Below are 57,671 nucleotides of genomic sequence, written 5' to 3' on the forward strand. Positions count from 1 at the left end.
CGCCCATCGACGATCCAATCATTGGATAGTGATGGGCAGGTGATCCTTTGTAGTTCATTTTCTAAAACAATCGCCCCAGGGGTGCGAACAGGATGGGTGATACCCGGAAAATATAAAGAAAAAGTCATGCACTTAAAATATTTGTCTCACTGTTCGGGAGAAATATTTATGCAGCAAGTTATGGCTAACTTTTTACGTGATGGGCACTATTTCCCACATCTACGCGCTATGCGCCAACATTATAGTGAGCTGCAATGCCAGTATCGAGAACTAGTGGAAAGTCACTTTCCGCCAATGACACGGATTTCTCGACCACAAGGGGGCTTTTCATTATGGGTTGAGCATCCTCCGGTGGATAACCGTAAATTAATGGATGTTTTACAGCGCAATAAAGTGATTGTGCTAACAGGAGAGCACTTTTCATCTGATGGATGCTTTACACATCATTTACGTATTAACTACGCATTGCCGTTGATCCCAAGGCGTCTTAATGGAATAAAGATATTGGGGGAAACATTAAAATTAACCCGTTTATAATTAAAGGTATTATGGTGTTTTTATTGATGAAAGGGCACCATAATGCCTCTTGACGAGCGCATCGATGTTTTATAAGATCTAAACATCTAGTTAGCTTCAAACATTCATATCTTATCTCCTGATACCCCTTTTTAACTTCTTGTTTTAACCCATTTTAATTTTATTCCCCATCGCCCTTAACACCTATCTGTGACCTTGTGTTCACGGAAGGGCTGTCTATTATTCAAGAGAATTATTATGCAACCATATCGTTACTTATTATGGGTACTTGCTACGGCGGTTTACCTAGTGGGTACTACTGAATTTATGTTATCTGCAACATTAACACCGCTGGCTGAGGTTTTTTCGGTCAGTAGCGCACAAGCATCATGGCTAATTTCAGCTTATGCGCTGACTTATGCGGTTACAGCACCAGTGATAGGTTATTTTTCTGATCGCATCGATCGGCGAAAGTTATTGTTAGTAGCCATGTTTCTATTTGCGATAGATAGCCTAGCTATCATTGTTTCTCCGAACTTCACTATCGCAATGTTCTTCCGTATTTGTGGTGGCTTAGCGTCGGCGGCGATAGTACCCACCATTTTTGCTTTAATTGCAGATATCTTCCCAGAGCGTCAGCAATCCACAGCGATGGGGATGGTGATGGTTGGTATGACGATAGGGATCGTATCAGGCCCTGTGTTAGCAGGCGTATTAACAGAGTATTTAACATGGTACGCGCCCTTTATTATGACAGCAGTAGGAAGTCTTATCGTATGGTTTTGTGTCTGTAAAATATTGCCATCTTCAAAGCCTCATCAAGACGTGAGAAAACAAGGGGGATTCCAGTGGCTACAGGATATAAAAATAGTTCGTTTTATTAGTGCTAAAGCAATATGGAACGGCACTGCGGTCAGTGTTTTCTTATTGTCAGGAGAAGTACTCAGACTGAAATTTTCAATTGATAGCGCGCTAATCGGTGTTGTCGTTGCTGCGTTTGGAGTGGGGTTATTTATCGGAAATCTATTAGTCGGTCGGCTCAATCATTTTTTATCAAATGATAGCCAACGATTGTTATTAGTCATTTCTCTGATGGCAGTGGCGGTACTCACATTTGTTTTAGCGTATGTTCCACTGGTGGTACACACAGCATGTTTAGTTATTTGGGGCGGTTTTTTGGGGATGGCTGCGCCATTGAGTACCACCATGGTTGCGATGCGCAGTGGCGAAAACAAAGGTCAAGTATTAGCCGTTTCGGAAAGTTTTAATAACATTGTACTGTTTTCTATGCTGCCACTTTTATCATGGGTATTGAGCTACCATGGGCTAGTTACCATGAGTGTGATCATTATGCTAATGCTGACCATTGCCATTGTGTTGAGTGTATTAGATATTCGGTCGAGTCAATAATGGGGAAGCGCGAGTTGGCTTCCCCCTTCGTACCTACTGAGTTTGTAAGATTTGTCGTTGTTTGCTGACGTTCATACCTTTGAGCATGCTCATCCAAGCCAATACCGTGAAGAACATTAAAATAATAAAAATGGCTTTAGGGGGAAGCTCTGTGAGCACGACCCCTGTAAGCATCGGGTTGAATGCACCGCCAAGCAAGCCAAGGGCTTGAGCCGAAAAATAGCTCGATTTCATGCCTTCCGGCGCAATATTATCAATCAACATGTACTCACCGGGCGCATAGATCAGCTCACCGAGAGTAAAAATAAAGGATCCTAGCGCCCATAAGTATAAGTTTTCGTCAGCTTCCATAAATGTGGCAAGGCCACCGACAAAAAAGAGAGTACCTAACGTCATATAACGCTTAAGGTTATCTGGTGTAAGGCGTTTACCTACCATATATTGTAAAGTAACCACAACCACTGCATTCATGGGAAGCACGACCCCGATGACGGCTTGTGCAAACTCGCTGTTGGATACGGTAATAACATATTGAGATATCCACGTTGTGAAGGTGCCAAATACCAGCGAGCCAAGAAAAGTGGACAAAATAAACCATGCTAATGCTCTGTCATGTAGCATCGCAGCGGGGTTCCATAAGCGCTTTTGGCCTTCTTGGTGGGGAGCAGGTTTCACACTTTGTACAAAGTGTTGAATAAAGAAAACCGGTATTGACGCTGAAATTGCCGCTAACCAAAATGGCAGATTGATGTTATACATCAATAACCATGTTCCAAGAGGCGGGCCGATGGTCCAACCGATATTCAAAAATGTGTAATTAAGGGAAAATACCTTTGCTTTAATAGAAAGAGGAAGAGTATCTGAAAAATAACCTTTTAGTACGGTTGAAAAGACGGAATAAGAGCAATTTATTAACGAGAAGAAAATAACCACAAGCACGGCATGACTTGAGAGTGGAATTGCAATAAAGCCCAAAATAAACGCAATAATAGCGATTAGCATACAGCGTTTCTTATCGACTTTATCTGCCAAAATACCAAAGCCCATACTAAATAAGACACCAATAGTTAAGGCTAGAGACATTGCAATACCCACAATATCAATAGCCATTTGGTATTCTCGTGTCAGGTAAATCGCCATAAATGGCAAGGTTGCTCCACGTCCAATGGTTAATAGCAATGAAGAGCAGAGTAAAGCGCTATTTGAAATATTTGATTTAGACAACATGACCCACGACCTAACGTTATAATTGTTATTGAGTTGTAGCACTCTCTGTTAAATAGATAAATTACCGAATTTTGTGATAACAGGGAATGGCTGAGTCAGTACAAAGGCTGAAAAAGATAAAAACAAGATATTGGATAACTCTTATCTAGGATTAGGGTTTTTTAAATAGGCAATAGAAGGAATAGCAGTACCTTTATAGAGGATTACGCTATTATTTTTGGCTTTAAGCCTATGTTACAGTATCGCCCAGCGTCATCACTGACATGATACAGAAAAGCGGCTTCAATAATTTCACAACAATCAGATTATTTCGGAATGTAGACTAATAACCGATTACCTTTTTCAATATCAAATGTCAAAGAAGAGTAATCATAATTTTCCACTTTACCTTGATAAGCAATTTCACGAATACCTGTACAAGGTTGGTAAATTTCATGCTTATGCCAAAGTTGGCTAAATAAAGTTGATTGTTCCAGCAGGGCGTTAATCATTTGTTTAATATTGGGGTTATTCTTGGTGCGAGCATAATCACGGCGAAAACTGGCCAGTAGTTGTTGGGCAACAAGTTGCCAATTAACGAAGCGTTCTTGGTAGCGAGGATCCATAAATAGAAGATAGAGGAAATTGCAATAATACGGTTGCGCATCCGAAAAATGAAAATAGTGATCGGCACGAGTATTATAAGCAAGCACATCCCAGTGCAAGTTGAGCACATAGCAGAGATAATGATCAGGAAAATCGCTGATCATGCGGGAAATAGCCGAAGGAACACGATGCTCGGTATTACCTGTTGCTATCGGCTCGCGGTTATGGGTTAACAAATAAAGGTGTTGACGCTCAGCGCTATTTAAATGTAACGCTGCTGATAAATTATCAAGGAATTGCGTCGAAACACCAATATCACGACCTTGTTCAAGCCATGTGTACCAAGTCAAACCAACCCCAGCTAAAGCAGCAACTTCTTCACGACGAAGCCCCGGAGTCCTGCGCCTTGTCGTTCGCGGTAGGCCGACTTCTTCTGGTGAAATACTTTCCCGTTTTTGCTTTAAAAACTCAGCCAGCTCAGGGCGCATTCGTTGCATCGCTTTCATAGCCTATTGCCTTTAGTAATAGTATAAATGGTTAAATTGTACCATGATAACGGATTCTTTATAGTCCTCATTTTATTCGGCTAGATAAATGAGAACATCATGAATCGACATCAGCATATCGCTCTTTTTGTATTAATATTGGCGGGGTTCGTAACAATTTTTGATCTATTTGTGGTTAATGTTGCCATTGTGACTATTCAGCATTCGTTAAATGCCAATTTGACTGAGCTAACATTAATTATAGTAGGTTATGAATTAGCCTTTGGTTTATTACTCATTACAGGAGGTCGGTTAGGAGACATTTACGGTAAAAAATGCTTATACCGCGTGGGTATGGCATGCTTTACGCTCACATCTTTATTTTGTGCATTCGCACCGACAGCAACCTTGCTGGTGGTCGCAAGATTTTTTCAAGGGCTATCTGCTGCATTACTGTTTCCCCAAGTGTATGCCAGTCTCCGTGTCAATTTTAATCCGTTACAGGCGAAAAAAGCATTTGGCTATTTGGGAATGAGCTTAGGACTCGCTGCTATTGCTGGGCAAGCTTTAGGAGGGTGGCTGATCACGTTAGATCTATTTAACTTGAGTTGGCGGACAATTTTTTTAGTGAATTTACCGATAGGCATACTGGCTATCGCATTATCGCGTTTTTTACTCGAAGGAGAAAAATGCCGCATTAATCTTGATTGGTGTGGCGTCATATTATCAGGTTTAGGGATCTGCTGTGTTTTATTGCCATTGCTTATGTTACCCGTATGGGGTTGGTTAAATACAAGTAGCCTATTACTCAGCAGTGGGGTCTTACTGTTGGCCATCTTTGCTTATTATGAAATCCGATTAGAGAAACAAGGAAAAGCGCCATTATTCAGTATGCAAATTCTGCGTAATCGCCCCTTTGTTATTGGATTACTGGTAGTAATGAGTGTTTATGCAACATCTTCCGCTTTCCCTTTAATGTTATCTCTATTACTGCAAAAAGGGATCGGCTTAAGCGCATTTTTGTCAGGTATGATTTTTGTACCTTCTAGCATTGGATTTGTAATTTCATCGGTAATCACCCCTCTTTGGGTTAATCGCTATGGTGAAAGAACAATATTTTGGGGCGCGCTATTTTATGGCTTAAGCTATATGCTGTTACTTGTGATGCTATATTGGTTTTCATCGAATAGCTCAGCACTATGGTTGACGCCGGTTTTATTCCTTGTGGGGTTTACACAAGGTATGATCATGACACCGATGCTAAATTTAGTTCTTGCTAAAGTGAGTGTTCAGATAGCGGGGCAAGCTTCAGGCTTTACTGCAACATTGCAGCAAGTCGGAGCCGCGATAGGTGCCACTATGGTTTCTGTGATGATGCAGTACGGATTAACTCACTTTTCGGCTCAATTTCCCTTTGAACAACTTAAAAATGCGGTCAGTTTCGGGTTAGGTTTTAACTTTTGCATGGCGATATGCTCTGCAATTTTATTGCTAATGATCACTCGCCGAACGCCCACGCTGACCATTTCATCCTGCATATAAATAAAAGAGCCTTATACAAATCGCATAAGGCTCTTAATAAAGTCATACAGGTTAAAACGCGCTATCGAAGATCACTTGCATCATGGCGTTCGCGGACTTGTTGTGCGGGGTCGCCATGTAAACGGTTAACTCGACGCCCTCGTTGTACCGCTGGGCGTGCATAAATTTCGTCAGCCCAACGGTTTAGGTGTTGATATTCGTGAGTACTGAGGAATTCATCAGCATCATATAACCAACCTTTGACTAACGCGCCATACCATGGCCAGATTGCCATATCCGCAATAGAGTAGTGTTCGCCTGCAATATAGTGGTTATTGGCTAAACGCTGGTCTAATACATCAAGTTGACGCTTGGTTTCCATCGCAAATCGATTGATGGGGTATTCAAATTTTTCTGGTGCATAGGTGTAAAAATGACCAAATCCACCGCCAACAAAAGGCGCTGAACCCATTTGCCAAAAGAGCCAAGAGAGGGTTTCTGCTCTTTCCGGTTGGGTGGTTGGTAGGAATGCTGAAAATTTTTCAGCTAAATAAGTCAAAATTGAACCGGACTCAAAAACACGGATAGGTTTTTCGCCACTTCGGTCAACTAATGCTGGAATTTTAGAGTTAGGGTTAATTTCGACAAAACCTGAGCTAAATTGATCACCTTCTCTGATATTGATCAGCCAAGCATCATATTCGGCTTCTTTTATACCCAGCTCGAGTAATTCCTCTAACATGATGGTGACTTTTTGCCCGTTAGGTGTTCCTAAAGAGTAAAGCTGTAGGGGATGTTTACCAATCGGTAGCTCTTTTTCATGCGTCGCACCTGATACTGGTCGATTGATATTTGCAAACTGTCCGCCATTACCTTGTTCCCATTGCCAGACTTTCGGTGGGGTATAAGTTGAATTATCCATTTTTACCTCCAGTTAGTGATCCCACCACAAGGGTGGGAGCGGGGTTTATTATAGAGATGCTACATAAACTCGGCGACTGACTTCAGGCGTAATATCATGATGCTCACCCAGTGCCGTCATTCCATTTTGGGTCAAACTTTCGATAAGAGGATCAATCACGTCGTCATTGAGGTTATAATCGCTAAAACGCGTTTTGACATCCATGCGCTCAAAAAATGCTCTTGTTAGCTCAATAGCTTGCAGAGCTTTTTGCTCCTCAGACCCTTCGTTGATCCCCCATACTTGCTGAGCATATTGAACCAGTTTAGCTTGTTTCTGCGGTAATTTTTCCTTCAACATAGAAGGTAAGACTATCGCTAGCGTTTGAGCATGATCTAAGCCGTATAGCGCTGTAATCTCATGGCCTAACATATGTGTCGACCAGTCTTGTGGTACACCCGCGCCGATAAGGCCATTTAGTGCCAAAGTGGCTGTCCACATTAAGCTTGCACGTAAATCATAGTCATGCGGAGTAGCTAACGCTTTTGGCCCAATATCAATTAGCGTTTTTAATAAACCTTCTGCAAATGCATCTTGTACATAAGCATGAGTAGGATAAGTTAAATATTGTTCCATTACATGAACAAACGCGTCAACAACACCATTGCTGATTTGACGTGGTGGCAGCGTAAAGGTTTTTACAGGATCTAAAATAGAAAATTGTGGATAGAGGCTGTCATGCATAAAGGCGCGTTTAGATTGCGTCGCTTCACGGGTGATCACTGAGCCTTTATTCATTTCGGAGCCTGTGGCAGGGAGCGTCAATACGGTGCCAAAGGGTAAGGCGGATGTTACTTTGGTTCCACCACTGGTCAAAATTTCCCAGAGGTCACCCTCAAAATTAACTGCCGCAGCAACAAATTTGGTGCCATCAATGACTGAGCCACCACCAACTGCGAGCAGATAGTTGTAGCCTTCTTGGTGAATTTTATCTACCGCTTTGATTAAAGTTTCATAGCGAGGGTTCGCCTCAATACCGCTGAATAGACCAACTTCACGTTCACCCAATGCTTGTTCTACTTCGTCTAATGTTCCTGTTTTACGTGCACTTTCACCACCAAAAAGAATTAGAACTTTAGCCTCTTTGGGGACCAATCTATTCAATTCAGCAATTTTCCCTTTACCAAATACAATACGTGTTGGGTTATAAAATTCGAAATTGTTCATATATAGACCTTATTTCAGAATTGAAAGAGACGTTCTTTGCTTGTCATATCGTGCTGACAAGCGGGGTAAAGGACGACGAGATAATGAGAATACATTAACTAACATAACTATATTATACATGCATAATTTGGCTTTGTATTATCTCTATATGTCATTTTAAACAATTAAATAATTGATTTTGAAATCAAATGTCAAGCATTGTTTTATTAAAGAAATGAGGTGAAAAGTTTGATAGAAGGGAGGGAATTAGGAATAAATAAGTAAGGAAAAGTAATGATACAAACACATAAGAGCTACAACAAAATCGGTTATGAGCCTCTTCAAGCTGTAAATGAGCCTACCGAGCAAAAAACAACGCATTCTATAGCGCAGTTAACCGAGTGTATTAGCCAAAATACTGGATTGGTATCAAGCCATTTGCTCCCATTGCAGCAAGTTGCTAAGGAGCAAGATAGCATTATAGGCGTTCGGCCTGTAGACCGCTTTGCGACAGATTTAATTGCGGCGGGCTACCCGACAAAAAACTTTCATATCAAAGGTAAAAGTGCTTCATGGGGGGCTCAGGCAGGGTTGATTTGTGTTGATCAGCGTTTTAGTAAATTAGAAAACAAATCTGAAGATCTCATTGATAAATATAACGGTTTTATTCGTCGTTGTATTGAAAAAGGTCATGCTCGGCCGATTCCTCTTGAAATAACAGAGGAGCGATTACACACCTTACTGCAAATGGGAGCGATTGATAACCTTAGTTTAGAAAATTCACAAGGGGTCAAACAATTTACCGCGAAAGGGCCTAGTTTGAGAAGTTATCAATTTGAAGCCAAATGGGAGCCTCAGCAACAAAAGTACCGAATTTATTTTGAGAAAAAATATCTTCAAGTATTAGCACCTATTGATAGTTGCCTACCTATCACTGCTGATTATGATTTATTGTTAATTGGCCCACACATGAGAGATTTTGGTCATCAAGATATGCTCCCTGTACCCGATGTTGCCCATTCGGTATATCGCCAACGTGTTGAAAAGTATCAACGCTTACCAACAGATGCAAATTTGAGCCAAGCTTATAGAGATGAAAACCATTTTTATCAAAATGAAGACAGTGAAATTGGTAATGCATCACCACGAGTGAGAGAGATGATTTCTTTAATTAATCGCGCATTAGTGGGTGAGGCAGAGAAAGTCGTGCATCACAGTGTTGATGCAACAAGTCCAGTGACGGATTTAGATGCTAATTTTCCAGCAACGTTTGCTTTACCCAAAAAGATAGGGCGTTTTGATGAGTTATGCATCATAACGAATAAAGAAGAATTAGTTGAGTTGATAACAACGTCTAAAGCGGAGGGTTATCACATTAAAACTAACCCGTTATGGGAAAAAGAGTTACCCACGATCAGGCGGCCAAGTTTTGAATATGCGAAACGGAGGTTGTCGACAGTCAGTTTAAACTCAAAAATAACACATTTTTAAATGTTAATTTAAGTTAGTTTAAACAGAAAGTTAGAGTCATTTATCTCGTTCATTGTATAGGATGGTGAAAATATTTTTGACAGGAGAGCAAATTTTGATCTATATTTAATTCATTCAAATGAATTAAATGAGGTTGTTATGAAAAATAGAGTGATCCCAAACGCATTTACAATTAATGAGCGTGATAGAAGGTGGGGGCTTGCGCGCCAAATTATGCAAGCCAATGATCTAGAAGTATTAATGGTATATGGTGACAGAGAGTCTGCTGCACCAGCCCCATTTTGCATCGATCATTACTTTACCAATGACCGATTAGGATCAGTGGTTTTATTCCACCTTGATAAAGCGCCTGTCGTTGTCACGTTTGCACCTATGATGGTTGCTGATCATATGCAAGCTGCCATGCGTGGTGATATGCAGTGGATTGCGCCTGAACAAATCGTTGTTGGCAAAACAGGGCATAACATTGCACAAGTATTAATTGATTTAGGTGTATCTTCTCGTGCAAATATAGGCGTAATCGGTTTGGAACCATATCCCCCTTTTTATTTTGATGGTGCAATGCCGTTTAACACCTTAACAGGAATTAAAAAAAGATTGCCAAATGTCAATTTTGTTCCGGTATATAAACAGTTTTTCCAGCTCGCTTCCGTTAAAAGTGAAGAAGAACTTGAGCATATTAAGCATGCGGCCATGATCGGTGAAGCTATGAGCGAGGCCATGCGAGCAACCGCTATTCCAGGTAATACGGAAGCTGATATCGCTGCGGCAGTAACCTCTACATGTTTGTCTATGGGAGGATTCACCGCGGAAATATTAATGGGTTCAGGTCCTGAATATATCGGTTGGGGGCAACCTGCGTGGCAATACCGTTCGCAAAAGCCTCGTGAAATTCAAGAAGGTGATATTGTATTAACTGAGATATTTGCATTATATGGTATGTATGAGACACAGCACCAAGCTGCTGTCGCAGTAGGTAAGGTACATCCAAATATTGAAAAAGCGGCTGAAATTTCACGGGAATGTTATGAAATTGGCGTCGAATATCTAAAAGAAGGGGTCACCTTCGGCGAAGTTGTCGATAAAATGGAGCAACCATTATTAAGATCAAAAGGTTGGCATGTGCATCCTCTAATCCACAGTATTAACCCTTACGGGCCAATTGGTTTTGGTACTGCACCCGGTATTGAATCATTGCCGATTGCACAAAAATATCGTCAATTGGAGAGATTACCCAACCCAGGCAGAGAGTTAGTGCTAAAAGCAGGTATGACGTTTGCGTTTGAACCTAATTGTGCGTTTGGTTATCATTTATGTAATCTAGGCGGAACAGTTGTCGTTGGCAAAGAAAAAGGGATCGAATTGAACAAAAATTCCACCTATTTGATGCGAGCCGATATTTAACCCATAGGGCCACAGCGGGATATGACAGAGACCAATAAAAACACGCTTTCATCTGAGTCAACAAAAGAAAAATTGATAAACGAAGGGATCAAATTATTTGCTCTTCATGGAATTGCTGGAGTGAGAACCCGACAATTAGCAGATAATGCCGGGGTCAACCAATCAGCCATTCCTTATCATATGGGAGGAAAGCTGGGCGTCTATTCCGCTGTTATTCAAAAAATTGCCAATGACCTCGCGGCCGCTAGCAATACTCATGAATTTGACCGTACTTTTGCAGAGCTGACGGCGCAACGTCCTATACAGACGGAACGGGCTAAAACATTACTTCATATGTTAATGGGGGGCCTTGGGCATGCTCTGCTGCTCCCAGAACACAATTATTACTCTGTACTGATCTTAAGAGAACAGCTTGAGCCGACAGAAAATTACGAAATTATTTATCGTGATTTCATCGAACCTTTCCATATGCGTTTATCAAGTTTGATTCAGTTTATCAATCAAGTTGATGAACAAACCGCAATTATTCGTGCACATGCACTTATTGGGCAGGTATTGGGTTTTGTCGTCGCTAAAAAACCGTTATTAAAAAGACTTAATCAATCCCAAATTACTCAGTCATTGCTTGATGATATTTTGCAGCAAATAGGTTTATTGGCTAGTCGAGCGCTACTTAGTGATTAACCTGTCATTCAGGGCGATAGGGATAAATTTAGGATATATAATGGCTGTTCTTATAGTGCAAAAATGGTAGAGCCTAAGCATTTATATGTTCAATAAGTAAACGTTTAGTATTGATGAGTATATAGTTTGATAGTCTACTTGTATCGTATTAGGTTACAAAATGGTGACTGTTAGGTTATAGGCAATAATCGAGGTTATTGTTACCTGTCCATGATCAATCATTTACCTACTATAATTCCCCTAAATTCTGATTAGTAGGTATAATAAAGTCCTCAGCTGAAGTCGCATTCGCTCATATTACGAGAAGAAAGCGATTTTTTAACTCGGTTACTGAGGGTATTCAGTCGTTTTATATTTTATCGTTACATCATGGAGTTTGGTTGTATGAGGCATTTTATTAGGATGGATCTTCCTCCTGAACCCATTATCAATGATAAATGTGTGAGGAAACGCCTCAAAAATAGTGTCTGTGATAGTTGTTCACAAGTTTGCCCTGTAGGGGCTATCTCTTTTGAGACGATGAATGCAACTATCGATAACCAGCTTTGTTACCAATGTGGGAACTGTTTGTTTTCATGTCCTGTCGATGCAATCGAAAATATCTCGCCGCATGAACGTACTTATCATAACAATCATCTGGTTATTAGCCACGATGAGCCTTTGGCAAGTGTGGAAGAGTTATTAGTTTGGCATAAGCAATACCAGATAAATGGGGTAGAAATTGCGGAGCCACTGGTAGAAAAATGGTTGCCGGTGCTGGCGGCGCTTAATATTCAGCTAAAAACGTTGCAAGAGCCTATTTGGCAATTGGTAGTAACACAACCACCAGAAATTGATAGTGGCCGTCGCTCCTTATTCTTTCGTCAAAAACTGGATGAGAATCCATTAAATAAAGGGCAAGTGAGAACGGGTTTAAATGCCCGCAAACAACTCTATCCGCAAGACAGTTGGTTCCATATTGAACTTGATGTCTCAAGCTGTATTTTATGTGGTGCGTGTGCCAAAGTTTGCGATGAACAAGCGATCCTTATTGAAGAAAATCAATTTATCTTTGATGAAAAACGTTGTACTGGCTGCATGAGCTGCCAAGTGGTGTGTTTTCCAAAATCAATTGAAGTCAAATCCCAAGTCGCCAAAAATAACCAGCCTACGGTATATCACTACTATGATGCTCAGTGCGAAAAATGTCGATTGGCTTTCTTGTCTTGGCAGCCCAACGCGCATTTATGCCCGATTTGCGCACAGCATCAGAAGCAGGGATGGTTATAATAAAAAAGCGAAACGTGCTTTTTTATTTTTTCTTGGTTAGCGATCTATTATGAAAACTTCTTTATTCGATAGGTGATGAATAAGGAAGTTTGCTATTCCCCCTAGTAAGTATTCAACCCTATTGATTGCTGGCGTTAAGTCTGAATTTAAAATAGATAATATAGCACCAAGACAAAATTAATATTTTGTGTTGTTTTTTATTTTTTACTTTAAATTGAGTCGCTGATTATCATGATAAGAGAAAATGGATATTATCATGTTTGCTATTTGATTTTAAACATTAAATATCATTCTAACTAAATTTAGTGCTACTTTTCTATTTTTTATTAAAGGGGAACTATGAGTACTCAATTCAGCAGCGAGTCGGGTAATTTCTTAGGGAAGTTAAAGACAAATGTTGATGTCAGAACAGGACAGTTTCTTGTCAGCATACCTTTCGTTAATATTATTGCTAATCAGCGTTCTGGGCCGGATCTTGCTCTATCTGTATCCTATTCGCCACTGCAAGATGCTAACTATGGTTTTGGAAGAGGGTTTTCAATAGGGATAACGATGCTCTGTTTGCGTAATAATACATTAGAGCTAAGTAGTGGCGAAAGTTATAAAATAACACCAGGAACAGTAAATGTTATAAATAAAAGACTTAAACACTTTATATTAAAATATACAAATAATATCAATAGTCATGATGGTTATACTGTTATTTGGAAGGATGGGAAATCTGAGAGCCTCACTCTTATCGGTGAGGATTATTATGTTACCACAAAGATTATGTCAGAATTAGGCCGTGAATTATCCTTATCATGGTCATGGAGTGGTGAATACCCATTATTAAAAAGGGTTAAAGACGAATTTCAAACACTTTGTGAAATAAACTACTCGCATTATGTTAGCATTCGTGTTTTTCCAGAAACCAATGATGAGTACTTAATAAAATTTTCATTAATTAATCATGAGCAACTTAACTATATTGCTTGTGAATATGCAGATAATGCGTTTATTTATTGGCGTTTTGGCTATGAGGCATTAACTGAAAGCAATAAGCATTATCTAACGCAAATTATTTATCCTACAGGACTGACTGAGCAGGTCGAGTACAGTGAGCTGTTTGGTTTTCGTTTCCCAAGTAGCTCGGGTAAAACAGGGCGGTTACCGGTTGTTACATCATATATCATTAATCCAGGTTTTGGGCAGCAAAAAACGGTTAAACGCTACAAATATAGCGAGCATAATTTTTTAGGTTTTAATGGCGACTTTGGTGATTGGACGAGTGATAGTGATTATATTTATAAACTTTTAACAGACTATACTTATAGCTCTACAGAAACAATTTCTGATGGCAGCAGTGAAATTAAAACCACTCGTGTATTTAATAATTATCATCTGCAAATTAGTGAGGAAATAGAGCGAGATGGCTGTAAAACAAAAAATGAAATAGAATATTATGCTCAAAAATATACGCCTATTCATTTTCAGCCTGAACAGTTCCAATTAATGAAAAAACAGGTTATCACGATCACTGATAACGAGGGTAACCAAAGAAAAGAGATTAGCGAATATGAATTTGATGAACAAGGCAATCAAACTTTACAAGTAACACCCGATGGCACTCGAGTGGTCACAACATGGTATAAAGCCGAAGGGGAGGAGGATTGTCCTGCCGAAGTTAATGGGTTTATTCGGTATATGAAAGAAAAAATCACTTACCCATTAAGCAGAAAGCATAATGAGCCGATTAATAAAATCTATTATAGATATGAAAATTTGGCGAATACCTCTATTGCAGTAATCGCAAAACAACTATTTTATTCAGATGAAATACTATTTAAGTGTCTCTCTTTCAGTTATTTTCAAGATGCTAAACGCCTAGGATATGGTACGCCATCATTAATTAGAAGTACTCAATATACTTTGGGTAAAAATTCACAACATTTCACATCCTATCAGCAATTTGATTATCAATTAAATGGCGATACTATTATAAAAAAGAATACAGATATTAGCTTTGATAATATCATTACCACCACCACTCAAACGATGTCGGTATTACGAGGCGTTGTACTTGAAGATATAAATCAGCTTAATGTCGTTCAAATTTATACCTATGATAAATTAGGACGCCCATCTTATAAAAAATCGGCAGTAAATACGCCTTATGAAACCTCAGTTTCTTGGAAATATTTAAAAATAGAGGAGGGGGTTATCACCATTGAAAAAGATAAATGTGGGAGTCAGTTTAAGCACTATTTTGATGGTTTAGGGCGGAAAATTCGTACAGATGTATTAGATGCTTATGATAGTAAAAAGTGGCATAAAATAGAATCTTGCCAATATGATGCATTTGGTAAAATAGTTAAACATTTACAATATGATCACCATTTATCTGGCTTAAATACAGCCGAATTTATCTATCAAACGACGGCAAACTATGATGGCTGGGGAGAGGTTACCGCATTAACACAATCTATCGGCGTTACGGATATGATAAAGATAGACCCTATCGCCTTAACCAAAACAACATATCCTATCAATACAGAAGTAGCCTCAGCATCCCGCCACGGGAAAACGGTAATTACGCTGAATAAACAAAATCAGCAAATTGAATCTGAATATTTATTAGGTATCGATGGGAAGGTCGCTGCCGCCAAATATTATAAAAGTGACTCCCTTGGGCGCCTGTTAAAAATAACCGATGAGTTAGGGCACAGTATTGAGAACACTTACGACTGTTTTAATCGCATCGTGACTCAAAAATATGAAGATGGCACAGTGATCCATCGACAATACGCTCCCCATTCCCAGAATGAACTGGTGACGGCAATAATCGTTACTGATCGCTCCCAACAAACGTGGTTACTTGGTGAACAACAATTTGATGGCTTAGAGCGCCTAGTAAGTCAAACTGTAGGAGGAAGAACAACGCAATTTCAATATGAAAACGTTTATCCGGAACCCAGTGTAGTCATATTGCCTTCGGGAGAAAAAATTCACTTCGAATATATTCCTGAATTAGATTGTCTGACAAAAAAAGTGATGACGAGTGAAACGACACAGCAATTTGATTACGATGTAGCCACACAAAAAATAGTCTTTGCAAAATCGGAGAGCACACTCAATATTAATAAATTAAATCAACAAGGTGACTTAATAGAAGAGTATTTTTTGGTTGATGATCAAGTGCGAAAAACACAATACGAACGCACTGTTTTAGGGACCGTCGCCAAATATACAGATATTGATAACAATGAAACTCGGTATATATGGCGAAAAGACGGGCAAATAGAATCCATAATCGATGCAAATATCATCGTCACTTTTGAATATGATGAATTAGGGCGAACCGCTATCCGTAAAGCGAAAAGCACTAAAGCAGATGAATATGTAGAGATTAAATATGCTTATGATGAGTTTAATAAGGAAGTGACACGGGAAATTATTGATAGTAATGGTACGCATTTTATTATCAATAAAAGTTGGTTAGCGAATGGGTTACTCGCAACTCAAAACACATTTCGAAATACACGATTAATCCGCAGTGAGCAGTATCAATATGATGTGAGGAATCGTTTAACAAATTATTTTGTGCAAGGCAGTGAGCTTCCAAAAGATAGCACGGGAGCGAATGTTATCGAACAATTTTTTGAATACGATGCACTGAATAACTTGCGTCAGGTTGTGTCTGTATTTTCGGGGCAACAAGAAAATATCAGTACTTACCATTATGAAAATACGTTAGATCCAACTCAATTAACACGTATCACTCACTCTAACCCTCATTATCCTGCAACTGTTTTTACATATGATGCTTGCGGTAGAATGATATGTGATGAAGTAGGAAGAACATTAAAATACGATATGCTGAACCGACTCATGGATGTCAGCGTCAATGATTTAGTGAGTGCTAAGTATGGTTATAATGCCTCTAATCAACTCGTTAAACAGGAAACTCACGATAATGGCACCTATTATCTCTATTATCGTGATGATGAACTAGTTCATGAAATTAATACAAGCAAAAAGCAAAATATTCGCCTGATTAAGTCAGATCATGAGTGCTGCGCAGTGGTTGATGATAATCAACTGGTCTTTATGGCCGCGGGTCATAATGAAAGTGTGTGTTGGTCTCGTCATTCGAAAATGGAAGAAGGGGATACACATACATTTTTGCCCTATGGAGATAGTGAAATTAAAGAAAACACCTATGTGGCTTTTAATGGTGAAAGAAAAGATCCGCTGACTGGCGTTTATCATTTAGGTAATGGCTATCGTGCTTATAATCCAACGATTATGCGTTTTAACTGCCCTGATAGTTTAAGCCCATTTGGTGAAGGGGGGATCAATCCCTATGTTTACTGTAATGGAGACCCTATTAATTATACTGATCCTACGGGCCGAGCACCGGCGGCTGCTATAACTGGAATACTAGCCAACTTGGCATCTGCTTCGGCGAATATTGCATTTGCTTATATTACCTCATCATTTGCTTGGTTTGCCGGTACTACTTTTTTAACTGTGGCAGGCGAGGCACTCGGAATTGCTAGCATAGCGACCCATGATGATTCACCTGAAGCATCGAATCGGACATCAGCAAATTTGGGATGGGCTTCTATTGCACTTGGAGTGACTTCCGTTATAGCGACAAGTGGCATGTTTATATGGCGGCTAGAGAGAATGCCTATGCCAGCACCGCGTTATAGAGCACATTCTGTAGGAAACGGTCAAATTCAATTAAGAAGAGCCTCGGAAGTAGAGCATCACGACTTTTTTGCACGTAGAATGGGGCGGCGCGGCGCTATCGCTGGAGGGGAGGGAACAAGTGCAGAGAGTGGTATCTCATCAATGTCATCAAGACGCTCTTCTGTATCTTCTAATCGTGCTCAAGCAGGCTCTTTCGGATCTGATAGTGCACACTCTCATGATAGCGGGCTTTCTAGAGTTAGCCACTCGGGCGTTTCCTCTTCATCCCAAGAAGTAGAAATGATCCCCCCTTCAGCTAATAGGCGTTTAAGTGCAGAAAGTTTAGGCTCATTACAGCCAAGCCAGCAGTATGCTCAAGCATCAACTTCGCGTGCGGTTCCCTCAACATCGCGCAGTATGTATACAAATAATAGCCATATTGGCCAGCAAAAAATTAGTAATGACAAGTTAATGGGAGGAACAGCGAAAGTACAATTGGAGCGTGCGAGTGGCTATGTGACGTTGTACCCTGAAAATAGGGGGAACACACAGTTGAGTTTAATACGCCCTGATTTTGATATTTTCCGTCGAGCCTCATTTTAGTGAGGTTGAAAATATTTCAGAGATGAGTAATAAAGGAAAACAGTCGTTATTTGGCTGTTTTTTATTTTTCTAAAGATACTAGAAATACTTTAAGAAGCTGATTTAATGCGTTTTGTTCGTCAGTGCTCAACCCCGCCACTAATCTTGCTTGATTAGCGACATGTGCTTCAATCGCTTGGTTAATTAAGGATAAGCCATCATCGGTTAATGACACCAAAAAGCCGCGTCCATCTTCTGGATTAGGATGGCGTTTAACTAACCCAGCTTTTTCAAGTTGATCAATACGATTGGTCATTGTGCCAGATGTCACCATCAGTGTAGCCAACATATCACCTGGTGAGAGAGTGTATGGGTGACCCGCGCGACGTAGTGTCGCTAATACATCAAAACTAGAGCGGTTAAGGCCAAATTGTGCGAAAACCTTCTCCATTTCACGGGTGAGGTGGAGAACAATATTACCTAGTCGACCGATCAGCCCCATCGCGCTGATATCTAAATCAGGGCGTTCACGTGCCCATTGTTGAATGATTTTATCTATACGATCCATAGGCCAATCATGACAACTATTTATCTTGACGTCAAGTTAGTTTAAAACTATCTTGATATCAAGATAAATGGGAAGGGTTTTATGATGAACCGATATACGGCTTTGTTATTAACGGCATTAGCGCCGATTGTTTGGGGAAGTACCTATTTGATTACTACTGAGATGTTACCATCGGGCTTCCCGCTAACATTGGCAGTATTAAGGGCATTACCTGCGGGATTGCTATTATTGATTTGGCTGCGTAAATTACCTCAAGGGATTTGGTGGTTACGAGTAACGCTATTAGGCATTTTAAACTTCTCGCTGTTTTGGTGGCTCTTGTTTGTTGCTGCCTATCGTTTACCCGGAGGCGTCGCGGCAACAGTAGGGGCGATACAACCACTGATTGTATTATTCTTAAGTTATTGGTTATTAAAAAGCCCACTTTCCGCATTGTCTATAGCCTCGTCTTTTGCAGGGATTGCGGGTGTTGCAATATTATTATTGACCCCTAATGCTGCACTAGATTTAACGGGAGTGATCGCGGGTATCGCCGGCGCTTTTTCAATGGCGGCAGGTACCGTGCTGAGTCGTCGTTGGCAGCCACCAGTAACGCCATTGATATTTACAGCATGGCAATTAACTGCTGGCGGGATCGTTTTATTGCCATTCGCTCTGTGGTTAGAGCCTTCATTACCATCATTAACGGTTATTAATATGATAGGGATAAGCTATCTGACTTTAATTGGTGGCGCATTGACTTATGCTTTATGGTTTAGAGGACTTGCTTTGCTTGGCCCAAGCGCAGTCGCTTCTTTAGGGTTTTTAAGTCCAGTTAGTGCTGTCATATTAGGTTGGATAGTATTAGATCAGAGCTTAAGTTTATTACAGCTTTTAGGTATGGTGGTGATATTAGGCAGCGTATGGACAAGCCAACAATCAGAAAAACGATTAGCACAGCGTAGATTACAGCAGCTAGCATAACTAGCTAAACGACGTAGTATCTATGTGGCATAAAGGGTAAGTTGCATATGAAACTTACCCTTTAATGTTATTTGAAAATAATGAAGCTAACGAGCGTAGTTCTGCTTAATGACCCGTCCGTCAGACAAAATGGCTTTTAACGATTGTGGAGGTAAATCTTTAAATACTTGCTTAGAAAAATTGGCCATGATTATTGAGCCATCACTGAAGCGAGTTTCTTGTACCCAGCCTTGATTATCAAGCCATTGAAAGCCGACCATTTTTTGATCCCATAAAGCCTCGTGTAGTGGCCGATAAACACTGTTAGATTTCATCATGGCGGGGAGGCGCTGGTGAAGGGTGCTACGGCTTAAATTGTATAAAGGCGCGGTATTATATAACTGGCTGAGTAACTCTCTCGTTACCTGTACTTCGGGGAATTTGAGGTTATCAAAGGTCCAGTGATGAGTACTAATAATAGTATCATGGAAGACAGCTTGGTACATTGGGAGACGCCAACGGGGATCAAATACAACGGTTAAATAAGGTTGTTTTAATCTTGCTTGTTTAAAAAAGGTCGCTGGTTCACTTTCAGGCCACCAGGCACCTAAATAGTAAGGAGAATGCTTATCTTTATGGATACTAGGATCGCCCCAACCAAAACCCCACGTTTCCATCCCATGGGCAAACATTAAATGCTTTGCTGTTAAGGCATTGCCATCTTCAGATCCTAAAGGAATTCTAAGGTTTTTTTCAATCCACTGCATACGAGCATTACGGGCGTGTGTCATTTGCTCTGCACTTGTGCGATTTTCTGGATTATAGTCATTTGTTACCATCGCGGTACCATCGACATCAAGGAATAAACTATTCGTTGATGAAAGCTCAAGTAATTTTCTGATCCTATCTTGTGAATAACTTAACATGCAGCCTGGATTTAGGTAGTAACCTTTGCCACTAAACCCAGCTAATTTGGTGCCTTTTTCCTGCACAATGGCGCATTTTTCGCGTAATTCGTTGGTGACTTGAGCGGTAAGCCATTGGTCATTTGTACCAACAGGGATCCCGGTATCATAGGAGTCATAACTGCCAATTAAATAACCCAGCTCGATGGCTTGTTCAACTGCTTGAGGCTGATAAAAGGTTACGGTCCAATTATCAACTCCTAACCAAAGTTTATCTAGTCCTCTAATGTTGAGCTGGTTAATCAGTGGAATTGATAAACCTTGCCCCCAGTTTTCGCTTGCGATTAACCATGGCCCTAACTGCTGTGTAACAACTTGCTTTATTTTTTGTGCTTGTAGCTTCTGAGAGTATAAAAAATCACTATCGTCAGGTGTTTTTTGATTAGGAACGATACGCTTGAAGGCTTCATTCAAAGCTCCAACTAAGTATGGTTGCTGCCATTTTTCAGGCGGTGAGAGCTTAATCTTTTTGAATGCTTCTTGCGCTTCTTGTTCTAGTGCATCCCAAATAGACCGACCATTCGGAGATTGTAAATATTGGCTTAACCCTTGCCAATCTTTAATATCTTGCTGATCAAGCAACCCTTTACCCCATACATAAATGTGAGTCGCACCAATTAGCTTTTGTCCATCGGGGATATCCGCGAATTTTTCTCGTAATGTTTTAATTTCACCCTTTGATTCTAAATATTGGCGGTAAGCGAAAGCGCCATCCAATGGGGTATCGCCAATTGAGAGTATTACATCAAAGGGACGGTTTAGATTAAATTGGTCAAAGACATGACGAGCAGACATTTTCAGCTGTTTAGATTGGGTCGTAAAATCAATCTGATTACCAAATGGATTTGCCATTAACCAGCTATAAACGTGTTTTTGCTGTTGGCCCCATAATGGGAGTTTAAGGTCATAGTTAGTATCAATCCCATTTTGTTCATTGATTAAATACTGTTGCCATATGGGATTGTCAGTGGGGATGTGACTGCCTTCACCTAACGGCAAATATAGCGCTGAAACTGTGATAGGAGATTGATACCAAAAGAGTTGTTGAGTTTGTGTTGTGGTAAAGCGTAAATGAAGTTGTTTACCTTCAAGATGAGCCGTCACTTCCATCTGTTTATCTGGCCAATACCACTTGGCGCTATCTGCACCCGAGTTAAGCTTTTCAACAGGGGTATACTGAGTGCCTTCATTAATGATCTCATCTTGATAAGTCATTTTTAAGGTTTCGGGTTCAATGGCGATAGAAAAATCAGTATTTTCTAGCGTTATGCCGTGAGCGATTGAGCTAATAAATAGTAGGGCTACGGTAATTTTGCAGGAGTATTTGGTCATTTAATTATAAACTCTACTTTTATAAAATATTTTAATGTGATTAATGAAATTCTAACTTGAGCGAAAAGAAATCAAAATCAGATTTAAGTATAGATAAAAACTCGAATTAATCGCGTTAAGTTGAATATATTGGCTAATCAAATTATTGCTTATTAAACAATAACTGTGACATTAATCGTCGATGTCTGCTGTTAATATCGGCCGGAATGTTTGAAATGATTAATTTTTGTTTACCAATAATGGGAGAAAAGTCGGGATGTAGTACTATAAGAAACGAGAAAATAGCTTGGTATACCTGTGCTTAATCGCTTTGAACCATCAGATTAAAAAGCAATGATAATGTAGTTTTGTGAGAAGCGGATCACTCATCACCGGTTATACTATGAACGTTATTTAGTTAATTTGGATTGAGGTGAATATGCTGTTTTCGGATGAAGACAATAGGTTGTTAATTGCCGAAGATGCTTTCTTATTAAAAGGTTTTTTATTAGGGAATGGGCAGGCATTGATATCAGCGCTTGATGAGGTGGTAGAGCAATCACCTTTTCGATATATGGTGACACCGGGTGGATATGGTATGTCAGTGGCGATGACCAACTGTGGCCCTTGGGGATGGGTAACTGATCATAAAGGTTATCGATACCAAAAGAGTGACCCTGTCACAAATAAACCTTGGCCCGAAATGCCGACAATTTTTATCGAATTAGCAAGGAAGGCCGCTGAAATGGCTGGTTTTTATCATTTTTCACCAGATGCATGCTTAATCAATCGTTATTCTGTTGGGGCAAAATTATCACTACATCAAGACAAAGATGAAATGGATTTTTCTCAACCGATCGTCTCTTTTTCTCTAGGGCTACCTGCAACATTTGATTTTGGTGGCTTAACTCGTGAAGCGCCCAAGACAGCACTACTATTAGAGCATGGTGATGTGGTGGTTTGGGGGGGGAAATCTAGGCTAAATTACCATGGCGTACGTAGCATTAAAGCAGGATGCCATCCGGTTTTAGGGGAATTTAGAATCAATATCACTTTTCGGCGTTGCCAGTAAAAAAGGATGTCGCTGATAAGCTAATAATGTCTATACAGATAAAAAGAATATAACCCCTTATTTTGCTCATAAATTTTTGTTGTAATAATTTTAAAAACTACTTGAGAAAGTTTAAACAGCATTAAAACGACTGATGTCGTTCAGGCTATTGAAGATTGCTGTGTATCCGAATATAAATAGTGCTATGAAAAATATTAACAAAAACAGCACTGGGAATAATGATGTACAGTTTTCAAAATGATTATAATGAAATAGCACACCCCGCAGTCATGAAAGCGCTAAATGATTTAGTTGGAAGCCGTTTTGATGGTTATGGAACAGATAAATATACTCAACAAATTGCGGAGAAAATTAAGTCTAGAATAGGGCGTACAGACGTAGATATTCACTTTTTTAATGGTGGTACGATCACCAATTTAACAGCCATTTCCCATGTTTTGCGTCCACATCAAGCCGTAATTGCCGTCGATTCTGGGCATATTGCGACCCATGAAACAGGGGCTATTGAAGCAACAGGCCATAAGGTCCTCACCGTTAGCTCAGACTCCGGTAAACTTGAACCAAAGCATATTCAGGCGGTACTTGCCGAGCATAGTGATGAGCATGCAGTACAACCCAAATTAGTCTATATCAGTAACTCAACAGAAATAGGTACTGTATATCGTAAACATGAACTTCAGGCTCTAAGGGAGGCCTGTGATCAATATGGTTTGTGGCTATTTATGGATGGGGCGCGTTTAGCATCTGGATTAATGTCGAACAAGAGTGATTTAACAATCGAAGAAATCGTTCAAATGACGGATATGTTCTATATCGGTGGAACAAAAATAGGCGCTTTTTCAGCAGAAGTATTGGTGCTTTTAAATCCTGCACTTAAGTCTGATTTCCGCTATACCCTAAAACAAAAAGGCGCTTTGCAAGCAAAGGGTTGGTTGTTGGCGGCACAATTTGATGCACTGTTTAGCGATGACCTATTTTTTCAATTGGGGGCATATGTTAATGATAAAGCGACACAGCTAGTGAACCTTTTTGAGGAAAAAGGTTTTGGCTTCCTTGCGCCACCAGAATCTAATCAAATTTTTGTGGTTTTGCCTAACGAACTTGCGACTAAATTGATGTCTCATTACGTATTGCGTAAGATTTGTGAGCCTGAGGCAGGGAAAAGCTGTTTGCGCCTTTGTACTTCCTGGTCAACAACTCAGGAAGATGTTGATAGATTTATTTCAACATTTAACTCATTAATTTAATGGCAATTTATCAACCCTGAAATTAAATTTGGGGTTGATATGCTTAATGCTATAAGAGCGAATGGAGTTAGCTTGTTAGCTTAGCACTCATAGCGTAATAGGAAATAAGCTTAATATATTAATGGCTTTACGATTTATCTCATAATACAAATCGGATCATGAGTGCAAAATAAACGTTTTTCTGTTGTAAGGGATTGTTTGTATGCCATGGACTTTTTCTCACCCAGCAGTGGTGTTTCCATTAAAACAATCTAAACTTGGTCGATGGCTTAGTTTACCAGCACTAATTTTGGGGAGTTTAAGCCCAGATCTGCTTTATTCTTTTGGGCTGTATCAAATAGCGGCACAAGCCCATCATGTCGTTGGATGGTTTTATACGGGGCTGCCAATTTGCTTGATTATTTATGTTGTGACTTATTGGCTCCGAGTTCCGTTATCAAAGGTGGTACCATTTCAGTTTCCCCAAAATTGGCGGTGGAGCGCAAAAAATGGCGCCATCCTGATATTTTCATTTTTTCTCGGAGCGCTAACACACATTATTTGGGATTCATTTACTCATGATACAGGGGCTGTTGTTCGTCATTTTACATTTCTTAAATCAAATTTAAATATTATGACGGATAGCCAAGAGATTGCTATTTATAAGCTATTGCAGCATGCGGGCTCTTTATTCGGCGCACTGTATCTGTGTTATAAATACTGGCAGTACCATTATCGACAAAGCCAAGAAAATCAATGGGAAAATATTCATAGACTTAAAAACCTTTTTGTTATTGCTATTATTTCGGCCTTTTTAGCGGCACCGCTCGCGTACTATTTAGTGCCCAAAGAGCCACATTTGCATATTAACCGGTTGGTCTACCTCGAATTAACATTAGCGGTTCCATTTTTCTTTGGTTTATTAACTGTGTTTGCCTTATGGAAACAATATACCCTCATCACCGTGAACGAAAAGTAAAAGTGCTATGTAAAATAAAACTCACCTTGCTGTTATATCTTGGTAAGATAGCCTTTAATATTGTAGTTACGGGGTAACTTTATGTTTATTTGGGTAGATGCTGACGCCTGTCCGAAAGTGATTAAAGAAGTGCTGTACCGCGCGGCAGATCGCGAGAAAGTTCAGATAACGTTCGTCGCTAATCAACGGTTAACCGTTCCTCCTTCAGCCTTTTTACGTACCTTGCAAGTTCCAGCAGGGTTTGATGTGGCAGATAATGAAATAGTACGTCGTGCACAATTGGGTGATTTAGTGATTACTGCTGATATTCCTTTAGCGGCGGAAGTGATGGAAAAAGGCGCTATTGCGTTAAATCCAAGGGGAGAGCGCTATAGTGAAGCGACCATTCGTGAGCGTTTAACAATTAGAGACTTTATGGATACGATGAGGGCAAGCGGTGTACAAACAGGGGGACCTGCAAGTCTAAGTCAACGTGACCGGCAACAATTTGCAAATGAACTAGATAAATGGTTATTGCAACGTAGGAAAGCATTAACTCAATAATGGTTGGGGTTTATGATGTCACCTTAAAGCCGTTAAAACCGTTCTAAGGTGACATGTCATATATATTCATTACGGTACTCTTATTATCCGAAGATCAGTCGTCACTGTCTAATTTTGGTTTACAGGTGTACACCCAAGCTGGTGGAAAATTTAGATAAACCCTCTTTTTGGTAAAAGAAAAGTAACGTGAGAACATGGACTCACACCCTTGAGTATATTGAAATAATATAAGGCTTCCGTTGTTTTTTATTAACCTCTCTTGTACCTTTTTGAGAATTTTCATCCCCATCTTCTTTCTTAGTGAACGAAAAGGGATCCCTGAAATAACAATATCATAATCACCCGATAGATATTCTGCTGAGCAATGATGAATTGTTGTTCGATGATCGTCTATCTTCTGCAAAATTTTAATGAAATCATTATTGATTTCATAGAGTTCTAAATATGCTAACGATGACATTCGTTGCAAAATATATTGCGTTATAACACCGTTACCTGCACCGATTTCTGCGATTTTATAACTGTTTCTCCAATCAATATTGTTGAGCATGGTATTACATAACCAACGAGAAGAGGGCAAGACAGTTCCCATCTTAGTTGGCGATGCGATAAAATTTTTCATATAAAGTGGATAGTGATTTATTTGGTAAAAAAAAGATATTTTCATATTGTGTACCTATAGTAGGGTTTTTTAGGCTCTTATTTATACCGGTAGACCACATTCACTACAGAATTTCGCTTCTTTATTTAAGATTGAGTTGCACTGTTTACATCGCATAATATTTTGATATTGCTGATTAACATCAGAGTAGCTATCGCGATTTTGATATTCATATTGGTCATGTTGGCGACCATGTTTAGAATAACCGCCATGACCTGAATCACGCCCATGTTTTGAATATCGAGAATGCTTGCCTAAGCCAAATAACCAACTGAGAAATGACATGATACAGTCCTCCATCGTTGAACAGGTTTATACTATAAACCTTGGATATAGCACCAAGCTCAATAATTTTTATGCATAATTACAATTAATTACACTGAAAATTTATTTAATAACAAAATTTGACGCTAATAGTTAAATCTCTATAAGAAATAAGAAAGATAAAATATGAGGTAGGCTTAATGGCAGGAATAGATTAATTTTATATCAGTGTATGGCGTACATATTAGGGGGCATTATTTAACTTATGCATATGAGATATAAAGTCTCAAAGCGCTTATTGTAAAACAGTTATAAGCGCGAGAGAAATTAAGCGCTGACGCTATTAAGATGTTGGGTTGTCAATGTGTTCTGTACTGTGGTTATTGGCCCTCATGATTTGGGCGGTGATGAACATATTCAATAACTGTGCCATCGGGATGAACTGCATTAAAAGCCCTTCCGGTTGGTACATCTTGTAGTGGGAAAATAATTTTCGCGCCTTGTTCGACTAATTTATCGTAATAAGGTTGCACATCATCAACGAGGAATGTCGTATGAGTACTCGTAAAGGGGGCCAATTTGTCATCTGGCCCTTCAATGATCAAGAAAGCACCTACCATGGCAAGACGCAGTTGGTGCTCAGGGAAAGGGAAAAAACCGTCTATAGTGATTTGTTGCAGTTGTTCATAAAACGCAATGCTACTTTCTAATTCACCTTGCTTCACGAAAACACGAGCCATCACACGTGGGGTAGTTAAATGCTCGCTTGAAGGGTGCTTGCGCCAAAGTTGTGTTAATTTCATTGCTATCATTTCCTTTTTGGGATCCAGCCACTTTGAAAATACAAGCAAATTAATAAAATATCGAGGGCGTTTTGAGTCAATTTTATTCTAATATCTATCAATAAGGTATAAGTTACCCATCGATGTTATTACGCTATTGAGAATGGCAGATGAGCAACATTTAAATAGATTTAAGATGTTGGATTTTATTGTTAACTATGAGTGAAAAATTGGTTGGTATTATTTGCCTTAGTCTTTAAGAGAATTCCAAATTAAATCCCCTTAAACTTAAGGTATATTTTTTAATTTTATAACTAGTTATGTACAATGAATAGACTAACCCTACAAAAAGAACAGTATTCGATCTCTGTCATAAGACAGTCGTTATACTGGATGACATCAATAACAGAATGGACATTGACAGAAAAAGACACTACGTATGAGGTGTCCTTTAAAGACTGTAATGATGATACTTTATTTCAATTTAATCGCCTATTGAATGATTATACTTTAAGAGAACAGATTGATATAAAGACAAGAGATATCAGAAGCTCGATTATGAGTAAAGTATTGGCCAGTATTGATGAGCGTTTATCTCAATGAATCTTTTACCTTTTAATTTTGAAAAAATAAGTGAAGAAGATTTTTTCATAAGTAATCTTGCGGGGTATTCGACCACGCTAAAGTCTGAAAATTTTTTTGAGCTAGTTAACGAACATGCAACATCGAATGAACAACTAAACAAAGAACTAATAGAAAAGCTATTTATTAGCAATAATGTTTTGTTAGCAGAGAAGATGCTTTCTTCAGCACTTGGAAAAAAAATAACAAATGAGATCAAATTTTCTCCTATTTTTATGATAGTACCGACTCTCAGATGCGATCATACGTGTAAATATTGCCAAGTTAGCCGCGCCTCATTATCAGCCAAAAATTTTGATCTTAAAGAAGAAAAAATCCCTAAAATAATATCATTAATAAAAAAGCTTTCATCTAAACCATACAAAATAGAAATTCAGGGAGGGGAGCCTCTACTACGTTTTGATTTAATAAAAAAAATATATCAAGAAGCCGTGATAGTACTTGGGGAAGAAAATATTGAATTTGTTATTACATCAAGTCTATCTTTGCTTAACGATGATATGATTGATTGGTCTATCAATAAACCTATCTATTATTCGGTTTCTCTTGATGGAACGGAATCTATCCATAATAAGAATAGAATTTTACCCAATGGCAATTCATTTCAACTCGTTGAAAATAATATTAAAAAATTACAGAAAGCGCTTGGTAAATCACATGTTGCAACAGTGACCACAGTGACAAAAGCTTTACTTGACTCCCCACATTTGCTACTGGATGCACATCAATCGTTAGAAATATTCGATATTTTTATTCGGCCTATTAGTCCTTATGGATTCGCTAAAAACAAAGATGATTACACTATTGATGAGTATCTTGCTTTTTATTCCAAACTATTAGAGCTTGTTCTTGAAAAAAATAAGCAAGGAATTCCATTTGTCGAACATTCTGCTGCAATCCACATTAAAAGAATAAATAATCCAAATTTTGCTGGATACGCAGATTTGAAATCACCTAGTGGATTGATTTTCAATAGCTTACTATTTAATTATGATGGAAAGCTATATGGTAGTGATGAGACTAGAATGTTACAAAAAGTCCATCCTGATATTGATTTTTCCATTGGAGATATAGAGCAGCTTATATTTTCACAAAATCCTATCTACCATCAATTGCTGTCTGACTCACTGAATATGCTCCATGTCGGATGTGATAATTGTGCGTATCAACCTTTTTGTGGCGTTGACCCATGCCAAAATATTAGCCTATTCGGTGAGCCTATCGGTAATAAAAGCTTATCGCGTTTCTGTTTATATCATAAAGGTATGTTTAATCTCTTATTATCTAAAATAATAAAAAACAATGAAGATGCAAAGATTCTAAAGGAATGGTCTTATGCCTAACGTTGTAAGAAATGATCAATTTATATTACTTGAGCCAATTCCTGCTGGATATTATCAGCTATATAAGGACCAGCTATCTAGCCCTGAGTTTTATTTTGATAATATCCTAGTCGTTAAGGAAAAGAATGTAGAATACCATACTGCTGGAGTGAAACATGTTATAGCGGATGAAACATTATATCATTCAATCGAAAGTGGTGATATTGCTTCTGTAACAATGAACAAAATGAGAATTATTCTTTCTAGAAAAGCCAATCATAATACGCTATTGCTGACAGAAAGATGTAATAACTTATGTTTATTCTGCTCTCAGCCACCTAAGAATATATCCGATAGTTGGTTATTAGATGTTGCTACACAAGCGTTAGCTGCATTTAAATTAGAAGGAGTTATTGGAATTAGTGGCGGTGAGCCTTTGCTTTATGGGATTGAATTTATTGAGTTTTTGGAGCATGTTAAAAATAATACGCCAAAAACAGCATTACATATTCTGACGAATGGCAGAGCATTTAAAGATTTAATGTTTACAAAACAAGTAGCAAATATTGCAAAAGAGCTTCCTATTACTTTTGGGATCCCGCTATATTCAGCCTCAGCAAGTATACACAATAAACTAGTATCAAGTGATGGTGCATTTGAAGAAACAATATCAGGCATTATCAATGCTGGTAACAGTGGATTAAACATAGAATTAAGATTTATTCCTACAAACTATAATTATTCAGATCTATATACTGTTGTTGAAATGGCAGGACGTGTTTTTTCAAACATCAATCAAATTTCAGTGATGAATTTGGAAGCGACAGGGTGGGCTCGTAAAAATTGGAAATCGCTTTACGTAAATCCTGAGACCTATCTTGAATCACTACAAAAAGCGATTGATATCGCAGAAAGATCTCAATTACCTATTGTATTATTTAATTATCCTCTCTGTCATATCTCACAGGATCTATGGCAGTATAGTGTTCAATCAATATCTGATTGGAAGAATTACTATCCTGATGATTGCCTTCACTGCAAAATGATGGGCGAATGTGGAGGGTATTTTAGTTCATCTTATGGTCAATACCACCAACCACCGAGAGTTATAGTATGAAAAAATGGAATTTAGCAGCATTATTACCTGGGTTTCTTGTGCTAAATAATCAAGTATTTGCAGACTCTGCGATTACGTTTAAAAATGAACAATCTTATCAACCCGATGATCTTATTTTTGCTCCTTTAAATACTGAAACGCCAATATATATTGCAGGTCATCGAAGTCATAGTTCACATCGAAGCCATCGTAGCCACAGTTCTCATCGTTCTTCCTCGGGTGGTGGTTATTATCGTTCGGCTCCTGTAACACCATCTTATTCGGCTCCAGCGACAAATAATCAGCAGCGTAATTTATCTGGAAATGCACAAAATTCAGCTAACAAAAATGACTATGCAGCAAATATTAGGCAATCAACACTAACAGCAGAACAACGTAAAAGATTGGTGATGCGGGTTCAATATGCACTTTTTGAGAGAAATTATTTTGATGGGGTAATAGATGGTGTGATGGGGCCTGCAACTAGAAACGCGATAACGCGTTATCGACAAACATACGGGTTACCGCTTAATGTGTTTATAGATGCAGAACTACTGAATTCCTTGGGAATATATGCATCAAACTAATCAAGGCTAATGTTGCCATGTAAGGATATTTAATGAAGGGCTATTTTCTTTTTATATTAACATTCTTTTTTTCTGGCATCGTATATGCTGATGATTACCTCTACAATTATCGTTATGGTACAGGTTCACCATATGGGTATAATTATGATGTTTCTGGAACAGATGATTATGGTGAAAGTGTCAGCGGGAATATTGATATTCAAGGGAAATACGGAACAGGTATAATAACTAATTCAGATGGTGAAGAAGTGGATGTTGATGTTGAATGGGATGGTTATGGCGAACTTATCGCTGAAGATGCTGATGGCAATAGCTATGAATTATCAGTTGATTAACCTAAGATCCAACATAACAGATATTAACTAAATATCACTCAGTGTAAACATCGTATGTATACGATAAACAATGATAGCAGTTACCATTTATATCCAACACCGATGGTATAGTTGGTATTGTTAGAATCACCTTTATCTGCATTGATTTTTTCTCTAATAATACTGGCATTCAAATTTAGTCCATCGGTTAAGTGATACATCATGCCAAGTCGAGCATTTAAATCGAGGCTCACATCATTATTAAATCCTCGACCAATACGACCTTTGGTGTAGATGCTTATTGTTTTAGCAAATAGGTATTGGTTAAAATCCCAAGCCAATGACCCTTGCATATAATTATCATTGACCCCATTGCGATATGTCATGTGTTGATAACTGAGAAGGCCAGTAAATGAAAGCGAACTTAGCTCGGTATTCCATACTTGCCAACCAGGGCCTGTGCCAACACCACCTTTGGATTTTATGTCTTCGATCCAATCATGTTGATAATTAAGTGAGCCACGCCAGAAGAAAGATGGATTAATAAAATAGTCTAATTCATAACCTAAATTGTAGTAATAACTACTGACGTTATGGTCATCTTTATTCCGGAGCATTGCACCATTTAATCCATGGCGCCAATCTTTCGCCGATATTTGCATATTGGCATCGAATGAATATTTCTCGCTGCTTGAGGCCCCTTTATTATAGGTAGCGCCTGCATTTATTCCACCCGTGATTTTTGTTTGTTTTAGGGGAGTACCCTCTAGTTTTTTACTTAAAACCAAATCATCGTTAATTCTCATTTTTTGATGCTTATCACCACTAATTAGGATTATTTCGCCTTCTTTTGACGCTTCAATAGCATCGATTTGTTGCCATTTATCTGGAGAACGCAGTTTGATAACGACCGGTTCATCAATATCAAATGTCTTTATATCATTTAGTTTGACCCTTAATTCTCCAGCATAACTGGTTTTAATAAGCACCTTATTATCATCAATAATACTTATCATTCCTGACAGCGAATCTCCATTTTTCAAATAGATATTATCAGCATAAGCAGAGGTTGTAATTGAACCTATAATTAAAATTGCTAAATATCGCATTAAATTAAACCTCATGCTGTGCTAGTGATATCAATCACTTAACCGTAACGCCGATAAAATTCGATATCAATAGCCTTTACTCAACTAGGCGGTATATTTATTTTCATTTACTAAAGTATAAATTTATTTAACTCTCAAAGAGGGTGAAAAATAAATATCACTTAAGTATTTTTTGGTTTGGCATTAATAAAAATCCCATTGCTTTGCTTTTAAAAAATCACGGGTATTTATCAAGCTAGGGTCAATAAGTCCATCAGAAAAAGAATGATTGATATCGTAAAATTGATCTATATGACCACCTTTTTAGCAGTTTGAGTGCTATATTATTAACTCCTACGCGATGACAGAGGTGAACCAATGAAAATGTTAATGCTGCAAGAAATGACCGATGCTCAACGGGTTAGAGTAAATACGCGGCTCGGTCAAGAGAGAAAGAAATTGGGGCGTGAATTAACCAATGCGGAGCACAGTAGGGTAAAAAATGAAATTGTTGCTGAAATATCAAGGGAAGTTGAATTAGCAGCGAAAAAAGCGAGGGCACAAAAAAGGAAAGACAAGTTAGCTGCTAGTGATGAAACATACAGTTGGTCAACACATAACCATCGGCGAGGTTTCCGTTAACTGTACTACCTTGAATTGACCAATAGAACTTATTACTACTTACAGAGGGATGAGATTGGCTCTGTAAGTAGGCTCATTTCTTTTAAAACGCATTAGCGGTAAGCCACTGTAAAACATCCTCATAGCAACCACGATATATAATTCGATCTTGTTTTTTCTCGAGTTGATAGTGGTACATTGGGTCGTAATATTCATGAAGTAGGGGGCATAACCAAGCAAAATGGGCCTCTGTTGAGCCGCTTTTTTGTTGTTCGATTAATGCGCTATCTAGCAAGGTGCTGAGTTCTGCCGCGCGTTGTGTACCTAAACGACGACGAATTGCCGATATGCCATGATGCAAGTATTCACTGTAAGCCTCCCAGCCTTGCTCTTCACCATAAGTACTTAAAAAGTCGTGAGTCATACGATCAAAATACTCAGCTTTAAGCCGCTCTAAGCGTAATTCAAATGGATCTTCAACGACCACTAATGATGCTTGTGCCATTTGGGTACGTAAAGGTTGAGGGAGGCTATTTGCACCAATTGCACGGCCTTCATCTTCGATGACCCAGCGGGAATATTGTTGTGATTTTTTCAGCAGTTCAACAGCAAGATGATTTTCAAATGTAGCTTGCGAATATTGCTGTTGTAGTGTGCGACCAAAAGAAGAGCCTCTATGATGAGCGATACCCTCAAGATCAATACCATCCGGCAGTTTACGTACCATTGTCGTTTTTCCGCTACCAGTACACCCACCAATAAGGACAATCGGTCGTTGTACTAACTCTTTTGTTAACTCAATAACTGTCTGTCGTAAGGCTTTATAACCACCAACAATTAATGGGTATTCAATACCGATTTCACGTAGCCATTGCTGAACAATGTGTGAACGCATGCCACCTCGAGCACAGCAGATATAGCCTTGGGGAAATTGTTGGCAAGCTTTATGCCATGCGGCTAGTCGTTCTGAGCGAATGGCACCATTAACCAATTGGTGGCCTAATTCGACCGCTTTTTTCGAACCTTGCTGTTTGTAACAGGTCCCAACGGCTGCACGCTCTGCATCATTCATTAAAGGCAAATTATGAGCTGCTGGCATTGAGCCTTGTTTAAATTCAATAGGCGCGCGAACATCAATTATTGGTGTATCTGTGGCTAGGATCTGTCGAATATTTTTCACTAAAGGAGTTAATTCCATAATAAAAACGGTGATATCAATCCAATCGAAGCGACTACTATACTCCCATGTTGGAATGAAGGCACGCAATCATAAGGCTGGCTCTTAGACAATCAGCCAGCCACATTAGTGACGCTGTCACATTTGTTATGCTATTTTGTATTTTAAGAGATCTTTTCTAAGATCAATTTCACTATTTCTTCTAAGGGTAACATACCGTCAATAATGTAATCACTGTCGTTTTTTCTCTTTTCTGCATCGCAACATAAGAAGGCCGCGAAACTATTCGCTGATATTTGCAAAAATTTCATGGCGAATTGCGTTTTGGCGGTTCCGTAAAATGCGTCGAGATAAAGTGATATCTAATGGGGTTTCTAAAAGAAGGCATATGAAATTTTATTAGCTAATGCAGGATGTACTTTTGCAAAAGGGTAACCTAAGAGGATGTAATTAAATTTACCTTAAGCAATTTTGTCATTAATACAGTGGATGAATGGTGCGATATCCCATTCATCATAATTTCCACCACAAGTAATCCAATCATCAATATCTGACGAGTCGGTTGGATAATCATAACCGTCAGCAACTATGAGGGCGCATTTTTGCTAGCCCTTGTGTTTTTGTATCATATAAACGCCATAGAAATGATTTTTTTGAGTTTTTACTTTGCAAGCCGCTCTTCACATTGAGATTTTATTGTAAGAATAAAATCTTCGATTGTTTTTGAGTTTGAAACATCAAAGGTCTCACCGGTTAAATAGGTTCGTTGTGCCGCTGACAACAATTGATAGTGTGAGGGGGTATTAATCCTATGTAATAACCAATCCGCAGCCTCTGATTTGGAGGCAATTTTTTGTGTCGACAAGGTATACAAAATGCGTGCTAAGGCGAGAATAATATTACATTCATCATGTTCCCAGTCGTCCTGATCGTTCCATTGTTCTAGTGTCGCTTTTAGCGCTTTTGATAAATCACTGAACGGAATAGGTAGAAAAGAGTGAGTAGCATCGTTACCTAGTATTGCAATGCTGTGCTGGTGAACTTTAGTCAGTAAAATAGCGATATCAGGGTCGATTTGAGGCGGTTCAAATATCCCTGAAACAATATCATCTCTAAGCCACTCGCCAAATTGTAATTCACGGCGAGGAGGGTAATGCCATTTCTTAACTGATTCATTAAGTAAGACTGTTACCTCTAACGCGCGTTGTTTTGGATCGGAACCTGGCCAAGCCGAAACCGTTAAAAGTTCGCTCATCAATTGTTGACGTTGCTGCTCTGAAAGAGGGGCATCGACAGTAACGAGTAAGTCAATATCACTAAGAGGTTTTAGGCCACCATGTAATGTGGAGCCATAAAGGTAAATACTATTTAGTATCTCGCCAAGGTGTTTGTCAATGAGCTGACAGGCGGATTTAACTTGTTGCAGTATGCTAGTATCAATATGTTCAAAATTCATATTAGTTTTAGTGTCTTTGTTATTAATTTTATCAACAGGATCATACACTAATAAGTCATCAACAAATCAGAATATGGCAGAATGAGGATTTGGGTAATTACAGTATTACATTTTCAAAATACTGGCGCGTTTAATACACGCCCATGCTACCACGAGTAGTACAAATAAAAAATTTTACCTTTGAAAACCTGTGATATTTTCAGAGTTAATAATTTTGTCATGTATAATAAACAAAATAAATCTTGCATCAGACCGATCGGTCTATTACATTGTCGATATGAACAGAAAGACTGAACATGATACCCGGGAACATCTTCTTGTCACTGGTGAGCGCCTTTGTCTTCAGCGTGGTTTTACTGGAATGGGGCTAAGTGAGTTGCTAAAAACGGCAGAAGTACCAAAAGGGTCGTTTTATCATTATTTCCGCTCTAAAGAAGCTTTTGGTGTTGCGATGTTAGAGCACTATTACGCCGGCTATCTACAAAAGTTGGTGAAGCACTTCGAGCATGGAGCAGGTAATCATCGTGATCGTTTACTTGCCTATTATGGAAAAATGTTAAACAACACTTGCCAGTTTGACCATACAACAGGCTGTTTGACGGTGAAGTTATCAGCAGAGGTATGTGATCTATCAGAAGATATGAACATTGCGATGGATCAAGGTGTGAGCCAAGTCATCGCGCTACTGGCACAAACACTGGAAAATGGGCGTGATGAAAAATCACTGAATTTTTCAGGGGAGTCGCTATCTATCGCACGGGTTCTTTATTCTTTATGGTTAGGTGCAAATTTACAGGCAAAAATATCGCGTAGTAATAAGCCGATGGAAAGCGCACTGGCCTATGTGGAAAAAATGATTGCAGCGCCTGAAAGTTAATAGGCGTTTTTATTTACTCAATTACTAGTCGACCGGTCTAATCTGGAGCTTTTATGTCACAGAAAAAACTATTTACACCTCTTAAAGTGGGTACACTAACCGCACCAAATCGTATTTTTATGGCACCACTAACCCGTTTACGTAGCATTGAACCCGGCGATATTCCGACTCCATTAATGGGGGAATATTATCGCCAACGTGCCACCGCAGGGTTGATCATTTCAGAGGCGACTCAAATTTCTGCACAATCAAAAGGCTATGCCGGAGCTCCAGGGCTACATAGCACCGAGCAAATCGCTGCATGGAAAAAAATCACTTCAACGGTTCATGAAGCAGGAGGGCGTATTGCTGTTCAATTGTGGCATACCGGGCGAATTTCTCATGTTAGCCTTCAGCCTAATGGGTTAGCTCCCGTCGCACCTTCAGCAATAAGTGCAGGAACACGGACATCATTACGCGATGAAAATGGCCGTGCTATCCGTGTCGATACATCCATGCCTCGTGCATTAGAAACAGAAGAAATTCCAGCGATCGTTAATGACTTCCGTCAAGCGGTTGCTAATGCACGGGAAGCAGGTTTTGATATGGCTGAATTGCATGCTGCTCACGGTTATTTACTGCATCAATTTCTCTCTCCATCCGCGAATCACCGTACTGACCAATATGGTGGAACAAGGGAAAATCGTGCTCGTTTTCTTTTAGATGTTGTTGATGCAGTTTGTGCGGAATGGGGGGCTGAACATATTGGGATCCGTATCTCACCTATAGGTACATTTCAAAATACCGATAATGGGCCGAATGAAGTTGACGATGCCCTGTATCTCATTGAAGAGCTAGACAAACGTCATATTGCCTATTTGCATCTGTCTGAACCTGATTGGGCGGGCGGTCAACCATATACTGATGATTTCCGTCAAAAAGTGCGTGAACGCTTCCACGGTGTGATCATTGGTGCTGGCGCTTACACTACAGAAAAGGCAGAAAATTTAATCGAGAAAGGGTTGATTGATGCTGTTGCATTTGGTCGTGATTTTATTGCTAACCCTGATCTCGTCGCTCGCCTTAAAAATAAAGCTGCACTCAATCCTCAGCGCCCTGAAAGCTTTTATGGTGGTGGCGCAGAAGGGTATACAGATTATCCATCTCTCTGAGTATTAATGTTGATAGCGGCGATAACTCGGCGCTAATATTTAACACTCACATATATATGAATTAACGTATATGTTAGGTTGGTATAAATTGATAACATGATAAAGAAGTGGATGTGGAACCATTACAATTATTCAAATTATTAAGTGACCAAGCGAGATGAGATATTGTACTGCGGCTAAACGTATCGGGAGAGTTATGCGTATGTGATATTTATACGGTATTAGATTTTTCTCAGCCAAAAACATCTCGCCATCTTGCAATGCCACGTAGCTCCGGTTTATGACTTGATTCAAAACACGGTACATAGATAAGGGGTCGACAATTGTTTACCCAATTTATCCTGTTCTAATTGATGTTTTATGTATTCTTGTATTCGTTTCGTATTCTTACCCACCGTATCAACAGAGTATCCTCCGCACCAAAATTCTCTTTTACGATATTTAAACTTTAAATCGCCGAACTGTTCATAAAGCATTAGGCTACTTTTCCCTTTTAAATATCCCATAAAGCTCGAAACACTCATTTGAGGCGAAATGTCCAACAGCATGAGTATTAGCAACTGATTACTAATACCTTATCTAACTAGAAATGCTTTCGATACACTACATAATAGTAACATTACTTCACTATATGATTTTTTTAAATTTAAGGATACGGATTGAGTATTTACACATCATTTTATACTTAAGGGATATATTCTGATATTTGGCAGTAAAAAAATTCTAGTTAAATTAAAAAAATACTCAGAAAATAGGTTATTATATTTATGTGTTAGTAAATAAATGTAAACATATATTTCAATAAAACAATAAAAAATTTTAAGAAAAATCTGTTTTTAATTCAATACTAAACCTTAATAGCGGGGTTTATGAGTTTCAATTTTTATTATGCATTATGTGTTGTTTTTTTGTTGATGATAATTTTTTAAGTCAAATCATTTTAAAGTTAAAAGATTAAAAATGTCTTTTTATTCATATGATTATTGTTCATTGGTGGTGGTGCGCACAATATGAGCAAGTTAAGTGGGTGTTAAATTATAGTTAAGAACAACTATAGGGACAATTGAACGTTTAACTCTCATTTTTAATGAAGAATATTTAACAATTGAATTATTAAAAATAAAAGACAATTACATTTGCTTACTCACTGCATGAATATTCACTCTAGAAAAAAATTTTTTTTGGATTAGAATCTTCGCCAATCCCGTTAATTAAGAAAGTTAAGTTTTTTTCAATTAATTAAACGTGGATGTCAATATGGAAATATGAGTGTATATGGAAAACATGAATTTAGAGTTTAAAAATAAATTTCTTTAAAAGAAAACAGGAAAAGAATCGATCAGCCTATTCATTAAGTTGAAATCAATTCATTTCTATTTAAGTCCTGCGATTAAAAAGGGTGTTGTAATCGTAGGATAAATATTAACTTACACCCAATTATTAATAAATATTTAAGGTCTTATTATGTTTAATCAAAAAAATATGATTGCTCTATGTGTTGCTGCTGGCTTAGGATTCGCTGGTGCTGCTTCTGCAGGTCAAAACGCTCAAGTAAATGTTTCAGGTCAAATCGCAGCTGCAACCTGTGATTTAAGTGTTAGCAATCCTAATATTGACTTAGGTACTCACATTTCTGCGGATATTACAGCAGCTGGTGATATTGCTTCAAGTGCAAAAGACTTCACTCTACAATTAACTAATTGTAGCAAAGATCAAACCGGTGCATCAGTTCAATTATTTGCTAAAGGAACTGCATTGGACGCGAATGGTGATTACTTCAACAACACTGCAAATGCAACTGTTGGTGTTAAATTAACTGCTGATTCTAAACCAGTTAAACCTAACACAAGTGTTGATTTAACTTCTGTGACTGGATTAGCTCAAGGTTCTTCTGCTTCAATCGCAATGAACGTTGGCTTATATTCAACAGTAGGAACTCCTGCTTCACAACGCATTGATGCTCCAATTACATTCTCTGTAAGCTACGAATAATAATTATTTAAATGAGATGGCAGAAATGGCCATCTCATTTATCACTTGTTACTTAATAGAATGACTATTGGAGATAAATTATGAATTTGATGTCAACTATCAGATACTCAATAATTGGAATGATGATATTTGGTCTTGAAATTACAGGACTATCAGCTGCTGGGGTAGGCCTTAATACTACTCGAATTGTTTTTCCACAAAATAGCCAATCTATTCCGGTAACTGTTCGCAATAGTACAGAGAACGAAGAATATCTGGTTCAGGTATATTTAACGAAAACACCTAGTGATTCTACCCAAGAGAAGGTATTTGATATTCTTCCTCCTATGCTCTATTTGAAACCGGGACAACAGCGAGATGTTCGTATTACTGAAACCTCTAGCTCAATGAATTTACCGAAAGATCGTGAATCAATTTATTACTTACATGCAAGAGCAATCGCACGCAGTGAAAAAAATTCAGAGTTGGATGTTTCAAATATGAAAGGTGATGTAAAAATTGCAATAGAAAATGTGATTAAAGTATTTTATCGCCCAACTGGGTTAGTTCAGACTTCTGATAAAGCACAAGAAAGTTTGACGTTTTCAGCAGTTCAAGGCGGTGTGCAAGTCACAAACAACTCTCCTTATTATATTACATTAGCATCTTTAAAAGTTGGTAATAAGCATATAGATATTTCAGCTAAAAAGAACAACACGATGGTGGCGCCTTTTAGCAATATAATTTATCCGACAACTGTGAATACAGGCCCAATCACTTGGGTAACTATTAATGATTTAGGGGGCTATGTTGAACATACGAAACCATAAATTATCCACCTTAGTCGCATGTTTATTAATGGCTTCTACAATGCAATCTTTTGCAGGAAATAAACTAGAAATACTTGCAGATATACAAAGTATTGGTGAATGTGACATTGAGGTAACGCCATCAAATATCGAAATGACTCGTCGTCCTGTTGTCGGAGATTTTAGATTAAATGATGCTGTAGATATTACGCCAATAAAACTTTCATACCAATGTCGAGATTATGAAACAACGGTGATGCCCGAAGTAATGGTAACAGGTGATGTATCAAATGACCCTAATCTATTTTTAACAGAGAACCCTGCTGGAGCAAAAGGGGTTGGTTTTATGCTGAAAAATGGCGAAGTGTCAGAGTTGGTAGGGTTCTACTCTAAGGGAAAAACCTTAAAAAATAATGAAAGCTTTTATTTACCTGCTGGAAGTACAAAAGGTTCTTTACCAATGACCATCGGATTTGTACGTCAAGCAGACAATAGCACCGTTACAGCGGGTTCTGCAAAAGCATCAATTTTATTAACCGTTGTAATGCCATAATTCAAAAAAGAGGATACCAATGTGCTGCGGTTAATTTTATCTTTTGTATCGATTGTATTCTGCCAATCAGTATTAGCACAAGTGAATACTGTTGCTGTCGATTTTGAAGCGACTTTTTATAAAAAGACTTGTGAAGTTGATGTTTCAGAAGCTGTGATTGATTACAAAAAAGTTTCACCAGTTGATATTGTCAAAAACGATTCGGGTGAAACCACAAAGTTAAATCGAGATATAACTTTGAAGCTAGCAAAATGTACAAATGTTAGCGATTTATCTAAAAGCAAAATTTTTGTATCTGGACAAACAGAAATTTTCAATGGAAAACCTTTATTCAAAGAAAGTGGAACCTCAAAAGGTGTCGGTATTAAGTTATTAGTTAATAACATTGCGAAAACAGATGGTGATGTTCTTTTCCGGCTTAACTCTAGTAATGCTATCGGTGATACCTTTACAGTGACAACAGCATTATCTTGCGGTGAATGTAACGATACGAATCAAATAACAAAAGGTAGTTTTAAAGCGTCAATGATATTCACCGTACTCACTGACTAGCTAATCTAGGATATATAATATGCGTAGAATCATACTTTCATTATTTTGTTTGGTTGGTACTTTAATTTTATTAACAGACTTATCTTCTAATGCTTATGCAGGGCTACTATTAGAACAAACAAGAATTATTTGGAATGGTGATTCAACGCAAGAATCCATTACCTTAAAAAACGATAGTGACAGTGTATATTTAGTTCAATCAGGGGTGTTTGATACGCCTATTGGGCAGAAAGAATCAGGCGTATTTTTAGTTACACCACCACTATATCGATTGAATCCAAATAGTCAGCAGGCAATGAAAATTTTGCCTGAAGAAAAAATAACTCAACTGCCTAAAGATAAAGAATCCTTATTTTATTTTAGTGTTATTGGTATACCAGGTGTTACAACTAACAATAATGAAGAACAGGTGGCAAAGTTATCGATAGGTACACGTTTAGTTATAAAACTATTTTATCGCCCCAATGGATTAACACAATCAAGTGAAGATGCAATTAAAGGGCTACAGTTTTATTTACATAAAAAGAATGTATGTATAGAAAATCCATCTCCATATCATATAACATTAAGCTCTCTAAAAATAAATAATAAACAGTATCCGAAAATATCTGGAGTAATAATTCCACCAAAAAGCAGATACTTAATAAACAATACTGGTGAAGTAAATCAGTCGAGTAAAATAGCATGGAAAGCAGTTAATGATTATGGTGGTGATAGTGAAGATAATACGGCTTCACTAATATTAGGCGAGAGGAAAACATGTCAATAGTTAAAAAAATCATTATTTTAATTGTTTCTTTTGTTTATTATATGGGATCGTCTTTCGCAAATACCGATATCATGAATGGTTTGTTATTTTCACCTGAACGTATAGTTTATAAAGAATCGGAAAAAAATGGTGTTTCAACCATGTTAGAGAATGCGAATAGCGAGGCAATACTCGTCCAGTCTCAAATCATTGCTGCAAATGAAAAAACGTTGAAGCCACTGATTAATAAAGAATCAGATATTTTTTTAATCACACCGCCATTACATCGTTTAGATAGTGGCGTTCGCTATAGTTGGAAAATACAACGGGTTGCTGATGGCAATTTAGCAAAAGATAGAGAAAGTGTATTTTATGTTTCATTAAGAATTATTCCAGAAGTATCAGATAAGAACACCTCGGAGTTTATTGTTACTCCAACACTCTATTTAAAAATGCTTTATCGACCTAAAGCAATTGAAGAATTACGGATTGACAAGGAAGTGGAAAAAATGCGTTTTTCTATAAATAAAAATAAACTGACGATCAAAAACCCGTCAGCTCTTTCAATAACATTGACCTCATTAACTATTGGTTCATATAAAGTGCCAATGAAATTAATTGATGACAGTATTCCTCCATTTAGTGAAAACCAAATTGAATTACCTCAATCTGTTTCTGGTGAGGTTACTTGGCAAGCTTTAAATGAATATGGATTAATAACAAAACTGAGCACTGGCGTATTGGATGAGAGTATATTATGAACAACAGAATATTTATCTTAAAACCTATCTCAATAGCGCTTATGTTTTGTCTGTTTGGGGGGGTAACTAGTGCTGAGCCTTATTTTGATCCCGCTCTTTTAAACCTGCCGGCAGGAACAGATAAAGATAGTATCGATTTATCTGTATTTGCACGTTCTGATACAGTAGCTCCTGGTCGTTACATAGTTACTATGAAAATAAATAAAGAGGAGATAGGCCAGAAGGAAATATATTTCACACAAGATGGTGAAGGTAACATTGTTCCTGAATTTACTCCCGCTATGTTAGAGGAGTTCGGCGTAAATATTCAAGGTAATTCTATATTGAAAGGAATGCCTGCGACTCACAAAATTACCTCTCTATCATCGGTAATAGAAAATGCACAAGTTCAATTCGATGTTTCAAAATTAACACTAAATTTAAATATCCCGCAAATCTCTATGAACCAGAAGGCTAGAGGTGCTGTACCGATAGAGCTTCTTGACCAAGGTTTACCTGGCTTGATATTAAACTATCAAGTCAGTGGGAGCCGACAAGAATTTACGGGTGGAATTGGCGGTAAAACAAAAAATAACTCTATTTTTGCCAACATTACAGGCGGATTAAATCTTGGTGCGTGGCGTTTACGTTCCCAATATTTTTACCTTGAAAATGAAAATAAATTTGACGGTAAGACGGTACGTAATCACCAAAGTGATTTTAATAACACAACCGTTTCAAGGGATATTCAGCACTTAAGTTCTGAAATTGTAATGGGTGAAACGAGCACACTCAATGATGTACTTGACAGTGTCCCAGTAAAAGGGGTTCGTTTATTATCCAATGAGCAGATGTTAGCACGAGGTGATAGGGGATTTGCGCCACAAATTAGAGGCGTTGCATCATCTAATTCCCGCATAACTATAAGCCAAAATGGTAATACCATATACCAAACATACGTTGCACCAGGACCATTTGTGATTAATGACCTTTATCCAACAGGTACAGCTGGGGACTTGGAGGTTTCAATTCATGAGGAAGATGGCTCTGTTCGAGTATTCACTCAAGCATTCTCATCATTGCCCGTAATGCAACGAGCTGGAACATTTAAATATGAAGTTGCGGCAGGTCAATACAATGGTGGCATAACCGATGGTAATAAAAAAAGTAATTTCTTGATGGGGACACTCATATATGGATTACCCAAAGCGGTCACATTGTATACCGGTTTTTTAGGGGCTAATCATTACTGGACTGGTATTGTTGGTACAGGTTTCTCATTAGGTTCATTTGGTGCCATGTCAATCGATGCTACCCATGCCTATGCCACAATTAGAAATGAAGATAAGCAAGGTCAATCTTTCAGACTTCGTTACTCAAAGAACTTATCTGATTTTGGTACATCTATTGACTTGACCGCGTTGAGGTACTCAACAAAAGACTATTATAGCTTTTCAGACTTTAACCATGCAGGTTATCGTTTGAAAGATAATGTTGCACCGTGGTTAAACGGACGTCAACGTAGTAGCTTTCAATCTTATATAAACCAATCTCTTGGTAAATGGGGTTCAATTTATTTTAGAGGTATGCGTAGTGATTATTGGGGACGTAAAGATACGATAACGACCTTAGGGATTGGTTATAGCGGTTTCTATAAAGGTTTATCTTATGGTATTGATTACAGTATTAGCCGTACACAAGGTGACGGAAACTGGCCTGAAAACCGCCAAATTAGCTTCAACGTTAGCGTGCCATTTAGTCTGTTTTCAAATAATAAAAATATTGAAAATATTAGTAGCAGCTTCCAGATAAGCCACGACAATAGCGGAAGAACTTACCAACAGCTTGGTGTTAATGGGCAGCTACTAGATAATAAGTTTACTTACCAATTAAGCGAAAGTGGTGATAACCGAGACCAAAAATTATCCAGTTCGGTTAACGTCGGTTATCAAGGAAGTAAAGGATATGTGGGAGGCGGATACAGTTATAGTCGTGAAAGTCAGCTAACTTACGCGAATGGAAATGGTGCTGCCGTCATTCACCCTGGTGGGGTTACATTAGGTCAGTTCATTGGTAATTCTGCTGCTGTAGTGTATGCGCCAGATGCTGCGGGAACAAGTATCAATAATGGGATGGCCGTTATTGACTCTCGGGGTTACGCTATTGTGCCTAATATGATGGAATACAGCCAAAATATTATTAATCTAGATATTAATACATTACCAACAGATGTTGAAAGTAAAGAAACATCCGTTAATGTGTATCCAACAAAAGGCGCTTTAGTTAAAACTCAGTTTAATACCTTGAAAGGGTATCAGGCGATGCTCACCTTAACGGGTCCAAAAACTATTCCAATGGGAGCTGTAGCATCACTACAACAATCAGAACAAGATAGTTCTAGTTTAATATCAGGAATTGTTGGTGAAAATGGTCGTGTATATATAAGCGGGTTACCTGAAAAAGGGACATTATCAGTAGTATGGGGAAGAGCAAACTCTGAGCAATGTCAAGTTCCATTTGATATGAGTAAGTCGACTGAAAACACCTACTCGTCGCTGCGCAATTTAGCTGTTACATGCCAATAACTAATTTGAGTAATATGATGAAAAAAATTTTATTCGCAATCATTTTGACAAGTATAACAATGTCATCATTAGCCGCAAACGTTAAGGTGTTCAATGGGCGTGGCTTAGTTGGAGTGTTTGGGAATTACACTGCAAAAAACAAAATGGTAACATACGGTAACGTTGGAGATTCTTATTTCTATGTTACATTAACCAATTCTTTCAATGGTTCATATAACCTTTGCTATCAAGCCGCTCTAATGCAAATTGATGGTATTTACGGAATACCAATTAGTAATGATCTAATGCTAGTGCCTGAGTTTACTTTTACAGATGAGCGAAGAAAGGGATTAATTTATCCTCGGCCTGCCCCATTCGATATAGTAACAGGGCATTTCAATGGCTGGGGTTCAGGTACAAATCAATTTCCATGGTACCGGAATTGTATTTTTGAACCTTATCAAACAACGCCAGAAACTATTATCGAACATGAGGTTTTCCTAACAGGTCGCTTGCTAGTATATGGTACTGGGAATCAAAAAAGTGGTACGTATTATTTAAAAGATAATATAGGCACCTCGATCAAAGACTGGCGTAATCTTAATGAAGGGTCATGGGTAAAATTAGTAGATAAAGCGGATCCCATCAATGTCACTGTTTCTGGGCTAACATGCAGCTTGCAGACCCCGAATAAAATTAATTTTGGTATTCAAGATTCGAATGCAGCAGCAGGTACTCTATTAGCATCTGTTCAACGTCCGATAGCCATAAGTTGTAGTCAATTTAAGGATCAAGTTGATGCATATATTGGAATATCTGCTAACGTTAAACCCGAGTACTATTCAGGGAATAATTACGACGTTAATTTAATTAATTCAAGTAATCGAGCTGCTGCGTATGTAAAATTATTTGTTCACCACAATGGGGCTAAATTACCGATACGTTTAGACCAGACTATGGTCGAGCTTGGTCGTATTAAAGCAAATGAAAACAATGTCAATATAACGAAAACTCTTGAATATGAGTTATATTCAAAGGGGGCTGGGATAACCGGTTTAGCACGTGGTTCCGTAGAACTTTCGGTTATTATGCGTTAAGCTTATCGTAAGTTAATTTTAAAATTAATTATAGTTCATCAATAATTATGACGGTAAATTTAATACTGTGATTAATCCTAAAGAAAAGTGTGTTGAATATCGAGATAAAATCCTTGATGGTATTAATTATCCGCTAAACCATTTATGTCAATATATGTAACTTAGATGCATATATTGACTTTGCCGCATTGAGATAATCTACAAAAAGACGACGATAGTTTTTCATAATTTAACCATACGGATTATCGTTTGAAAGATAATGTAGCATTGTGGTTAAACGTATATCAATACAGTAGTAATCAATCTTATATAATTGATTACTTGGAAAATGGGATTCAATTTATTTTAAAAGTATACATAGAGATTATTGAGGGCGTAAAGATATGATAATAATCTTAGGAGTTGATCATAGCGGTTTCTATGACATTAGGGTAATATGATGAAAAAGATTTTATTAGCAATCATTTTGACAAGTATAACTCTGCCAACATTAGCTGCGGACGTTAAGGTATTTAATGGTCGTGGTTTAGTTGGAGTATTTGGTAATTACTCTTCATCACATTCAAGAGTTAATACAACTGATAATATCGGTGAAATAGTTCCGTATGTTTCATTAACCAACTATTACAATGGCTCATACAACCAATGTCATCTGAATAGTCTGATGGAAATTGATGGTATATATGGAATGCCAATCAGTAATGACCTAATGCTAGTGCCTGAGTTTACTTTTACGGATAGACGAACAAGAATTGACTGGCCTTACCGAGAGATCGATACTGTAACAGGGCATTTCAATGGTTGGGGTTCTGGTACGAATCAATTTCCACATTCTAGAAACTGTATTTTTGAACCTTATCAAACAACGCCTGAAATTAGTATACAACATAATGTATATACAACGGGTCGTTTGCTAATATATGGCACTGGGAATCAAAAAGGTGGCACATATCACTTAAAACACGATATAGGTACCTCTGTTAAAGACTGGCGTACCCTTTATGAAGGGAATTGGAAGATGCTAGTATCCAAAACAGAAGCGATAAATATCACTGTTTCTGGACTAACATGCAGCTTGCAGACTCCGAATAAAATTAATTTTGGTATTAACGATTCTAGTGCAGCCAACGGTACTTTATTAGCTTCCGTTCAACGCCCTATGACGATAAATTGTAGCCAATTTAAGGATCAAGTTGACGCATATATCGGAATTTCAGCTAACGTTAAACCAGAGTTCTATTCTGGTAATGCTTTTGATGTCAATTTAAATAACGCAAGTAATCAAGCTGCTGCGTATGTAAAATTATTTGTGCACCACAATGGGGCTAAATTACCAATACGTTTAGACCAGACTATAGTCGAGCTTGGTCGTATTAACGCAAATGAAAACAATGTCAATATAACGAAAACTCTTGAATATGAGTTATATTCAAAGGGGGCAGGGATAACCGGTTTAGCACGTGGTTCCGTAGAACTTTCGGTTATTATGCGTTAAGCTTATTTTGGAACCGCAGTTGAGCCAATATGGTCAATATGCAGTGCTGCTTCGCCTAGTGCGGCTTGGATACGTGCTTTTTCTTGTATAAAAAGTGTTGCCCAAATAGGATCATAGTCACGGATCTCAATTTTAAGTGTAGGTGGTTTTCCTAAAACCCATGGGTTTTCATTCGGGTCACCATCTTCAAATTTCATTACAGCACAGATATCTTCGGGAGATAACGTATCTAATGAGGCTCTTTTTGTATTAAATTGTGTCATATCTTTGTTTATTCGTAATAAATGCTGTGAAATCGGGTTGTTGCATGGTTACGCAATGAATTCCGCCACCACCAATAACAATATTACCCGGCAAACGTATTTACGTGGTAGGGTAGTAAAAATATATATAAGCATACACTAATACTAGGAGCACTGGTTAAACTACCAGTAGCTATTTCGCATAGTAAATCAGGAGGTAATGATAGTGATAATGAGGCTATTTATAAAGTTATTAGCTCCCCACACTCTATTTAACATAATACACATTATGCGAACCTAAATTGTAATAGCAAAGTTGTAATGTCCGCTCTGGGATAAGTTAAGATGTCCGTCACGTAGGCTCACCATTAAGGGGTTCGCATGACGGCTTATAGAGCGGAGTTTTTTACCTTGGAAGATGTTAAACGACTAAAAGTAATCCAGGATGTGATTGATCAGCGCCTGCCAACCAAAATGGCGGCACAACGATTAGGCATATCCGCTCGCCAATGCCGACGGCTATTAGTTCGCTATCCTTTTTTTATGTGGGTCATAAGCTAACCTTTTAATTCTTTCTAAATCAAGCGATTCTTGTATTTTAATAGTCCGAATCCCATTTTTCATATAAGAAATATATATCTTAGCGATAAGGTATTGAACGAGTTTTGTTTCACTTGTTGGAATTCCACTCGTTACAATTTCTGCTGCTGTTTTCGCATCTAATGGTTTATTTTCCATTATAATATTTAAAGGAATTCCAACCATATTCCCCCAAGCAAGAACAAATTGCTTGGCTGGGTCCATACTCTCTGAATGGAAACCTTTTAATGCTCTCGCCATTGCATCAACAAGGTCTTCACCTTCCAGTTCTGACTTCATAGATAAAGACTCGAGTGCAATGAGGTTATCTCCGCTATTCATCATCCAACGTATATAATGTTGCTGATTGTATTTGGTCACTATTTCAGCTGAGTTTGTACCACTATAAACACCCCCTGCTTCACGATAACCTTGACTATTAAATTCACTAAAGCTGTAAAAATGCTCGGTTGAGTAACGCAATGCGGTAAGATCGACCGATGTGCCCGTCGACATCAAACTTTTTGAATAACGAATACGGTAAGATTGACCAGTTTGACGATCACTGCCTTGCTGCGCTGCACCACTAAATTTGGCTGATGAATGGGTCACATCCGTTGACAGCGCCCCGAAGTTCCCTAAAGAGAATCCACTTCCCAAACTCAAGGATTGATAATCTTTCGCCAATAACGTTCCACCGTACAAAGTGACATTATTGTGTAAACCGTATACCGCGGTGCCTAATACAAAATCTGAACGGCGAGAGTCTGTAGTCAAATTCCCATCATAACGGCCGGAGGCGAGTTCATATTTCCAGCCCCCTGGCCGTAGCATCACTGGCAATGAGGAATAAGGCACTACAAATTGACGTTCGCTACCATCCGCTTCGGTGATAGTCACATCATAGTCACCCGACAATCCTGCTTGTTGTATGTCATTAATATAAAATGCACCGGGAGCCACGTAGGTCTCATAAATAACTTTACTTCATTGTCACATTTCGCACGAACTCCTTGCGGAAGAGCATACTATAGTCTTTCCCATAGAATTTCACGTCTGACACCTGATTAGCAGTAGCCATTTTAGTCATGGGGGAAGTGCCAAAGGTCTCTTTCAGCGCTTGCTGAGTTTTAGGTTGAATCAACCAGTTAATAAAAACAGCGGAGGCATTTGGGTGTTGACTATTTGCAGCGATGGTTACAACATTCCCTCCCCCTGGCATACCAAATTTGGGGACATAAAATTTTAATCTTGAAGTTATTGCTCCATTGTGTTGCAAGCCTAGCATATGATCTTCCCAAGCTGGAACCAACATCAACTCTCCATCATTTAAACGTGTGAGACTATCGGCGCCAGATGCGGTTTGCGTAATACTAGATTTGTTTTTAGTAAACCACGCCCAGCCAGAAGACCAACCTTTAATCACCTTTGGATCAATCTTCGTTGCACTGCTATCAAACTCACCGCTTTTGAGTGTGACAATACGCTGAATGAAGGCTTCACCAGCGCCTCCGTTATTGGGATCGTTATATCCAAAACGATTGGGATTTGCATCGATAAACGCCTGAAGGTCATCGAGCGTTTGAGGAAGAGCTTGATCGCCAAATTGTTTGGGATCATAGGCGAATCCAGTTTGATTTCCCCAAAAAGCGACGGCATACCCCTGTGTATCGATGTTTTGTATTGTATGAACTCCATTCTCATAGCCTGGGAGCCAGTCAACTTTACTGATTGCATTAGCTTTTAAAGTAATAGGCAGTTGAGCAATGGATAAGGCCATTACATCAATTTTACCACTCTGTTTTTTTGATTCGGCTAAAAGTTTATTCATATTTCCATCAATGGTTCCTTCTGAGATTTGTACTTTTATTCCATATTCATCTTCGAATCCCTTTACAAAATTACGCCACTGCGGCTGCAAGTACCAAATGTTAAATGTAACCTCTCCTTCTTGTTTTGCTTGCTTTATCACCTCATCCCAGTTAGGAAAGGAATTTTTATCTACATCTTGAGCGTAAGAGGTTGATATAACTGTGACTCCCAGTAAGAGCGCCAATGATATTTTTTTCATAATTTGACTACCTCTAGTGAATGTTATGCTTTTCCTGTGGATTGAGACAAATAATTGCCTTTTAACAGGCGCTCAATAATTATCATCAATATAACGTTGGGTATCACCAAGATCATTGAAACAACAGCGGCATCTGGACGTACAAAGGAATACCCTAAGAATGAATACAGTATCGTGGGAACAGTGATAAAATCTGGCGAACCTAGTACAAATGAAATACTAAACTCTTCTAAACTTCGAACCAGACAAAATATTAATGAAGCCAGTAAACTTGGCTTTAGCATGGGTAAAAAAGCATTGCAGAACGTCCCCCAAAAACTAGCTCCCATGTCACGCGACGCGTCGATTATGTCTTGTGGTATCGACTTGAACCCCGCTGACATTATGCGAATTGAGTAAGGGAGCGTAAGAACGGTATGGCCAATTACAATGCTCATAAAAGTATTGCTGATATTTAAACTTATTAACATTGAACTGAAGAAGATACCGATAATCATGCCCGGCATAACCAGTGGAATGAGCGTTAGCATTTCCGCAACTGCTTTGCCTTTAAATGTCATTCTTCCGAAAGCATAGGCTGTAGGTGTCGCAAGCAATAAGCTCAAAATAGCAACAGCAGGAGCGATGGTATAACTATTGAAAAGCGCGGTTGCTAGCGGTGTTTGTTCCCAAACAATTTTCCACCGCGCTAAAGATAATTTTTGAGGAAAAAGGTCTGGATAACTCCATGGGTGTTGTGGGTCAACCAAGGACCACAAGATTGCCATAGTAAAAGGCAAACCTAACCAAACAACATTAATGAAGATGAAAAAAATCAATGAAATTTTTACAACTTTCCGTCCATTATTGGTCTTTATGGTGTTCATTTAACCTCCCCCTTCTTGGTAGCCAACGGGGTTAACACAGTCGCAATGAGCAGCGTTCCAATCGCGGAAATTAACATTATTATGACGGCAATAACGGCTGAGTTATTCCATTCACCGTATTCCATTGCGGTAGCTTGCATCAGGCGCGCAAGGGAGTAAGTGTTACGGGGACCGGCCACAGAGAAGAATGCAAAATCCCCTACCGCACCAATAAAGATAAGTATTAGAGAAACTTGTACCGCGGGGAGTGTTAGAGGGAAGACGACATCTACGAATCTCCGCCATCTATTAGCACCGAAATTACTTGCCGCATCAAGTATCTCATCTCTAATCGAATTGACAGCACCGCCAACTAAAATCAATGCAAAAGGAAGGTTTTTCCATATTTGAAGAATGATAACCCCCCATCCAAAATCATCATTTTGCATACGCAATGGGGAGTCTGTTATTCCCAATAGTTGCAGCAAACTGTTTATCACTCCATGATAGGCGATGATATTTACAAACAAAAATGCAGCCACTAAACCTGGAATGAACATGGGGGCTCGAAGCACTCCGATCACAACCTCTTTTCCGTACATGGGTTGTCTTAGCCAGAGTGCGATAGGATATGAAAGCAGAACTGCACCAAACGCACCAAGCACCGAAACTTTTACGGTGTAATACAACGCACTAAGTAAGACGGAGTCACCTATGATGTTTGCCCAAAACGCCAGTGAAAATTCACTTTCCCCCGTCATGTTAAATAAACCGAAGCTTTGGGTAATAACGACATAAAAAGTTGATCCCATCAGAAGAAGGATCGTTCCAAGCCCTGTGCTCATTAATAGCCATGCCTTTACCTCATTTTTCCAATTCATCTCTTCCCCTCCGTAACCGGCTCTAAAAAGTGAATTGCATCCTCAGGCAAGTAAAATTCGGCACGCTCTCCGATGGTAATAGGCGGTTTCTTCACAAGCTGCAAACGAACTGAGAGTGATTTATTATCGTTGGAACCCCACGCTTCAGTGAGATTGCCCATGAATGCCATTTTTTCTATGACCAAAGAAAATCTATTTTGGATAGAAGATGGGGCTTGAACAAATTTCACATCCTCAGGACGCCAACAAATATAGCAATGTTTTGCTGAGGGAGGATTTGCGGATTTAACATAGAAGTTACCAAGCTTACAGGCGATACGGTAGTATTCTGGCTGCTCAGCGGGTTCAACATGTGCCTCATCAATATTCGCTGCACCAATAAAATCCGCAACAAAGCGGCTGTTTGGGTGGTAATAAACGTCCTCTGGCGAGCCCACTTGCGCAATACTCCCTCCATTTAGCACAACGATTTTATCTGATATAGACAAGGCCTCAGCCTGATCGTGCGTGACATAAATCGAAGTTAGTTGGTAGAGGCGTTGTAGCTCTTTAATTTCAAACCTCACACTTTCGCGTAATTTCGCATCTAAGTTAGATAGTGGTTCGTCAAACAAAACCAAATCCGGCCTAGTGATCATCGCTCTAGCCAAAGCTACACGCTGTTGCTGTCCTCCTGATAGTTGTGATGGCATCTTCAAACGCTGCTCTACTAAACCGACTTGTTTTAGGGATTCTTCTAATCTTTCTTGTTGGTTGCTAATGGAGACTTTTTTTTGCTTCAAGCCAAAACAGATATTGTGTGAAACGTTGAGATGCGGAAACAAAGCATAAGATTGAAAACACATGGCCGTGTTTCTTTTTTCTGGTGGAAGGTTTGTTATAGGCTTGCCATTTAAAATGATCTCTCCACTATCTGGTTGGTGAAAGCCACTTATCATTTTTAATAAAGTGGTTTTTCCACAACCACTCGGCCCGAGCAAAGTGACAAATTCCCCCTCTTCAGCGGTAAGACTGATATCGCGGGCGGCATAAAAATCGCCAAATTGCTTTGTAACACCTTTTAATATCAGGGTAGACATTATCGGCCTTCCTTAATCGAAATAATTTCTTATTAAATTTACATATTAAATGTTATATTAATGTGATTTAGCTCATCAAAATAAAACAAAAGTAGAAATTTAATTTTAATCCTATTTAAATCAACTGTATATATGGCGCACATAAAGTTAAAAACTTAAATGTTATTTTACATATTAAATTTAAATGATAAACTTAATCGAAAATAAATTGAGGGTTTTATCATGGATTTTGAATTTCATAGAGCAAAAGAAGGTGTTGTTTTAGCAAACAGTCACCGAGGGTATGCCAGCAAATACCCTGAAAACACCATGCCTGCATTCATTGGTGCATTGGAAGCTGGTACACATTGCATTGAGATAGATATTCACTTAACCGTAGATAATCAAATCGTGGTTACTCATGACCATCGTATAGATAGAGTCTCAACAGGAACGGGTTTTGTTGAGGAGATGACGTACACACAACTGTCTCGGTATGATTTCGGCGTAAAATTTAATAATAAGTTTGAAGGCACAAAAATACCGCTACTGAAAGATGTTATAAAATGGGCTGTGGCCAATCAGGTTGGATTGATTGTTGAAGTTAAGCAGCGGCGTAGAGTTGATGAATTTATTGAACATCTAGTCGACGTCTTAAGTTCAGTTCCGAATGCGATATCACACATTCAATTACTTGGATTTAATCACGTATTAATCAACAAAGTAAAAGAAAAGATACCGCAATTAGCATTGCAGGTTGTCACTATTGAGCGATACAATGACCAATTAGCTGCCGTTTCTGCCTCAAATGCAAGTTGTGTTTGTGTGGAATATGAGTATACACATATCGACGATTTGAGAGCATATAAGGCGGCGGGGTTGGGTGTACGGCTGTACTTGCATGAAAATAAAAACGGCATCGCCCCTTTAGAGCAATATCTACTTAAATTTGGCTGTGACTGTCGTGCTGAAATCATTGAATGGCTTCAAGAAGGCCTTATTGACATTCTCAGTCATGATGATATTCCGTATTTACAATCTTTAATTGAGGATGCAGGGCTACAATGGAATTAATTTATAGTATCGGAAGTTGTCAATGACAGATAAACCAGAAGTATTGGACCTAAAGCCAACTCAACGGTTACTACTGGAATTAATTCGCAGGTACGGACCGATTTCCCGGGCCGAGTTAGCTAAATTATCCAACTTAACACCTGGCGCGATAACACAACAATGTCGTGAGCTCATTTTTTCTGGGTTAATTGTTGAAGGTGAGAAGAATATTGGACAAAGAGGCCAGCCTTCTCTTCCTCTAAAACTAAATCCCGGAGGAGCTTGCTCAATTGGCGTCTCCTTTAGTTCTGGTTTTATTGATCTTGCGCTTGTTGATTTTTGTGGAAAAAAAATTTTCAGCACATCAGAAGTACATCTAGAAAACCAACCTCTCATAGCCACTCTTGACCAAATTAAGAAAATGGTTAATAGCACGCTAAAAAAATTGAAGCTTCAACATGCCAGGATCCTTGGCGTAGGATATGCTGTACCCGGCTTCGTGAAATCAGATGGAAAAAAAAGACAATGCGTTACTTGGCTAAAAAGCTGGCGCGATGCCGATCTGCAAGCTGAATTTCAGGCTAACCTCCCTTGGCCGACTTGGGTTGAGAATAACGCTAATGCTGCTGCTATTGGAGAATTGTACTCAGGTCAGTGGAATCAATACCGAGACTTAACCGTATTAGAACTAGGATATGGTATAGGTGCAGGGATTATTGCAGATCATAAATTACTGACGGGCGGCTTTAGAAATGCTGGCGAAGTTGGTATGGCCTTTCCTACTGGAACCCATCGGCCATCTTATAAAGATTTGCTCGGCACTCTCAGTGCTGCGGGTTACGATGAAAAGGAATTGCTTGGTCTTATAAAGAAAAAAGATATAGTTATAGAGACTTGGTATCAACGGTCATTAAAACAACTTGAAGACACTGTTTTAGGATGCCTTCAATGGTTAGACCCACAACTTATCATAATTGGCGGAGCAATGCCGAAAGAGATAACTTCTCGCTTTGCAGAGGATATCACGGATTGGTTGCAGTATCGTCTTGATCCGGAAAGACCTATGGTTAAAGTAGTTCATTCATCAATAGGTTCAGAGAGTGCCTCGCTTGGTGCTGCCATGCTATCTTTATATCAAATAATTAACCAATGATTGAAGTGCCTCAATGTGTAAAAACGAGCATCTAATCTATATAGGCAAGGTTTTATAGACTTTATACGGGGTATCAGTTTAGCGACAAATCGCTGATTGCCACAGTGCCTTTTGAATCACTGACGCACGACAGAATAATCTGGCAGGTACCAGTATAAATAACCAGTAACTACCAGTAGCAGCTTAAGCACAAATTAATTATTACTTGGTGCAAGTTCGATTAGCCATTTGTTCCAATTATTTTCATCTAATTGTTGAGTTGTACGTATTTTCCCATAAAACAAATCATAGTAAATTGAGTGGTTAAATAAATACAAATATTCATTTGGTTGATTTGGTGATAGCGGATTATCAACGTAGTACATTGCTTGTAAATGACCTTTCATATCCTGTTTAAATAATGTGGCTTTATTTTCTGGGTCGCAATCAGTTCCCCAACTTGCATCGTTGTAAAAACCACTTATTTGTAAGCAATGTGGTGTGTCTGAAATAGGAGAATATTGAGCTGAATATATTTGTATTAAGCTGCCATAGCGAGGCGAATCAACTACCTTTGTGATCAAACTATCTATAAAAATATTTTTGGTGGTTACTTATTATTGTGTATTTTTCTTATTTTACAAATTAAAAGGTCAAAAAAAATTATTCGTTGAATATTAGCTATTAATTGATGATTACTTTTTTAAAAGCAATCTTAATTTGAAAGAAATAAAGCCAATTAAACCATTTAATAATGAACATTCCATAACGATATAGGTTTAATTGCTCAATGGAACTAAAATTCGCTATGTATTCAATGTGTGGTTTTTCATGATAAGGGAGTATAAACGGGAAGCCCAAAAATTTTATGGACGGTTTATGGTAACTTTACTCCTGTGAAAATATCATTCTAAGTTATTGCAACCTAAAGCAACTACCGTCAATCGCTTAGAGTATGAAGTTGCAGTCAATATTCCTATTTCAATAAATATCACAAAATAAGCGCTTGTAAATAATTCTGTTTATTTATCCTTCAACAAATGAAACCGTTTAGATAGCCTCATGAATACATGTTTTGCTTTCCCTAATGTTTTGATTATTTATTATTCGTCACAAAATAAATTTGTCTGAATACCGATAAGGTCTTCTCATCGGTACTCTTTCCTGCATTATCGGGGGGATGCAAAGTAGGAAGGCACTGTAGCATTTTACTTGTTCTTTCATGTTTACTGACAGGGTGTAATGCCATTCAGCATAACTATAAACTTCTCATGTTACTCAATGCTCAGCGCCCTTCTTTAAATGAAAGAACTAGTTTTTCCAGCCTAAACTCTTTTTCTTCATTCTTTTAAATTCGTTCCGCACATTTTCAATTATATTTATTTGCCCTTTTGTCGGCTCACCCTCTAACATGATGACTTTCTCCAATAATGATAGGAATGTCTCAACCATTGCGGGCGTAAACTGAGTAATACTTAATTTCAGTATATGAGGGATACTTTGATCAAAGTTTATTTCATTATGTACAAGGTGTGATGATGAAGAAAACAAATCCACCGCATCTTGAGTTTCTAGATTAAAATTCTCTATAAACAGGTTAATAACCGTTTGTTTTTGTTCACGGGATATTTCACCTTCCTGCTTCAATGCACCAACAATAATGACTGCAGCGGCTTCCG

Annotated in this window: 51 protein-coding genes and 4 pseudogenes (2 of these 55 cut by a window edge); 34 read left to right on the forward strand and 21 right to left on the reverse strand. The window is 38.5% G+C overall.

Annotation, left to right across the window (positions count from 1 at the left end; translation table 11 throughout):
* A protein-coding gene (locus tag PR709_RS12670; RefSeq protein ID WP_004919824.1) for an aminotransferase-like domain-containing protein crosses the window boundary here: on the forward strand, positions 1 to 537 show its end. 873 nt of this gene lie to the left of the window's left edge; the window shows 537 of its 1,410 coding nt (coding positions 874-1,410); its start codon lies off the left edge, out of view; the stop codon is at positions 535 to 537.
* Between the two features lie 237 nt (positions 538 to 774).
* Positions 775 to 1,926, forward strand: coding sequence for an MFS transporter (locus PR709_RS12675; RefSeq protein WP_004919827.1), 1,152 nt, complete (start codon positions 775 to 777; stop codon positions 1,924 to 1,926).
* A 33-nt stretch (positions 1,927 to 1,959) separates the two neighbouring features.
* Here the strand turns inward: PR709_RS12675 and ydeE are convergent, their stop codons facing one another.
* Together ydeE and PR709_RS12685 are read right to left on the reverse strand one after the other, a co-directional pair.
* Positions 1,960 to 3,153, reverse strand: a complete 1,194-nt coding sequence (ydeE, locus tag PR709_RS12680; protein WP_014658366.1) for an efflux MFS transporter YdeE — start codon at positions 3,151 to 3,153, stop codon at positions 1,960 to 1,962.
* A gap of 305 nt (positions 3,154 to 3,458) precedes the next feature.
* Positions 3,459 to 4,244 carry a helix-turn-helix transcriptional regulator gene (locus tag PR709_RS12685; RefSeq protein WP_004919833.1) on the reverse strand — a complete coding sequence of 262 codons (786 nt, stop codon included), beginning with the start codon at positions 4,242 to 4,244 and terminating at the stop codon, positions 3,459 to 3,461.
* 99 nt (positions 4,245 to 4,343) lie between these two features.
* Between PR709_RS12685 and PR709_RS12690 the strand changes: the two genes are divergently transcribed.
* Complete coding sequence (locus PR709_RS12690; RefSeq protein WP_004919838.1) at positions 4,344 to 5,765, forward strand: MFS transporter; 1,422 nt, start codon at positions 4,344 to 4,346, stop codon at positions 5,763 to 5,765.
* Positions 5,766 to 5,826: 61 nt separating this feature from the next.
* On the opposite strand, the gene yghU is transcribed toward PR709_RS12690, so the two are convergent.
* Both yghU and PR709_RS12700 read right to left on the reverse strand, forming a co-directional pair.
* On the reverse strand, positions 5,827 to 6,666 hold the full coding sequence (gene yghU, locus PR709_RS12695) for a glutathione-dependent disulfide-bond oxidoreductase (protein WP_004919841.1): 840 nt from the start codon (positions 6,664 to 6,666) through the stop codon (positions 5,827 to 5,829).
* Positions 6,667 to 6,714: 48 nt separating this feature from the next.
* Positions 6,715 to 7,872, reverse strand: a complete 1,158-nt coding sequence (locus PR709_RS12700; RefSeq protein WP_004919844.1) for an iron-containing alcohol dehydrogenase — start codon at positions 7,870 to 7,872, stop codon at positions 6,715 to 6,717.
* Between the two features lie 273 nt (positions 7,873 to 8,145).
* Between PR709_RS12700 and PR709_RS12705 the strand changes: the two genes are divergently transcribed.
* The 5 genes from PR709_RS12705 (at position 8,146) to PR709_RS12725 (ending at position 17,979) form a co-directional block, all read left to right on the forward strand.
* Positions 8,146 to 9,342, forward strand: a complete 1,197-nt coding sequence (locus tag PR709_RS12705) for an anthrax toxin-like adenylyl cyclase domain-containing protein (protein WP_004919846.1) — start codon at positions 8,146 to 8,148, stop codon at positions 9,340 to 9,342.
* A 138-nt stretch (positions 9,343 to 9,480) separates the two neighbouring features.
* The gene (locus PR709_RS12710; protein WP_004919852.1) at positions 9,481 to 10,746 is read left to right on the forward strand and encodes a M24 family metallopeptidase; all 1,266 of its coding nucleotides are present in this window, start codon (positions 9,481 to 9,483) and stop codon (positions 10,744 to 10,746) included.
* Positions 10,747 to 10,767: 21 nt separating this feature from the next.
* Positions 10,768 to 11,430: a CerR family C-terminal domain-containing protein gene (locus PR709_RS12715; RefSeq protein WP_004919855.1), complete on the forward strand. Its 663-nt coding sequence runs from the start codon at positions 10,768 to 10,770 to the stop codon at positions 11,428 to 11,430.
* Between the two features lie 384 nt (positions 11,431 to 11,814).
* Complete coding sequence (locus PR709_RS12720; RefSeq protein WP_040133138.1) at positions 11,815 to 12,699, forward strand: 4Fe-4S binding protein; 885 nt, start codon at positions 11,815 to 11,817, stop codon at positions 12,697 to 12,699.
* 339 nt (positions 12,700 to 13,038) lie between these two features.
* The gene (locus tag PR709_RS12725; RefSeq protein ID WP_272570914.1) at positions 13,039 to 17,979 is read left to right on the forward strand and encodes an RHS repeat-associated core domain-containing protein; all 4,941 of its coding nucleotides are present in this window, start codon (positions 13,039 to 13,041) and stop codon (positions 17,977 to 17,979) included.
* A 61-nt stretch (positions 17,980 to 18,040) separates the two neighbouring features.
* On the opposite strand, the gene PR709_RS12730 is transcribed toward PR709_RS12725, so the two are convergent.
* Positions 18,041 to 18,526 carry a MarR family winged helix-turn-helix transcriptional regulator gene (locus PR709_RS12730; protein ID WP_060561018.1) on the reverse strand — a complete coding sequence of 162 codons (486 nt, stop codon included), beginning with the start codon at positions 18,524 to 18,526 and terminating at the stop codon, positions 18,041 to 18,043.
* Positions 18,527 to 18,607: 81 nt separating this feature from the next.
* On the opposite strand from PR709_RS12730, the gene PR709_RS12735 reads away from it, so the two are divergent.
* Positions 18,608 to 19,489 (forward strand): EamA family transporter, encoded by an 882-nt coding sequence (locus tag PR709_RS12735; protein WP_404824280.1) that lies wholly within the window; start codon positions 18,608 to 18,610, stop codon positions 19,487 to 19,489.
* Between the two features lie 86 nt (positions 19,490 to 19,575).
* Here the strand turns inward: PR709_RS12735 and PR709_RS12740 are convergent, their stop codons facing one another.
* The gene (locus tag PR709_RS12740; RefSeq protein ID WP_272570915.1) at positions 19,576 to 21,765 is read right to left on the reverse strand and encodes a glycoside hydrolase; all 2,190 of its coding nucleotides are present in this window, start codon (positions 21,763 to 21,765) and stop codon (positions 19,576 to 19,578) included.
* A gap of 418 nt (positions 21,766 to 22,183) precedes the next feature.
* Here PR709_RS12740 and alkB point away from each other — a divergent pair, with 418 nt between their 5' ends.
* The 4 genes from alkB to PR709_RS12760 all read left to right on the forward strand — a co-directional run bounded on the left by alkB (position 22,184) and on the right by PR709_RS12760 (position 25,564).
* Positions 22,184 to 22,816: a DNA oxidative demethylase AlkB gene (alkB, locus tag PR709_RS12745; RefSeq protein WP_004919878.1), complete on the forward strand. Its 633-nt coding sequence runs from the start codon at positions 22,184 to 22,186 to the stop codon at positions 22,814 to 22,816.
* Positions 22,817 to 23,037: 221 nt separating this feature from the next.
* The gene (locus PR709_RS12750; RefSeq protein ID WP_272570916.1) at positions 23,038 to 24,063 is read left to right on the forward strand and encodes a threonine aldolase family protein; all 1,026 of its coding nucleotides are present in this window, start codon (positions 23,038 to 23,040) and stop codon (positions 24,061 to 24,063) included.
* A gap of 202 nt (positions 24,064 to 24,265) precedes the next feature.
* A complete protein-coding gene (locus tag PR709_RS12755) occupies positions 24,266 to 25,021 on the forward strand; it encodes a DUF4184 family protein (protein ID WP_004919884.1) in 756 nt (251 codons plus the stop codon).
* A gap of 81 nt (positions 25,022 to 25,102) precedes the next feature.
* On the forward strand, positions 25,103 to 25,564 hold the full coding sequence (locus tag PR709_RS12760; RefSeq protein ID WP_004919887.1) for a YaiI/YqxD family protein: 462 nt from the start codon (positions 25,103 to 25,105) through the stop codon (positions 25,562 to 25,564).
* A gap of 94 nt (positions 25,565 to 25,658) precedes the next feature.
* On the opposite strand, the gene PR709_RS12765 is transcribed toward PR709_RS12760, so the two are convergent.
* The 3 genes from PR709_RS12765 to PR709_RS12775 form a co-directional block, all read right to left on the reverse strand.
* Positions 25,659 to 26,231, reverse strand: coding sequence for a class I SAM-dependent methyltransferase (locus PR709_RS12765; protein WP_004919889.1), 573 nt, complete (start codon positions 26,229 to 26,231; stop codon positions 25,659 to 25,661).
* Between the two features lie 36 nt (positions 26,232 to 26,267).
* Positions 26,268 to 26,510: a hypothetical protein gene (locus PR709_RS12770; RefSeq protein ID WP_171830577.1), complete on the reverse strand. Its 243-nt coding sequence runs from the start codon at positions 26,508 to 26,510 to the stop codon at positions 26,268 to 26,270.
* A gap of 359 nt (positions 26,511 to 26,869) precedes the next feature.
* The gene (locus PR709_RS12775) at positions 26,870 to 27,292 is read right to left on the reverse strand and encodes a VOC family protein (RefSeq protein ID WP_040133141.1); all 423 of its coding nucleotides are present in this window, start codon (positions 27,290 to 27,292) and stop codon (positions 26,870 to 26,872) included.
* A gap of 306 nt (positions 27,293 to 27,598) precedes the next feature.
* Here PR709_RS12775 and hxsD point away from each other — a divergent pair, with 306 nt between their 5' ends.
* The 5 genes from hxsD to PR709_RS12800 are packed head-to-tail and all read left to right on the forward strand — an operon-like array spanning position 27,599 to position 31,253.
* On the forward strand, positions 27,599 to 27,874 hold the full coding sequence (gene hxsD, locus PR709_RS12780; RefSeq protein WP_004919898.1) for a His-Xaa-Ser system protein HxsD: 276 nt from the start codon (positions 27,599 to 27,601) through the stop codon (positions 27,872 to 27,874).
* Positions 27,871 to 29,256: a His-Xaa-Ser system radical SAM maturase HxsB gene (gene hxsB, locus PR709_RS12785; protein ID WP_102780547.1), complete on the forward strand. Its 1,386-nt coding sequence runs from the start codon at positions 27,871 to 27,873 to the stop codon at positions 29,254 to 29,256. Before hxsD ends, hxsB begins: the two co-directional genes overlap by 4 nt.
* Entirely contained in the window at positions 29,249 to 30,352 is a 1,104-nt protein-coding gene (gene hxsC, locus PR709_RS12790) for a His-Xaa-Ser system radical SAM maturase HxsC (RefSeq protein WP_272570917.1), read from the forward strand. The genes hxsB and hxsC overlap by 8 nt, the downstream gene beginning before the upstream one ends.
* Entirely contained in the window at positions 30,349 to 30,918 is a 570-nt protein-coding gene (gene hxsA / locus PR709_RS12795) for a His-Xaa-Ser repeat protein HxsA (RefSeq protein ID WP_004919908.1), read from the forward strand. Before hxsC ends, hxsA begins: the two co-directional genes overlap by 4 nt.
* Before the next feature lie 32 nt (positions 30,919 to 30,950).
* Positions 30,951 to 31,253, forward strand: a complete 303-nt coding sequence (locus PR709_RS12800; RefSeq protein WP_004919911.1) for a hypothetical protein — start codon at positions 30,951 to 30,953, stop codon at positions 31,251 to 31,253.
* A gap of 80 nt (positions 31,254 to 31,333) precedes the next feature.
* Here PR709_RS12800 and PR709_RS12805 read toward each other — a convergent pair whose 3' ends face one another.
* Positions 31,334 to 32,341, reverse strand: a complete 1,008-nt coding sequence (locus tag PR709_RS12805; protein WP_040133142.1) for a DUF481 domain-containing protein — start codon at positions 32,339 to 32,341, stop codon at positions 31,334 to 31,336.
* A gap of 357 nt (positions 32,342 to 32,698) precedes the next feature.
* Here PR709_RS12805 and PR709_RS12810 point away from each other — a divergent pair, with 357 nt between their 5' ends.
* Positions 32,699 to 32,962, forward strand: a complete 264-nt coding sequence (locus tag PR709_RS12810; RefSeq protein ID WP_004919917.1) for a DUF3811 domain-containing protein — start codon at positions 32,699 to 32,701, stop codon at positions 32,960 to 32,962.
* An 82-nt stretch (positions 32,963 to 33,044) separates the two neighbouring features.
* Here PR709_RS12810 and mnmH read toward each other — a convergent pair whose 3' ends face one another.
* Positions 33,045 to 34,139 carry a tRNA 2-selenouridine(34) synthase MnmH gene (gene mnmH / locus PR709_RS12815; protein ID WP_004919920.1) on the reverse strand — a complete coding sequence of 365 codons (1,095 nt, stop codon included), beginning with the start codon at positions 34,137 to 34,139 and terminating at the stop codon, positions 33,045 to 33,047.
* Between the two features lie 640 nt (positions 34,140 to 34,779).
* Positions 34,780 to 35,574: an ANT(3'')-I family aminoglycoside nucleotidyltransferase AadA36 gene (gene aadA36, locus PR709_RS12820; RefSeq protein WP_154611447.1), complete on the reverse strand. Its 795-nt coding sequence runs from the start codon at positions 35,572 to 35,574 to the stop codon at positions 34,780 to 34,782.
* A 277-nt stretch (positions 35,575 to 35,851) separates the two neighbouring features.
* On the opposite strand from aadA36, the gene PR709_RS12825 reads away from it, so the two are divergent.
* The 3 genes and pseudogenes from PR709_RS12825 to PR709_RS12835 all read left to right on the forward strand — a co-directional run.
* A complete protein-coding gene (locus tag PR709_RS12825; protein WP_004919929.1) occupies positions 35,852 to 36,451 on the forward strand; it encodes a TetR/AcrR family transcriptional regulator in 600 nt (199 codons plus the stop codon).
* A gap of 53 nt (positions 36,452 to 36,504) precedes the next feature.
* Positions 36,505 to 37,602, forward strand: coding sequence for an alkene reductase (locus tag PR709_RS12830; RefSeq protein ID WP_004919932.1), 1,098 nt, complete (start codon positions 36,505 to 36,507; stop codon positions 37,600 to 37,602).
* Positions 37,603 to 37,766: 164 nt separating this feature from the next.
* Positions 37,767 to 37,883: pseudogene (locus tag PR709_RS12835) on the forward strand (ArsR family transcriptional regulator); the annotation flags it as partial.
* A gap of 9 nt (positions 37,884 to 37,892) precedes the next feature.
* Here PR709_RS12835 and tnpA read toward each other — a convergent pair.
* Positions 37,893 to 38,156 (reverse strand): annotated as a pseudogene (gene tnpA / locus PR709_RS12840) (IS200/IS605 family transposase); the annotation flags it as partial.
* Between the two features lie 910 nt (positions 38,157 to 39,066).
* Between tnpA and PR709_RS12845 the strand changes: the two are divergent.
* From PR709_RS12845 to PR709_RS12885, 9 genes are all read left to right on the forward strand, one after another.
* Positions 39,067 to 39,594 carry a fimbrial protein gene (locus tag PR709_RS12845; protein ID WP_004919941.1) on the forward strand — a complete coding sequence of 176 codons (528 nt, stop codon included), beginning with the start codon at positions 39,067 to 39,069 and terminating at the stop codon, positions 39,592 to 39,594.
* Positions 39,595 to 39,674: 80 nt separating this feature from the next.
* A complete protein-coding gene (locus tag PR709_RS12850) occupies positions 39,675 to 40,403 on the forward strand; it encodes a fimbrial biogenesis chaperone (protein ID WP_004919944.1) in 729 nt (242 codons plus the stop codon).
* Positions 40,381 to 40,935, forward strand: a complete 555-nt coding sequence (locus PR709_RS12855; protein WP_014658388.1) for a fimbrial protein — start codon at positions 40,381 to 40,383, stop codon at positions 40,933 to 40,935. Before PR709_RS12850 ends, PR709_RS12855 begins: the two co-directional genes overlap by 23 nt.
* A gap of 21 nt (positions 40,936 to 40,956) precedes the next feature.
* Positions 40,957 to 41,487: a fimbrial protein gene (locus PR709_RS12860; protein ID WP_014658389.1), complete on the forward strand. Its 531-nt coding sequence runs from the start codon at positions 40,957 to 40,959 to the stop codon at positions 41,485 to 41,487.
* 19 nt (positions 41,488 to 41,506) lie between these two features.
* Positions 41,507 to 42,256 carry a fimbrial biogenesis chaperone gene (locus PR709_RS12865; RefSeq protein WP_272570918.1) on the forward strand — a complete coding sequence of 250 codons (750 nt, stop codon included), beginning with the start codon at positions 41,507 to 41,509 and terminating at the stop codon, positions 42,254 to 42,256.
* Entirely contained in the window at positions 42,247 to 42,996 is a 750-nt protein-coding gene (locus PR709_RS12870) for a fimbrial biogenesis chaperone (RefSeq protein ID WP_004919958.1), read from the forward strand. The genes PR709_RS12865 and PR709_RS12870 overlap by 10 nt, the downstream gene beginning before the upstream one ends.
* Entirely contained in the window at positions 42,993 to 45,560 is a 2,568-nt protein-coding gene (locus PR709_RS12875; RefSeq protein WP_004919961.1) for a fimbria/pilus outer membrane usher protein, read from the forward strand. The genes PR709_RS12870 and PR709_RS12875 overlap by 4 nt, the downstream gene beginning before the upstream one ends.
* 14 nt (positions 45,561 to 45,574) lie before the next feature.
* Positions 45,575 to 46,636, forward strand: coding sequence for a hypothetical protein (locus tag PR709_RS12880; protein WP_223854778.1), 1,062 nt, complete (start codon positions 45,575 to 45,577; stop codon positions 46,634 to 46,636).
* 439 nt (positions 46,637 to 47,075) lie between these two features.
* On the forward strand, positions 47,076 to 48,131 hold the full coding sequence (locus PR709_RS12885; RefSeq protein WP_042116602.1) for a hypothetical protein: 1,056 nt from the start codon (positions 47,076 to 47,078) through the stop codon (positions 48,129 to 48,131).
* Between the two features lie 2 nt (positions 48,132 to 48,133).
* Here PR709_RS12885 and PR709_RS12890 read toward each other — a convergent pair whose 3' ends face one another.
* A complete protein-coding gene (locus PR709_RS12890) occupies positions 48,134 to 48,394 on the reverse strand; it encodes a GrpB family protein (RefSeq protein WP_004919971.1) in 261 nt (86 codons plus the stop codon).
* Between the two features lie 360 nt (positions 48,395 to 48,754).
* Between PR709_RS12890 and PR709_RS12895 the strand changes: the two are divergent.
* Positions 48,755 to 48,907 (forward strand): annotated as a pseudogene (locus PR709_RS12895) (helix-turn-helix domain-containing protein); the annotation flags it as partial.
* Here the strand turns inward: PR709_RS12895 and PR709_RS12900 are convergent.
* The 5 genes and pseudogenes from PR709_RS12900 to PR709_RS12920 all read right to left on the reverse strand — a co-directional run.
* Positions 48,896 to 49,933: pseudogene (locus PR709_RS12900) on the reverse strand (fimbria/pilus outer membrane usher protein); the annotation flags it as partial. The pseudogenes PR709_RS12895 and PR709_RS12900 sit on opposite strands and share 12 nt — an antisense overlap.
* A gap of 1 nt (position 49,934) precedes the next feature.
* The gene (locus tag PR709_RS12905) at positions 49,935 to 51,023 is read right to left on the reverse strand and encodes an extracellular solute-binding protein (protein WP_004919977.1); all 1,089 of its coding nucleotides are present in this window, start codon (positions 51,021 to 51,023) and stop codon (positions 49,935 to 49,937) included.
* Between the two features lie 23 nt (positions 51,024 to 51,046).
* Positions 51,047 to 51,889 (reverse strand): ABC transporter permease, encoded by an 843-nt coding sequence (locus PR709_RS12910; protein ID WP_004919981.1) that lies wholly within the window; start codon positions 51,887 to 51,889, stop codon positions 51,047 to 51,049.
* Complete coding sequence (locus PR709_RS12915) at positions 51,886 to 52,749, reverse strand: ABC transporter permease (RefSeq protein ID WP_004919984.1); 864 nt, start codon at positions 52,747 to 52,749, stop codon at positions 51,886 to 51,888. Before PR709_RS12915 ends, PR709_RS12910 begins: the two co-directional genes overlap by 4 nt.
* Complete coding sequence (locus PR709_RS12920) at positions 52,746 to 53,828, reverse strand: ABC transporter ATP-binding protein (protein ID WP_004919987.1); 1,083 nt, start codon at positions 53,826 to 53,828, stop codon at positions 52,746 to 52,748. The genes PR709_RS12915 and PR709_RS12920 overlap by 4 nt, the downstream gene beginning before the upstream one ends.
* A 222-nt stretch (positions 53,829 to 54,050) precedes the next feature.
* Here PR709_RS12920 and PR709_RS12925 point away from each other — a divergent pair, with 222 nt between their 5' ends.
* On the forward strand, positions 54,051 to 54,881 hold the full coding sequence (locus PR709_RS12925) for a glycerophosphodiester phosphodiesterase (protein WP_004919992.1): 831 nt from the start codon (positions 54,051 to 54,053) through the stop codon (positions 54,879 to 54,881).
* A 22-nt stretch (positions 54,882 to 54,903) separates the two neighbouring features.
* Positions 54,904 to 56,013 carry an ROK family transcriptional regulator gene (locus tag PR709_RS12930; RefSeq protein ID WP_004919995.1) on the forward strand — a complete coding sequence of 370 codons (1,110 nt, stop codon included), beginning with the start codon at positions 54,904 to 54,906 and terminating at the stop codon, positions 56,011 to 56,013.
* A gap of 194 nt (positions 56,014 to 56,207) precedes the next feature.
* On the opposite strand, the gene PR709_RS12935 is transcribed toward PR709_RS12930, so the two are convergent.
* Both PR709_RS12935 and PR709_RS12940 read right to left on the reverse strand, forming a co-directional pair.
* Complete coding sequence (locus tag PR709_RS12935; protein WP_004919998.1) at positions 56,208 to 56,576, reverse strand: hypothetical protein; 369 nt, start codon at positions 56,574 to 56,576, stop codon at positions 56,208 to 56,210.
* Between the two features lie 727 nt (positions 56,577 to 57,303).
* On the reverse strand, positions 57,304 to 57,671 hold the 3' portion of the coding sequence (locus PR709_RS12940) for a hypothetical protein (protein ID WP_004920003.1). Its footprint extends 172 nt past the window's final position; only the last 368 of its 540 coding nucleotides appear in the window; its start codon lies off the right edge, out of view; it ends in the stop codon at positions 57,304 to 57,306.

The sequence above is a fragment of the Providencia sp. PROV267 genome, assembly GCF_028477825.1.
Taxonomy (GTDB): Bacteria; Pseudomonadota; Gammaproteobacteria; order Enterobacterales; family Enterobacteriaceae; genus Providencia; species Providencia stuartii.

Coding starts and splice junctions, on each gene's coding strand:
- aadA36 (WP_154611447.1), bottom strand. CDS start 35,574: ATGAATTTTGAACATATTGATACTAGCATACTGCAACAAGTTAAATCC.
- PR709_RS12690 (WP_004919838.1), top strand. CDS start 4,344: ATGAATCGACATCAGCATATCGCTCTTTTTGTATTAATATTGGCGGGG.
- hxsB (WP_102780547.1), top strand. CDS start 27,871: ATGAATCTTTTACCTTTTAATTTTGAAAAAATAAGTGAAGAAGATTTT.
- PR709_RS12865 (WP_272570918.1), top strand. CDS start 41,507: ATGCGTAGAATCATACTTTCATTATTTTGTTTGGTTGGTACTTTAATT.
- PR709_RS12755 (WP_004919884.1), top strand. CDS start 24,266: ATGCCATGGACTTTTTCTCACCCAGCAGTGGTGTTTCCATTAAAACAA.
- PR709_RS12930 (WP_004919995.1), top strand. CDS start 54,904: ATGACAGATAAACCAGAAGTATTGGACCTAAAGCCAACTCAACGGTTA.
- PR709_RS12805 (WP_040133142.1), bottom strand. CDS start 32,341: ATGCGATATTTAGCAATTTTAATTATAGGTTCAATTACAACCTCTGCT.
- PR709_RS12760 (WP_004919887.1), top strand. CDS start 25,103: ATGTTTATTTGGGTAGATGCTGACGCCTGTCCGAAAGTGATTAAAGAA.
- PR709_RS12855 (WP_014658388.1), top strand. CDS start 40,381: ATGTTGAACATACGAAACCATAAATTATCCACCTTAGTCGCATGTTTA.
- PR709_RS12910 (WP_004919981.1), bottom strand. CDS start 51,889: ATGAACACCATAAAGACCAATAATGGACGGAAAGTTGTAAAAATTTCA.
- PR709_RS12715 (WP_004919855.1), top strand. CDS start 10,768: ATGACAGAGACCAATAAAAACACGCTTTCATCTGAGTCAACAAAAGAA.
- hxsC (WP_272570917.1), top strand. CDS start 29,249: ATGCCTAACGTTGTAAGAAATGATCAATTTATATTACTTGAGCCAATT.
- PR709_RS12720 (WP_040133138.1), top strand. CDS start 11,815: ATGAGGCATTTTATTAGGATGGATCTTCCTCCTGAACCCATTATCAAT.
- PR709_RS12700 (WP_004919844.1), bottom strand. CDS start 7,872: ATGAACAATTTCGAATTTTATAACCCAACACGTATTGTATTTGGTAAA.
- hxsD (WP_004919898.1), top strand. CDS start 27,599: ATGAATAGACTAACCCTACAAAAAGAACAGTATTCGATCTCTGTCATA.
- alkB (WP_004919878.1), top strand. CDS start 22,184: ATGCTGTTTTCGGATGAAGACAATAGGTTGTTAATTGCCGAAGATGCT.
- mnmH (WP_004919920.1), bottom strand. CDS start 34,139: ATGGAATTAACTCCTTTAGTGAAAAATATTCGACAGATCCTAGCCACA.
- PR709_RS12885 (WP_042116602.1), top strand. CDS start 47,076: ATGAAAAAGATTTTATTAGCAATCATTTTGACAAGTATAACTCTGCCA.
- PR709_RS12905 (WP_004919977.1), bottom strand. CDS start 51,023: ATGAAAAAAATATCATTGGCGCTCTTACTGGGAGTCACAGTTATATCA.
- PR709_RS12765 (WP_004919889.1), bottom strand. CDS start 26,231: ATGAAAATATCTTTTTTTTACCAAATAAATCACTATCCACTTTATATG.
- PR709_RS12890 (WP_004919971.1), bottom strand. CDS start 48,394: ATGACACAATTTAATACAAAAAGAGCCTCATTAGATACGTTATCTCCC.
- PR709_RS12710 (WP_004919852.1), top strand. CDS start 9,481: ATGAAAAATAGAGTGATCCCAAACGCATTTACAATTAATGAGCGTGAT.
- PR709_RS12870 (WP_004919958.1), top strand. CDS start 42,247: ATGTCAATAGTTAAAAAAATCATTATTTTAATTGTTTCTTTTGTTTAT.
- PR709_RS12845 (WP_004919941.1), top strand. CDS start 39,067: ATGTTTAATCAAAAAAATATGATTGCTCTATGTGTTGCTGCTGGCTTA.
- PR709_RS12750 (WP_272570916.1), top strand. CDS start 23,038: ATGTACAGTTTTCAAAATGATTATAATGAAATAGCACACCCCGCAGTC.
- PR709_RS12725 (WP_272570914.1), top strand. CDS start 13,039: ATGAGTACTCAATTCAGCAGCGAGTCGGGTAATTTCTTAGGGAAGTTA.
- PR709_RS12915 (WP_004919984.1), bottom strand. CDS start 52,749: ATGAATTGGAAAAATGAGGTAAAGGCATGGCTATTAATGAGCACAGGG.
- PR709_RS12705 (WP_004919846.1), top strand. CDS start 8,146: ATGATACAAACACATAAGAGCTACAACAAAATCGGTTATGAGCCTCTT.
- PR709_RS12830 (WP_004919932.1), top strand. CDS start 36,505: ATGTCACAGAAAAAACTATTTACACCTCTTAAAGTGGGTACACTAACC.
- PR709_RS12775 (WP_040133141.1), bottom strand. CDS start 27,292: ATGAAATTAACACAACTTTGGCGCAAGCACCCTTCAAGCGAGCATTTA.
- PR709_RS12850 (WP_004919944.1), top strand. CDS start 39,675: ATGAATTTGATGTCAACTATCAGATACTCAATAATTGGAATGATGATA.
- PR709_RS12825 (WP_004919929.1), top strand. CDS start 35,852: ATGAACAGAAAGACTGAACATGATACCCGGGAACATCTTCTTGTCACT.
- PR709_RS12925 (WP_004919992.1), top strand. CDS start 54,051: ATGGATTTTGAATTTCATAGAGCAAAAGAAGGTGTTGTTTTAGCAAAC.
- PR709_RS12920 (WP_004919987.1), bottom strand. CDS start 53,828: ATGTCTACCCTGATATTAAAAGGTGTTACAAAGCAATTTGGCGATTTT.
- hxsA (WP_004919908.1), top strand. CDS start 30,349: ATGAAAAAATGGAATTTAGCAGCATTATTACCTGGGTTTCTTGTGCTA.
- PR709_RS12730 (WP_060561018.1), bottom strand. CDS start 18,526: ATGGATCGTATAGATAAAATCATTCAACAATGGGCACGTGAACGCCCT.
- PR709_RS12875 (WP_004919961.1), top strand. CDS start 42,993: ATGAACAACAGAATATTTATCTTAAAACCTATCTCAATAGCGCTTATG.
- PR709_RS12740 (WP_272570915.1), bottom strand. CDS start 21,765: ATGACCAAATACTCCTGCAAAATTACCGTAGCCCTACTATTTATTAGC.
- PR709_RS12800 (WP_004919911.1), top strand. CDS start 30,951: ATGAAGGGCTATTTTCTTTTTATATTAACATTCTTTTTTTCTGGCATC.
- PR709_RS12810 (WP_004919917.1), top strand. CDS start 32,699: ATGAAAATGTTAATGCTGCAAGAAATGACCGATGCTCAACGGGTTAGA.
- PR709_RS12675 (WP_004919827.1), top strand. CDS start 775: ATGCAACCATATCGTTACTTATTATGGGTACTTGCTACGGCGGTTTAC.
- yghU (WP_004919841.1), bottom strand. CDS start 6,666: ATGGATAATTCAACTTATACCCCACCGAAAGTCTGGCAATGGGAACAA.
- ydeE (WP_014658366.1), bottom strand. CDS start 3,153: ATGTTGTCTAAATCAAATATTTCAAATAGCGCTTTACTCTGCTCTTCA.
- PR709_RS12685 (WP_004919833.1), bottom strand. CDS start 4,244: ATGAAAGCGATGCAACGAATGCGCCCTGAGCTGGCTGAGTTTTTAAAG.
- PR709_RS12770 (WP_171830577.1), bottom strand. CDS start 26,510: ATGTCATTTCTCAGTTGGTTATTTGGCTTAGGCAAGCATTCTCGATAT.
- PR709_RS12880 (WP_223854778.1), top strand. CDS start 45,575: ATGATGAAAAAAATTTTATTCGCAATCATTTTGACAAGTATAACAATG.
- PR709_RS12735 (WP_404824280.1), top strand. CDS start 18,608: ATGATGAACCGATATACGGCTTTGTTATTAACGGCATTAGCGCCGATT.